This is a genomic window from uncultured Oxalicibacterium sp. (assembly GCF_913776015.1).
Classification (GTDB): domain Bacteria; phylum Pseudomonadota; class Gammaproteobacteria; order Burkholderiales; family Burkholderiaceae_D; genus Oxalicibacterium.
Genome location: NZ_CAJYMD010000049.1, coordinates 1 through 50,180, shown reverse-complemented (window position 1 = coordinate 50,180; position 50,180 = coordinate 1). Strand labels below are relative to the sequence as shown.

The 50,180-nt window shown below is 53.8% G+C and carries 41 protein-coding genes and 5 tRNA genes; 37 read left to right on the top strand and 9 right to left on the bottom strand.

Annotated features, from left to right (window positions below; translation table 11 throughout):
* Positions 1 to 36 precede the first annotated feature (36 nt).
* The 26 genes from fabD (at position 37) to QZ725_RS08115 (ending at position 21,338) form a co-directional block, all read left to right on the top strand.
* Complete coding sequence (fabD, locus tag QZ725_RS08240; protein ID WP_293778360.1) at positions 37 to 975, top strand: ACP S-malonyltransferase; 939 nt, start codon at positions 37 to 39, stop codon at positions 973 to 975.
* Positions 968 to 1,708, top strand: a complete 741-nt coding sequence (fabG, locus tag QZ725_RS08235; RefSeq protein WP_293778358.1) for a 3-oxoacyl-ACP reductase FabG — start codon at positions 968 to 970, stop codon at positions 1,706 to 1,708. Before fabD ends, fabG begins: the two co-directional genes overlap by 8 nt.
* A gap of 128 nt (positions 1,709 to 1,836) precedes the next feature.
* On the top strand, positions 1,837 to 2,076 hold the full coding sequence (gene acpP / locus QZ725_RS08230) for an acyl carrier protein (protein WP_009664389.1): 240 nt from the start codon (positions 1,837 to 1,839) through the stop codon (positions 2,074 to 2,076).
* Positions 2,077 to 2,106: 30 nt separating this feature from the next.
* The gene (fabF, locus tag QZ725_RS08225; protein WP_293778350.1) at positions 2,107 to 3,348 is read left to right on the top strand and encodes a beta-ketoacyl-ACP synthase II; all 1,242 of its coding nucleotides are present in this window, start codon (positions 2,107 to 2,109) and stop codon (positions 3,346 to 3,348) included.
* Between the two features lie 51 nt (positions 3,349 to 3,399).
* Complete coding sequence (locus QZ725_RS08220; protein ID WP_293778348.1) at positions 3,400 to 3,900, top strand: protein YgfX; 501 nt, start codon at positions 3,400 to 3,402, stop codon at positions 3,898 to 3,900.
* A gap of 83 nt (positions 3,901 to 3,983) precedes the next feature.
* A complete protein-coding gene (rpoE, locus tag QZ725_RS08215) occupies positions 3,984 to 4,586 on the top strand; it encodes an RNA polymerase sigma factor RpoE (RefSeq protein WP_293778346.1) in 603 nt (200 codons plus the stop codon).
* A 63-nt stretch (positions 4,587 to 4,649) separates the two neighbouring features.
* Entirely contained in the window at positions 4,650 to 5,228 is a 579-nt protein-coding gene (locus QZ725_RS08210; RefSeq protein ID WP_293778344.1) for a sigma-E factor negative regulatory protein, read from the top strand.
* Positions 5,229 to 5,233: 5 nt separating this feature from the next.
* The gene (locus QZ725_RS08205) at positions 5,234 to 6,235 is read left to right on the top strand and encodes a MucB/RseB C-terminal domain-containing protein (protein ID WP_293778342.1); all 1,002 of its coding nucleotides are present in this window, start codon (positions 5,234 to 5,236) and stop codon (positions 6,233 to 6,235) included.
* Between the two features lie 26 nt (positions 6,236 to 6,261).
* Positions 6,262 to 7,725: a DegQ family serine endoprotease gene (locus QZ725_RS08200; protein WP_293778369.1), complete on the top strand. Its 1,464-nt coding sequence runs from the start codon at positions 6,262 to 6,264 to the stop codon at positions 7,723 to 7,725.
* Between the two features lie 51 nt (positions 7,726 to 7,776).
* Complete coding sequence (locus tag QZ725_RS08195) at positions 7,777 to 8,034, top strand: glutaredoxin family protein (RefSeq protein ID WP_293778340.1); 258 nt, start codon at positions 7,777 to 7,779, stop codon at positions 8,032 to 8,034.
* A gap of 192 nt (positions 8,035 to 8,226) precedes the next feature.
* The gene (gene lepA, locus QZ725_RS08190) at positions 8,227 to 10,020 is read left to right on the top strand and encodes a translation elongation factor 4 (protein WP_293778338.1); all 1,794 of its coding nucleotides are present in this window, start codon (positions 8,227 to 8,229) and stop codon (positions 10,018 to 10,020) included.
* Positions 10,017 to 10,928: a signal peptidase I gene (lepB, locus tag QZ725_RS08185; RefSeq protein ID WP_293778336.1), complete on the top strand. Its 912-nt coding sequence runs from the start codon at positions 10,017 to 10,019 to the stop codon at positions 10,926 to 10,928. Before lepA ends, lepB begins: the two co-directional genes overlap by 4 nt.
* A gap of 26 nt (positions 10,929 to 10,954) precedes the next feature.
* Positions 10,955 to 11,320: a DUF4845 domain-containing protein gene (locus QZ725_RS08180; protein WP_293778334.1), complete on the top strand. Its 366-nt coding sequence runs from the start codon at positions 10,955 to 10,957 to the stop codon at positions 11,318 to 11,320.
* Positions 11,321 to 11,402: 82 nt separating this feature from the next.
* Positions 11,403 to 12,374, top strand: a complete 972-nt coding sequence (gene rnc, locus QZ725_RS08175) for a ribonuclease III (protein ID WP_293778332.1) — start codon at positions 11,403 to 11,405, stop codon at positions 12,372 to 12,374.
* Positions 12,371 to 13,273 carry a GTPase Era gene (gene era / locus QZ725_RS08170; RefSeq protein WP_293778330.1) on the top strand — a complete coding sequence of 301 codons (903 nt, stop codon included), beginning with the start codon at positions 12,371 to 12,373 and terminating at the stop codon, positions 13,271 to 13,273. The genes rnc and era overlap by 4 nt, the downstream gene beginning before the upstream one ends.
* A gap of 33 nt (positions 13,274 to 13,306) precedes the next feature.
* A complete protein-coding gene (gene recO / locus QZ725_RS08165) occupies positions 13,307 to 14,101 on the top strand; it encodes a DNA repair protein RecO (RefSeq protein WP_293778368.1) in 795 nt (264 codons plus the stop codon).
* Positions 14,102 to 14,112: 11 nt separating this feature from the next.
* Positions 14,113 to 14,886, top strand: coding sequence for a pyridoxine 5'-phosphate synthase (locus QZ725_RS08160; protein ID WP_293778328.1), 774 nt, complete (start codon positions 14,113 to 14,115; stop codon positions 14,884 to 14,886).
* Positions 14,883 to 15,275, top strand: coding sequence for a holo-ACP synthase (gene acpS, locus QZ725_RS08155; protein WP_293778326.1), 393 nt, complete (start codon positions 14,883 to 14,885; stop codon positions 15,273 to 15,275). Before QZ725_RS08160 ends, acpS begins: the two co-directional genes overlap by 4 nt.
* Before the next feature lie 68 nt (positions 15,276 to 15,343).
* Positions 15,344 to 16,366 (top strand): beta-N-acetylhexosaminidase, encoded by a 1,023-nt coding sequence (gene nagZ, locus QZ725_RS08150; RefSeq protein WP_293778366.1) that lies wholly within the window; start codon positions 15,344 to 15,346, stop codon positions 16,364 to 16,366.
* A gap of 16 nt (positions 16,367 to 16,382) precedes the next feature.
* Positions 16,383 to 18,245 (top strand): excinuclease ABC subunit UvrC, encoded by a 1,863-nt coding sequence (gene uvrC / locus QZ725_RS08145; RefSeq protein ID WP_293778324.1) that lies wholly within the window; start codon positions 16,383 to 16,385, stop codon positions 18,243 to 18,245.
* 57 nt (positions 18,246 to 18,302) lie between these two features.
* Positions 18,303 to 18,890: a CDP-diacylglycerol--glycerol-3-phosphate 3-phosphatidyltransferase gene (pgsA, locus tag QZ725_RS08140; protein ID WP_293778322.1), complete on the top strand. Its 588-nt coding sequence runs from the start codon at positions 18,303 to 18,305 to the stop codon at positions 18,888 to 18,890.
* 59 nt (positions 18,891 to 18,949) lie between these two features.
* Positions 18,950 to 19,025 (top strand) — tRNA-Gly (locus QZ725_RS08135).
* A gap of 77 nt (positions 19,026 to 19,102) precedes the next feature.
* Positions 19,103 to 19,178 (top strand) — tRNA-Gly (locus tag QZ725_RS08130).
* 335 nt (positions 19,179 to 19,513) lie between these two features.
* Positions 19,514 to 20,863 carry an NADP-specific glutamate dehydrogenase gene (gene gdhA / locus QZ725_RS08125; RefSeq protein ID WP_293778320.1) on the top strand — a complete coding sequence of 450 codons (1,350 nt, stop codon included), beginning with the start codon at positions 19,514 to 19,516 and terminating at the stop codon, positions 20,861 to 20,863.
* A gap of 259 nt (positions 20,864 to 21,122) precedes the next feature.
* Positions 21,123 to 21,196 (top strand) — tRNA-Cys (locus tag QZ725_RS08120).
* 55 nt (positions 21,197 to 21,251) lie between these two features.
* Positions 21,252 to 21,338, top strand: a tRNA-Leu gene (locus QZ725_RS08115).
* Positions 21,339 to 21,986: 648 nt separating this feature from the next.
* Here the strand turns inward: QZ725_RS08115 and QZ725_RS08110 are convergent.
* The gene (locus tag QZ725_RS08110) at positions 21,987 to 22,898 is read right to left on the bottom strand and encodes a response regulator transcription factor (protein ID WP_366773961.1); all 912 of its coding nucleotides are present in this window, start codon (positions 22,896 to 22,898) and stop codon (positions 21,987 to 21,989) included.
* Complete coding sequence (locus QZ725_RS08105; RefSeq protein WP_293778318.1) at positions 22,885 to 26,256, bottom strand: ATP-binding protein; 3,372 nt, start codon at positions 26,254 to 26,256, stop codon at positions 22,885 to 22,887. Before QZ725_RS08105 ends, QZ725_RS08110 begins: the two co-directional genes overlap by 14 nt.
* A gap of 245 nt (positions 26,257 to 26,501) precedes the next feature.
* Here QZ725_RS08105 and fmdA point away from each other — a divergent pair, with 245 nt between their 5' ends.
* The 3 genes from fmdA (at position 26,502) to QZ725_RS08090 (ending at position 28,695) form a co-directional block, all read left to right on the top strand.
* Positions 26,502 to 27,737, top strand: a complete 1,236-nt coding sequence (gene fmdA / locus QZ725_RS08100) for a formamidase (RefSeq protein ID WP_293778316.1) — start codon at positions 26,502 to 26,504, stop codon at positions 27,735 to 27,737.
* Between the two features lie 8 nt (positions 27,738 to 27,745).
* Positions 27,746 to 28,087, top strand: a complete 342-nt coding sequence (locus QZ725_RS08095) for a zinc ribbon domain-containing protein (protein ID WP_293778314.1) — start codon at positions 27,746 to 27,748, stop codon at positions 28,085 to 28,087.
* Between the two features lie 92 nt (positions 28,088 to 28,179).
* Positions 28,180 to 28,695, top strand: coding sequence for an AmiS/UreI family transporter (locus tag QZ725_RS08090; RefSeq protein ID WP_293778311.1), 516 nt, complete (start codon positions 28,180 to 28,182; stop codon positions 28,693 to 28,695).
* 257 nt (positions 28,696 to 28,952) lie between these two features.
* On the opposite strand, the gene QZ725_RS08085 is transcribed toward QZ725_RS08090, so the two are convergent.
* Together QZ725_RS08085 and QZ725_RS08080 are read right to left on the bottom strand one after the other, a co-directional pair.
* A tRNA-Arg gene (locus QZ725_RS08085) sits at positions 28,953 to 29,029 on the bottom strand.
* Between the two features lie 180 nt (positions 29,030 to 29,209).
* Positions 29,210 to 30,175 (bottom strand): arsenic resistance protein, encoded by a 966-nt coding sequence (locus tag QZ725_RS08080; RefSeq protein WP_293778308.1) that lies wholly within the window; start codon positions 30,173 to 30,175, stop codon positions 29,210 to 29,212.
* 303 nt (positions 30,176 to 30,478) lie between these two features.
* Here QZ725_RS08080 and QZ725_RS08075 point away from each other — a divergent pair, with 303 nt between their 5' ends.
* Positions 30,479 to 30,904 (top strand): DUF1178 family protein, encoded by a 426-nt coding sequence (locus QZ725_RS08075; protein WP_293778305.1) that lies wholly within the window; start codon positions 30,479 to 30,481, stop codon positions 30,902 to 30,904.
* Positions 30,905 to 31,058: 154 nt separating this feature from the next.
* Here QZ725_RS08075 and pdxY read toward each other — a convergent pair whose 3' ends face one another.
* The 5 genes from pdxY to QZ725_RS08050 form a co-directional block, all read right to left on the bottom strand.
* A complete protein-coding gene (gene pdxY / locus QZ725_RS08070; protein ID WP_293778302.1) occupies positions 31,059 to 31,961 on the bottom strand; it encodes a pyridoxal kinase PdxY in 903 nt (300 codons plus the stop codon).
* Positions 31,948 to 32,640 carry a glutathione binding-like protein gene (locus QZ725_RS08065; RefSeq protein ID WP_293778299.1) on the bottom strand — a complete coding sequence of 231 codons (693 nt, stop codon included), beginning with the start codon at positions 32,638 to 32,640 and terminating at the stop codon, positions 31,948 to 31,950. Before QZ725_RS08065 ends, pdxY begins: the two co-directional genes overlap by 14 nt.
* A gap of 90 nt (positions 32,641 to 32,730) precedes the next feature.
* A complete protein-coding gene (locus tag QZ725_RS08060) occupies positions 32,731 to 33,435 on the bottom strand; it encodes a histidine phosphatase family protein (protein ID WP_293778297.1) in 705 nt (234 codons plus the stop codon).
* Positions 33,432 to 34,211 carry an oxepin-CoA hydrolase, alternative type gene (locus QZ725_RS08055; RefSeq protein WP_293778295.1) on the bottom strand — a complete coding sequence of 260 codons (780 nt, stop codon included), beginning with the start codon at positions 34,209 to 34,211 and terminating at the stop codon, positions 33,432 to 33,434. Before QZ725_RS08055 ends, QZ725_RS08060 begins: the two co-directional genes overlap by 4 nt.
* Positions 34,212 to 34,444: 233 nt before the next feature.
* Positions 34,445 to 34,894, bottom strand: a complete 450-nt coding sequence (locus tag QZ725_RS08050) for a putative toxin-antitoxin system toxin component, PIN family (RefSeq protein WP_366773956.1) — start codon at positions 34,892 to 34,894, stop codon at positions 34,445 to 34,447.
* Positions 34,895 to 34,943: 49 nt separating this feature from the next.
* On the opposite strand from QZ725_RS08050, the gene yaaA reads away from it, so the two are divergent.
* From yaaA to QZ725_RS08015, 7 genes are all read left to right on the top strand, one after another.
* A complete protein-coding gene (gene yaaA, locus QZ725_RS08045) occupies positions 34,944 to 35,720 on the top strand; it encodes a peroxide stress protein YaaA (RefSeq protein ID WP_293778362.1) in 777 nt (258 codons plus the stop codon).
* A 562-nt stretch (positions 35,721 to 36,282) separates the two neighbouring features.
* A complete protein-coding gene (locus QZ725_RS08040; protein ID WP_293778290.1) occupies positions 36,283 to 37,734 on the top strand; it encodes a TolC family protein in 1,452 nt (483 codons plus the stop codon).
* Positions 37,735 to 37,751: 17 nt separating this feature from the next.
* The gene (locus QZ725_RS08035) at positions 37,752 to 38,528 is read left to right on the top strand and encodes a hypothetical protein (protein ID WP_293778287.1); all 777 of its coding nucleotides are present in this window, start codon (positions 37,752 to 37,754) and stop codon (positions 38,526 to 38,528) included.
* Positions 38,525 to 39,892 carry an HlyD family type I secretion periplasmic adaptor subunit gene (locus QZ725_RS08030; protein WP_293778284.1) on the top strand — a complete coding sequence of 456 codons (1,368 nt, stop codon included), beginning with the start codon at positions 38,525 to 38,527 and terminating at the stop codon, positions 39,890 to 39,892. The genes QZ725_RS08035 and QZ725_RS08030 overlap by 4 nt, the downstream gene beginning before the upstream one ends.
* Positions 39,893 to 39,976: 84 nt before the next feature.
* Positions 39,977 to 41,638, top strand: a complete 1,662-nt coding sequence (locus QZ725_RS08025) for a biopolymer transporter ExbB (protein WP_293778281.1) — start codon at positions 39,977 to 39,979, stop codon at positions 41,636 to 41,638.
* Between the two features lie 39 nt (positions 41,639 to 41,677).
* Positions 41,678 to 43,450 carry an ATP-binding cassette domain-containing protein gene (locus QZ725_RS08020; RefSeq protein ID WP_293778278.1) on the top strand — a complete coding sequence of 591 codons (1,773 nt, stop codon included), beginning with the start codon at positions 41,678 to 41,680 and terminating at the stop codon, positions 43,448 to 43,450.
* Between the two features lie 48 nt (positions 43,451 to 43,498).
* Positions 43,499 to 50,180, top strand: a 6,682-nt coding sequence (locus tag QZ725_RS08015) for a hypothetical protein (protein WP_293778275.1), incomplete at its 3' end; no start/stop codon positions are given.

Genomic DNA, 50,180 nt, shown 5'->3' with positions numbered 1-50,180 from the left:
AATCGACATTTCCATAAAAAAGTAGACAGAGAGAGCATGACTAAATTTGCATTCGTTTTCCCGGGGCAGGGTTCGCAAGCCATCGGCATGTTGAATGGTTTTGCCGACAATGCCGTAGTGCAGCAGACACTCGCCGAAGCATCCGATGCCTTGCAGTTCGATCTTGCCAAACTGATTGCCGAAGGTCCGAAGGAAGATCTCGATCTCACCACCAATACGCAACCCGTCATGTTGACGGCTGCGGTTGCCATGTATCGAGCATGGATTGCCGCTGGTGGCAAGGCGCCTGCAGTCGTGGCTGGACATAGCCTGGGGGAATATTCGGCATTAGTCGCTGCCGGTGTCATCGCATTCAAGGATGCGGTGCCGCTCGTGCGTTTTCGCGCCAAGGCAATGCAGGAAGCCACGCCGGTCGGTTATGGTGGCATGGCTGCCATCCTTGGTTTGTCGGATGCGGACGTTCTCGCGGCATGTACTGAAGCGGCGCAAGGCGAGGTTGTCGAAGCGGTCAATTTCAATGCGCCTGCACAAGTCGTGATCGCGGGCACCAAGGCGGCCATCGAGCGCGCTTGCGAAGCGGCCAAGGCAAAAGGCGCAAAACGCGCATTGCCACTGCCGGTCTCGGCACCATTCCATTCCTCGTTGCTGAAACCGGCTTCGGATCGTCTGCGTGACTATCTGGCGCCACTGTCCTTCAGCGCGCCGCAAATTCCTTTGATCAATAACGTTGACGTCGCGATCGTCAATGATGTCGATGGCATCAAGGATGCGCTCGTGCGTCAGGCTGCCAGCCCGGTTCGCTGGGTGGAAACCGTCCAGAAAATGGCGGCAGATGGCGTAACCGATGTGGTCGAGTGCGGTCCAGGCAAAGTGCTGGCTGGTTTGGTTAAGCGTATCAACGGTGAAATCGCCGGCCACGCTATCGTCGATCAGGCATCTCTGGAAGCTGTTTTGGAGGCAATCAATAATGGATAAGCAACTCGCAGGTCAGGTCGCTCTCGTAACAGGAGCCTCGCGCGGCATTGGTCGTGCGATCACGCAAGAACTGGTAAAGCAGGGCGCCAAGGTCGTCGGTACGGCGACTTCAGAATCGGGCGCTGCTGCAATTTCCGACTATCTTGGCGCTGATGGCAAAGGCATCGTGCTGGATGTGAATGATGCAGCGCGTTCGGCTGCTGTCATCGATGAAATCCAGAAAGAGATCGGCACGGTCACCATTCTCGTCAACAACGCCGGCATTACCCAGGACCAACTGGCGATGCGCATGAAGGACGAAGAGTGGGACAGCGTGATTTCCACCAACCTGACTGCGGTCGCGCGCCTGTCGCGTGCTGTCTTGCGCGGCATGATGAAAAACAAGAACGGTCGCATTATCAACATCACCTCGGTGGTCGGCTCGGCCGGCAATCCGGGGCAGATGAATTACGCTGCTGCCAAGGCAGGCGTTGCCGGCATGAGCCGTGCGCTGGCACGTGAAATCGGCAGCCGTAATATCACGGTCAACTGCATTGCGCCTGGCTTCATCGATACCGATATGACCAAGGTACTCACCGAAGATCAGATCGGCGCATTGAAGCAGCAAATTCCTCTTGGGCGCCTCGGTGAGCCGGAAGATATCGCTGCCGCCGTTGCCTTCCTGGCTTCACCGCAAGCCGGCTATATCACTGGTACCACGTTGCATGTCAACGGCGGTATGTACATGAGCTAAGTTGTATTGATTTAGGTGCTTTTGGCTGCTGTTTTAACTTTCTTCACAACAAAAGCCGAAAGTGAATTATCGGTGCGCAAACCTGCTAAAATGCGCGCACTTTCTGTAACCACTCATTGGAGTTAAACATGTCGGACATCGAACAACGCGTTAAGAAAATCGTCGCTGAACAACTGGGCGTCGCTGAAGCAGACATCAAGATCGAATCGTCTTTCGTTGACGATTTGGGTGCCGATTCTCTGGATACCGTTGAACTCGTCATGGCACTCGAAGACGAATTCGAAATGGAAATTCCTGACGAACAAGCCGAGAAAATCACCACTGTGCAGCAGGCGATCGATTACGCCAAGGCACACGTCAAAGCCTAATTCTGTTTTGCACGACTCCAGGAGAATTGCTTGAGCCGCTCTAGTAAACGTCGTGTTGTCGTTACGGGACTGGGTTGTGTGTCCCCGATCGGCAATACTGTCGATGAGGCATGGAAGACACTGATTGCCGGTCAATCCGGTATCGCCACCATTACCAAGTTCGATGCCTCGCCTTTCAGCACCCGTTTCGCTGGTGAAGTCAAAGACTTTGCTATCGATGACTATATTCCTGCCAAGGAAGCACGCCATATGGATACTTTCATTCATTACGGCATTGCGGCAGGCATGCAGGCTTTCAAGGATAGTGGGCTGGAAGTCACGGAAGAAAACGCTGAGCGTATTGGCGTCATGGTCGGTTCGGGTATCGGCGGGCTGCCGATGATTGAGGAAACGCACGCCGAGCTGAACAATCGCGGCCCGCGTCGTATCAGCCCGTTCTTCGTGCCGGCATCGATCATCAACATGATTTCCGGGCACCTTTCCATCGCGTATGGTTTGAAGGGACCAAATCTGGCCATCGTCACGGCGTGCACCACCGGTTTGCATTCGATCGGCGCTGCCGGTCGTCTGATCGAATACGGTGATGCTGACGTCATGATCGCAGGCGGTGCGGAGTCGACGATTTCTCCTCTTGGTGTTGGCGGCTTTGCGGCAGCGCGCGCGCTGTCGTCACGCAATGACGATCCGGCCACGGCATCGCGTCCGTGGGACAAGGATCGCGACGGTTTTGTACTCGGTGAAGGCGCTGGCGTCATGGTGCTGGAAGAGTATGAGCATGCCAAGGCACGCGGTGCGAAAATCTATGCGGAGCTGGTAGGTTTCGGCATGAGTGGCGATGCTTATCACATCACTGCTCCGAACATGGATGGTCCGCGTCGCAGCATGAGCAATGCGCTCAAGAATGCGGAAATCAACCCCGATCAGGTGCAGTACCTGAACGCGCACGGCACGTCGACGCCGCTGGGGGACAAGAACGAAACCGATGCCGTCAAGGCAGCGTTCGGTGATCATGCCTACAGATTGACTGTCAATTCGACCAAATCGATGACCGGTCATTTGCTGGGTGGTGCGGGTGGTCTGGAGTCGGTATTTTCGGTGTTGGCGGTACATCACCAGATCTCGCCGCCTACCATCAATATCCTAAATCAGGATCCGGAATGCGATCTTGATTACTGCGCCAATACGGCCCGGTCGATGCCGATCGAATATGCCATGAAGAACAACTTCGGATTCGGCGGCACCAACGGTACGCTGATTTTCGGCAAGCTCTGACGAAAATCCGATCCCTCGCAAGAAGGATCGGATTTTTTCTTGTCCAGGCACATGTCGATCGCTCTCAGTGCATTAATTAAACCATCAGGGCGTTTGTCTGTTCTGGTGGCTTGCATGCATGTGCTGGTAATTGCGGGACTGTGGTTGTTTGCTTATTCGTTTGCTGAGCCTTTTCCGGCATGGCAAGTAGCAATCGCGCTGCTTGGTACGATTGCATTGTCATGGTCTTATATGCATTGGCATCGTGCCAGAACGCACGTTGCATTGCATATTTCTGGTGTCGGGCAAATACGTTTCGTGAAGCTGGATATTACGAAATCGGGTGTAATGGATGGACAGGATAAGGGTGAGTTGGTAAGCCTGTTGCCAACGTCAACGATCTGGCCCCATCTGCTTGTGTTGCACTTGCAAAATGTACAAGGTAAAACGGAAGTAGTATTGATTCTACGCGACGCCGTTTCGCCGGAAGTCTTTCATGGCTTGCTGGTCGCTTGTCGCTGGATTTCAGCAAGAAAAGCCGAAACGGATACGCACGGGATACGACAAATTTAGTGTCGAAATCTTTGAACTAATCATGTTACGCCCAGTCAACAGCACGGACCGCGTGCATGTTGCAGCATTACAAGGGACCAAGATTGACGACAGAACGCGACATTGATCAACAGCTTGTCGAACGCGTGCAAAGCGGGGACAAGAAAGCCTTTGAGCTGTTGGTGATCAAGTATCAACGAAAACTCATGCGACTGGTTTCGCGGCTTGTGCGCGACCAGGCGGAAGCGGAAGACGTGGTGCAGGAGGCCTTTATCAAGGCGTATCGTGCATTGCCGCAATTTCGCGGCGATTCGGCGTTTTATACCTGGCTTTACCGCATCGGTATCAATACGGCGAAAAACTATCTCGTGACGCAAGGGCGACGCGCGCCGACATCAACAGAGGCAGATGTCGAAGAGGCAGAAACTTTTGACGATGGCGACCACCTAAGAGATATCAACACGCCGGAATCGCTATTGGCAACCAAGCAGATTGCCCATACGTTGAATATAGCGATGGGAGAGTTGCCGGAAGAGTTGCGCATGGCAATTACATTGCGCGAGATCGAAGGGTTGAGTTACGACGAGATTGCCGAATCGATGGGATGTCCGATCGGCACTGTGCGCAGCAGGATTTTCCGGGCGCGCGAAGCTATCTCGGAAAAATTAAGGCCGTTGCTGGATACGGCACTCGATAAACGTTGGTAAAAACAAAACTGTTTTACTTTTTGCGGGAAATATAGGGGTAGCCTTAATTTTTTCGAGGTTGTGATGAATACGATGAATATGACGCGGGAACAAATTTCTGCCTTTCTCGACGGCGAGCTGGATGATAGCCAGATCGATGCCGTGCTGGCTTCATTGCGCCAGCAGGAAGGCCGTGCCGCGTGGGACGGATATCACCAGATCGGTGATGCTTTGCGTTCCGATGAATTGAATGTGCCGCTGAGCGCCGATTTCAATCAGCGCATGTTTGCACGTCTGGATGACGAGCCCGTCATCATGATGCCGGCAGTGCATCAAGACGTTGTTGCTCGCAAGAGTGCCGCAAAGCGTTTTGCCATGCCTGGCATGGCTGCCGCTGCAGTAGCCGTCGTGGCATTTCTTACGGTGCCGAACATGTTGCCGCAGCAAACTGCAACGGTTGCGAGTGCGCCGCAGGCATCGCCAGTGGTAGCGCAGGTGGCCGCAGTGTCAGAACCAGTCGCCGCAGCGGCACAGGAAGGCGAAGTCCTGCGTGATCCGCGTATTGATGATTATCTGTTGGCGCATCAGCGTTTTTCGCCGTCTGTCTACAGCACTGCGCAATATGCACGTTCAGCGACGTTCGCTGTGGATTCGGAAAAATAATACTTATGCGGCAGACATTGGGCCTTTTCAAATTTGTAGTGCTGTTTTCGAGTTTGCTGGCTTTCACCGCTCATGCCGAGACGGTGGAGCCAGCCCACGATTCCCGTGAAGCGCAGGTCTGGCTGAAAAAAATTCAGTCTTCCGCCCAGAAACTGAATTATTCCGGCACCTTCGTTTATCAGCAGGGTAATCAGGTGCGTACTTCACGCATTTCGCATATCCGTAGCGGCAAGAACGAACTTGAAAAGCTGGAAATTCTCGATGGCAAGCCGCGTGAATATATCCGCAATAACGAAGAGATCGCGTGCTACATCCCTGAAAGCAAATCCATTCGCGTAGAAAAGCGCGTATCGCAGGACGTTTTTCCGGCCATTCTCGGGGCACATCCGAATGAATTGGTGGAACACTATGCGCTCAAGCAAGGTGAAAGTGGACGCGTTGCCGGCCACGACTGCCAGACCGTGATCCTGACACCGAAGGACAAACTGCGTTATGGCTATAAGCTCTGGATTGAGAAATCCACCGGGCTTTTGCTGAAGGCGCAAACTCTCAATGAAAAGAACGATGTGGTCGAGCAGATTGCCTTCACGCAGATCGTGATTGGCAATGTAGATCCGACATCGGTCAAGACAAGTTTCAAGAACACGCAAGGATGGCGCGTCGAGAATGCGGTCATGAGCGATGCCAATCTTTCCGGCTGGTCGGTTAAAGGTATTCCGCCCGGCTTCAAGAAAACACGTGAAGTCAAACGTCTGATCACGGATACGACCAATGAAAATGTTCCGCCTTCGCAACGCGAAGTGGCGCAGTTGGTGTATTCGGATGGTCTGGCTGCGATTTCCGTATTTATCGAACCCGGCACGCAAAGCCGTACCGAAGGATCGATGCAGCAGGGTGCCATGAATATCATTGGCAAGCGCCAAGGTGATTACTGGCTGACGATCGTCGGCGAAGTGCCTTTTGCTGCGATCAAGCAGGTCGCGAACTCGATCGAGTTCAATCCCTAATCTTTTTTCTGCGTGGTATGACAACGATGAAGCCTTTTCGCAAACACTTGACGGTTGCGCTGATGAGTGCTGCCGTTTTATCGTTCGCGCCTGCTATCGCAGGCTTTTCATCTCAGGCTGTCGCGGCAACGTCGGTCGCGGGCTTGCCGGACTTTACCGATTTGGCTGAAAAGGCCGGTCCTGCCGTCGTCAATATCCGGACGACTGAACGCGTCAAGATGAATCAGAGCGGCGCCTCGCAGCAGGATCAGGAAATGCAGGAGTTTTTCCGACGCTTCTTCGGCATGCCGTTGCCGCAACAACCGACACCACGGAATCGCCGACAAAATGCGCCGGAAACCGAGGAAGTCGTGCCGCGCGGTGTGGGGTCGGGTTTCATCATTTCGGCTGATGGCTACGTGATGACCAACGCCCATGTGATCGATGGTGCGGATGAAGTCTTTGTTACGTTGACCGACAAGCGTGAATACAAGGCCAAGATCATCGGTGCCGACAAGCGTACCGATGTGGCGATCGTCAAGATCGAGGGTAGCAATCTGCCGCGCCTGGCAATTGGCGATTCGGACAAGATTCGCGTCGGCGAATGGGTCATGGCAATCGGTTCGCCTTTTGGCCTCGACAATACGGTGACGGCTGGCATCGTATCGGCCAAGGCGCGTGATACCGGCGACTATCTGCCTTTGATCCAGACAGATGTGGCCGTCAATCCTGGCAACTCGGGTGGTCCGCTGATCAACATGCGCGGCGAGGTGATTGGCATCAATTCGCAAATCTATAGCCGTTCCGGTGGTTTCATGGGCATTTCGTTTGCGGTGCCGATCGACGAAGCCATGCGTGTAGCGGATCAATTGCGTGCTAGTGGCAAGGTGACGCGTGGTCGTATTGGTGTGCAGATTGGCGATGTTACGAAAGACGTGGCGGAATCATTGGGTCTGCCGCGTGCGCAGGGTTCGCTGGTGCAGCGCGTAGAGCCGGGTGGACCTGCAGAAAAGGCGGGTGTCGAAGCCGGTGACGTCATTTTGAAATTCAATGGCGTGACGATCGAACGATCGAGCGATCTTCCACGTCTGGTTGGCGGTACCAAGCCGGGTTCGCGTTCGACGCTGACGGTCTGGCGCAAAGGTGCCACACGCGATCTGTCGGTGAATATTGTCGAGCTGGAAGCCGATCAGGTGGTAGCTCAGACGCCGAAGCCAAAAGCACCGCGCACGGCCAATTCCCTGGGATTGGTTGTGAATGATTTGAACGCTGCGCAATTGCGCGAGTTGAAAATCGAAGGTGGCGTGTTGGTAGAGGCGTCAGAAGGTGCGTCGGCGCGGGCAGGCTTGCGGGCAGGCGATATCGTTTTGCGTGTCAACAATACGGATATCAAGGATGCGAAGCAGTTTAACGAGTTGGTGACGCGACTGGATGCCAAGCGAACGACCTTGCTGCTGGTGCGTCGGGGTGATTCGTCTCAATTCGTTCCTGTCAAACCGTTGTCGCAATAATTTCCTGTCAAGGCTGCGGACAACATCTGCAGCCTTTTTTCTTTTTGCCCGGTGCTGACTTTCACGCTTTATTCGCGCGCTTATTGTCATCTCTGTCATGAGATGCAGATGGCATTTGAGGGATTGAAACTGGCGGTGCCACATCGTTTGGATGTGATCGATGTGGATGCGCATCCTAAGCTGGTCGAGCGCTATGATGAACTAGTGCCGGTTCTGACTGGGGCACGGCCGAATCAACCGTCGGTTCAGTTATGCCACTATCTGCTGGACGCGGCTGCAGTGGAACGTTTCGTTGTTGAATCGAAATGACGTCGCTGCGTGATGCTGGTGTTGGCAGCCATGTTGCGAAGCGCTGCGCGCTTGGTGCCCAGATGCAATTAGCCGGCTGTTCCTCTCTGAAATCCGGTAGAATGCCGGGGTCCTCATCCATCTGTCACAAGGCGCTCGCCTGGGAAGAGTCTTCCCGCATGGAGCGCTTTTTTTGTAGTCTTTAATTGGTTAATGAACAACATCCGCAATTTTTCCATCATCGCGCATATCGATCACGGTAAATCCACGCTGGCTGACCGCATCATTCAACTGTGCGGTGGCCTGTCGGAACGCGAAATGGATGCGCAAGTGCTCGATTCCATGGATATCGAACGCGAGCGCGGCATCACCATCAAGGCGCAGACCGCTGCCTTGCAATACGAGGCGCGCGATGGTGAGGTCTACAACCTCAATCTGATCGATACGCCGGGTCACGTTGATTTCTCGTATGAAGTCAGCCGCTCGCTGTCCGCATGTGAAGGCGCATTGCTGGTGGTCGATGCCTCGCAAGGTGTGGAAGCGCAGACCGTTGCAAACTGCTATACCGCGCTCGATCTGGGCGTGGAGGTGGTGCCGATTCTCAACAAGATCGATTTGCCGCACGCCGATCCGGATAACGCCAAAAAAGAAATCGAAGACGTCATCGGGATCGATGCCAGCGACGCCACTGTCTGCTCGGCAAAAACCGGCCTCGGTGTCGAAGATGTTCTGGAAAGCCTGATTGCCAAAGTGCCGCCGCCAAAAGGCGATCCGGATGCACCGCTGCAAGCGTTGATCGTCGATTCCTGGTACGACTCCTACGTCGGTGTCGTGATGCTGGTGCGCGTGGTGAATGGCACCTTGCGTCCGAAAGACAAGATTCTGTTGATGGCGACCGGCTCACAAAATCTGGTCGAGAACATTGGTGTGTTCACGCCGCGCTCGGTGTCGCTGCCGCAACTGACCGCAGGTCAGGTAGGTTTCATCATCGCGGGTATCAAAGAACTGACGGCTGCCAAGGTTGGCGATACCGTCACGCTTGCCGGCAAGCCGGCACCTGCGCCATTGCCGGGTTTTAAAGAAGTGCAACCGCAAGTGTTTGCCGGTTTGTTCCCGGTGGAAGCAAACCAATATGACGCGCTGCGGGATTCGCTGGAAAAGCTCAAGTTGAACGATGCCGCGCTGATGTATGAGCCGGAAGTGTCGCAGGCGTTGGGTTTCGGCTTCCGTTGCGGCTTCCTTGGCTTGTTGCACATGGAGATTGTGCAGGAACGTCTCGAACGCGAATTCGATATGGATTTGATTACCACGGCGCCGACCGTGGTGTATGAAGTCGAGATGCGTGATGGTTCCATCATCCGTGTCGACAATCCTTCGAAGATGCCGGATCCATCGAAGATCAATGAAGTGCGCGAGCCGATTGTCGACGTCAATCTCTACATGCCGCAGGAGTATGTCGGCGCGGTGATGACGCTGTGTAACGGCAAGCGTGGCGTGCAGATCGACATGGCGTATCACGGTCGTCAGGTCAAGCTGCATTACGAAATCCCGATGGCCGAGATCGTGCTCGACTTCTTTGATCGATTGAAGTCGACATCGCGCGGTTATGCGTCGATGGATTACGAATTTAAAGAGAATCGCGCATCGGATGTGGTCAAGGTGGACATGCTGATCAATAGCGAGAAGGTCGATGCGTTGGCGATTATTGTGCACCGTGCCAATGCCCCTTATCGCGGTCGTCAGGTGGCTGCCAAGATGCGTGAGCTGATTCCGCGTCAAATGTTTGATGTGGCGATTCAGGCAGCGATCGGTGCCAACATCATCTCGCGCGAAAACGTCAAGGCGCTGCGCAAGAACGTGTTGGCCAAGTGTTATGGCGGTGATATTTCGCGTAAGCGCAAGCTGCTGGAAAAGCAGAAAGCCGGTAAAAAACGTATGAAGCAGGTTGGCTCGGTCGAGATTCCACAAGAAGCGTTTCTGGCCATTCTACAAGTGGAAGATAAATGACATTGCAAGACATTCTGGGCAATTTTTCGCTGATCCTCTTCATCCTGACGATCGCTACCGGCATCATCTGGGTGCTCGACAAGTTCTATCTGGCCAAGCAACGTCAGGCCAAGGCAGACGCCGTGCTTGCGGAATACGACGCACGCAATGCCAAACTCGCGGCAGAGGGTGTGCGGCCGGATGAAAGCGGTCGTGCTGCGCTCAAGGCCAATCTTCTGCGCCAGCCGACGTGGATCGAATATTCGGGCAGCTTCTTCCCCGTTATTGCATTGGTATTTTTCCTGCGCTCGTTTTTGTACGAGCCTTTCAAGATTCCTTCGACCTCGATGCTGCCGACATTGGAAGTCGGCGATCTGATTCTGGTCAACAAGTATCAGTACGGTATTCGTCTGCCTATCATCAACAAGAAAATTGTCGAGATCGGCAATCCGCAGCGTGGTGATGTGATGGTATTCAAGTATCCGGAAAACATGGCGCTCGATTACATCAAGCGCGTGGTCGGCGTGCCTGGCGATACAGTGGTCTACAAGAACAAGAAACTGATCGTCAACGGTGTGCCTGTCAAGTACGAGCCGCTGCCGGATTATCTGGATCAGGAAACGCTGAGTTATTCGAAACAGTTCCGCGAACAATTGGGCGAGGCAAGCCACGGCATTCTGAACAATCCGCGTGCGCCTTCCTATGTGCCGAATCCGCACGATTTCCCGAATCGTGAGTTGTGCAATTACGACGCCGAGGGTTTTGTCTGCAAAGTGCCGCAAGGGCAGTATTTCATGATGGGTGATAATCGCGATAACAGCCTCGACAGCCGTTACTGGGGTTTTGTGCCGGATCAGAATATTGTCGGAAAGGCATTTTTGATCTGGCTGAATCTGGGTGATCTGAGCCGTATCGGGCGTTTTCATTAATTCAGAGCAGTCAGGGAGGACTGATCATGACATCCACCTTGTGGGCACATCGCAAACAGCAGGGATTGTCGCTGACCGGCCTGATTCTGGCACTCGTTCTGATTGGTGGCGTTGCTGTTCTGGCAATGAAGGTCGTGCCCACGGTGACCGAGTATCTTTCGGCAAAAAAGGCGATTGCCAGTGTCAAGGCCGCCGGAGGCTCGCCGGCTGAAATGCGCGCGGCTTTCAATCGGCAGGCCGAAGTGGGCTATATCACTTCGCTCAAAGGCAGCGATCTGGATATCGTGCGCAACGGGGATAATGTGCAGATTGGTTTTTCCTATCAGAAACAAATTCCGCTAGTAGGGCCGGTAAGCTTGTTGATCGATTACGAAGCGTCGACAGACAGGTAGAACTTCTCAACCTGCGGTACCATGGGCAGGTTGAAAAATGCTTCAAATGCCGCTGCGGCGGGCATGAACACACGAATACATGATGGATTTGACGTTACTGCAAACCCGGCTGGGTCACACATTCAAGGATGCTGCATTGTTGCAGCAGGCTTTGACGCATCGCAGCCATAGTGGGGTGCATAACGAGCGCCTTGAGTTTCTTGGTGACTCCATCCTCAATTGCGTCGTTGCTTCGCTACTGTTTGATCGCTACGCGCGCATTGACGAAGGCGATTTGTCCCGCTTGCGCGCCAATCTGGTCAAGCAACAATCCCTGTACGAAATTGCCCAGCGGCTGGAGCTATCGCAGTTCTTGCGCCTCGGCGAAGGTGAACTGAAATCAGGCGGCTTCCGTCGCCCATCCATTCTGGCTGATACGTTGGAAGCGCTGTTTGGCGCGATCTACCTCGATGCCGGTTTCGATGTGGCGCGCACGGTAATCAGTTCGCTCTATATTCCCATTCTCGATAGCGTCGATCCGAAGACCTTGGGCAAGGATGCCAAGACCTTGTTGCAGGAATACCTGCAAGGCAAGAAGATCGCGCTGCCGCAGTACAACGTGGTGGCAACGCATGGCGCTGCCCATAATCAGGAATTCGAAATCGAATGCCTGGTGCCCAAGCTCGATATTCAGGTATTCGGCACGGGCGGCAGCCGTCGCGCCGGTGAACAGGCAGCAGCCAAGCTGGCACTGGAAGCCGTGCACGCTGCATTGGCCAAGGCACCGGCAGCAGCGCGCAAGAGTCGCCCACGTACTGCGCAATTGAAGCTGGCTGGCATCGCCACCGTGCAACAGGATCCGCAGCCGGACGATGTGCACCAGAAATCGGTACTCAAATCTGGCAAGGCCGACAAGGCAGGCAAGATCGACAAACCGGCCGAGATGGCGCACGACAATGTACCCGAGAGCGTGATTGACGACCGCCAACATACCTTGCTTGCCGAGCCAGAGCAGCACAACGATAGTGCGCCGGATACGGCACGCTCTTCTTCCTCACAAACGAAAACTGCATGACAGATTCCAACGCGCCATCCGACTTTCGCTGTGGCTATATCGCGATCGTCGGTCGCCCCAACGTCGGTAAATCGACGCTCATGAACCAGTTGATCGGTGCCAAGGTCAGTATTACCTCGCGCAAGGCACAGACGACACGCCATCGTATTACCGGCATTCAGACGACTGCTGATGCGCAATTCGTCTATGTCGATACGCCGGGATTCCAGACACGGCATTCCAACGCTCTCAACAAGACGCTCAATCGCACGGTCACGAATACCTTGACCGCATCCGATGTGATCTTGTACGTGATTGAAGCCGGTACCTTCGGTCAGGCCGATCAGCAGGTGCTGGATCTGATTCCCGCCGATGTGCCATGCCTGCTGGTGATCAACAAGTCGGACCGCATCAAGGATAAATCGGCATTGATGCCCTTCGTGCAGCAGGTCGCGGCCAAGCGTGACTTCACGGCCATCGTTCCGGTGTCGGCCAAATTGCGTTTTCAGCTCGATAATCTGCAAACTGAAATCGGCAAGCTGCTTCCTGAAAATCCGCCGATCTTTGGCGAAGACGATATTACCGATCGCAGCGAGCGTTTTCTGGCTGCCGAAATCGTGCGTGAAAAAGTGTTCCGCTTTGTTGGCGATGAGTTGCCTTACACCAGCACCGTCCTGATCGAACAGTTTCAACAGGAAGGCAATCTGCGCCGCGTATTCGCCGCGATTCTGGTGGAACGTGATACGCACAAGTCCATGGTGATCGGCAACAAGGGTGCCAAGCTCAAGGAAATTTCCACGCAGGCCCGCCTGGATATGGAAAAGCTGTTCGATGGCCCTGTCTATCTGGAAATCTGGGTCAAGGTCAAATCCGGCTGGGCTGATAACGAAGCCGGCTTGCGCGCATACGGTTACGAATAATCGGGCCAGATGGTTGCACTTTCTGCCGCCGACATGGTTTCTTCTTCCGACGATGGCGCGCCTGCGTCCGCTGAGCAGCCGAGCGCCAAGGTGCGCAAGGTACGCTCTGCCGAAAGGGAAGTGCGCATCCTCGATCAGCCTGGCTTTATCCTGCATAGTTATCCCTACAAGGAAACCAGCCTGATCGTCGATGTCTTTTCGCGCGATCATGGTCGTGTGGCGCTGGTCGCCAAAGGTGCCAAACGACCGCATTCCCGTCTGCGCGGCGCCTTGCAGACATTCCAGCCACTCTCGCTGAGCTGGTCGGGCAAATCCGAAATACGCACACTGACTGCTGCCGAATGGGTTGGTGGCTTGCTGCCACTCGAAAAATCGGCGCTGCTCTGCGGTTTCTATCTCAACGAACTGCTTGTCAAACTGCTGGTACGCGACGATCCCCATCCGGCGCTGTTCGATCATTACGTCAAGGCGCTGACGCATCTGGCGCATGATGAACCTGCCGCGATTGTGCTGCGCAAGTTCGAGCGTGCCTTGCTGAAGGAAAGCGGTGTCGCGGGCGACTGGGCGCGCTGCACGATGACGCGGGAACCGGTGCTTGGTGAAACCCTGTACGTCGTCGATCCTGAATCAGGTCCACGTCCTGCACGCGTCTCGGACAACTGGCCGCGTGTGCTCGGCAAGACCTTGCAGGATATGGATAATGAAGATTACGCCGACGCGGTCACGCAAACACAAAGCAAGTTCCTGATGCGCTTTCTGCTTGCGCATCACTTGCATGGCGCCACCCTGAATACACGGCAGATTCTGATCGATCTGCTGCAGCTTTAACGGGATATGAGATGAGTTTTCTGCAACCGAATCATCCGAGCATCGAACTCGGTATCAATATCGACCACGTGGCGACTTTGCGTAACGCACGCGGCACCGTTTATCCCGATCCTTTACAGGCAGCATTGCTGGCGGAAGAGGCGGGTGCCGATGCCATCACGCTGCATTTGCGCGAAGACCGCCGCCATATCAAGGATGCCGACGTCGAGTTGATTCGTCCGCAATTGCGTACGCGCATGAATCTGGAATCAGCCGTCACTAATGAGATGATCGATTTTGCGTGCCGCATCCGGCCGCAGGATGTGTGCTTGGTGCCGGAGCGCCGCGAAGAAGTCACGACCGAAGGTGGGCTGGATGTCGCGCGTTATTTTGCTGAAGTCAGTGCCGCAGTGCGGCAGTTGCAGGCGCAGGATATTCGCGTCAGTCTCTTCATTGATCCCGATGCGGAGCAGATCGTTGCGGCCGAAGAAACCGGAGCGCGTGTCATCGAACTGCATACCGGGCGCTATGCCGAAGCGCATGCGCAGACCGCGCAACAGGCTGAACTCGATCGCATACGCAACGCAGTGCTTGAAGGCATGCGACATGGTCTCAAGGTCAATGCCGGCCATGGTTTGCATTACACAAACGTGCAGGCCATTGCCGCCATTCCTGATATTGCGGAACTCAACATCGGTCATGCGATTGTGGCGCATGCCGTCTTTGTCGGCTGGCAGAATGCCGTACGTGAAATGAAGGCGATCATGGTTGCCTCCCGCCTGACTGCACGTGTGGAGTCAGCATGATCTACGGCATCGGTACCGACATCATCCAGATCAAGCGCGTGGAAGCTGCGTTAGCACGACATGGCGACCGCTTTGCCGAGCGCGTGCTGGGCGCGGAAGAACTGGCCAAATATCATCGCCGCAAGGACAAGGTGGAGGCGCGTGGTATCCGATTTCTGGCAACACGTTTCGCCGCCAAGGAAGCCTTTTCCAAAGCGATTGGTCTTGGCATACGCATGCCGATGACATGGCGGGCCATGCAGACCTTGAATGCGCCGAGTGGCAAGCCGTTGGTCGTGACGAGTGGCAGTCTCACGACCTTTATGGAAGACAACGGTCTGCATGCGCACGTGACGATTACCGATGAAGTGGATTACGCAGTTGCCTTCGTCGTAGTGGAGAAAAAATGAGTGTTGTGAAAGACGTGGCAAAAGCGCTGAATGCCGATGCTCAAACAGCAGGCAAGTTCGGCCCTGTCATGCTGGATGTGGTGGGAACCACGCTCAGCGAAGACGATATTCGCCGCATTCGTCATCCCTTGACGGGCGGTGTAATTCTGTTTGCACGCAATTACACGGATCGCCAGCAATTGACGGCATTGACCGCAGCAATTCATGCGGTACGTCCCGGCATCGTGATTGCCGTCGATCATGAAGGCGGTCGCGTGCAGCGGTTCAAGACGGATGGCTTCACGCATTTGCCGGCGATGCGCAAGTTGGGCGAGCTGTGGGATCGCGATGTACTGGAAGCCACGCGTGCCGCGACCGATGTTGGCTTTGTGCTGGCGAGCGAATTGCGCGCCTGCGGTGTCGATCTGTCCTTTACGCCAGTGCTCGATCTTGATTACGGTGAGTCCGGCGTGATTGGCAATCGTGCTTTTCACCACGATGCACGTGTCGTCACGATGCTGGCAAAGAGTCTCAATCATGGTCTTGCACTGGCGGGCATGCTCAATTGCGGCAAACATTTTCCTGGACATGGCTTCGTCAAGGCCGATTCGCATCTGGAGATTCCCGTCGATGAGCGTTCGCTGGATGCGATTCTCGCTGATGATGCCGCGCCTTATGGCTGGCTCGGTTTGAGTCTGGCCGGCGTGATGCCGGCACATGTGACCTATCCGAAAGTGGACAAGCATCCGGCAGGTTTCTCGCACAAGTGGTTGACCATGTTGCGCGAAAAATTCGGTTTTAAAGGCATCATTTTCAGCGACGATCTCAGCATGGAAGGCGCACGCGTCGCTGGTGATGTAGTCAAGGGCGCGCAGGCTGCATTGGCTGCCGGTTGTGACATGGTGCTGATCTGCAATTCGCCCGACAAGGCTGATCGTCTGTTGGCCGAGCTTGATTACCCGGCGAATGCAGCAAGTGCGGCATCGGCTGCACGCATTGCGGCACTGACCCCGCAGACGGCAGCGCTGGATTGGGATGCCTTGCAGCGCGATGCACGTTATCAGTCAGCGAAAGAGACTGCGTTGAAACTGGCGATGCCGGCAGGGCACTGATCGCATGGAGGAGCGCATGTCGGACCAGCCGGAACGTAGCGCCGAGGAAACACGTACGCTACTGCTGGAGACGGTCGCACGTTTGCCCAATCTGCCAGGGGTCTATCGTTATTTCGATGGCGATGGCAACCTGCTCTATGTCGGCAAGGCGCGTGAACTCAAGAAACGCGTTTCCAGCTATTTCCAAAAGAATCTCGCGAGTCCGCGTACGGCACTGATGGTCGAGCGTATCGCACGTCTCGAAACAACGATCACCCGCACGGAGGCCGAAGCGCTGCTGCTCGAAAACAATCTGATCAAGATGCAGCAACCGCGCTACAACATCCTCTTTCGCGACGACAAATCCTATCCCTATCTCAAGATCACGGGACAGGATTTCCCACGCATGGCGTATTACCGTGGCGCGGTGGACAAGAAGAATCAGTATTTTGGTCCTTTCCCAAGCGGCTGGGCAGTCAAGGAGTCGATGCAGATTCTGCAAAAGGTTTTCTTGTTGCGTACCTGCGAGGATTCGGTCTATGCCAATCGCACGCGACCTTGTCTGTTGCATCAGATTCATCGTTGCAGTGCGCCCTGTGTCGGCCTGATCGAGAAGGACGACTATGCGCTGGACGTGGAGAACGCCGCCAAATTCCTGCGCGGTCGGCAGACCGAAGTGCTGGAAGCCTTGCAGGCCAAAATGATGGCCTATGCAGAAGAACTCAATTTCGAACAGGCGGCGGTAGTGCGCAACCAGATCACGGCGCTGTCGCGTGTGCTGCAGCAGCAAAGTATGGATACGGGCAGCGAAACCGATATCGACATCATCGCCGTGGTGGTGCAGGGCGGTCGCGCCTGCGTCAATCTGGCGATGGTGCGCGGTGGTCGCCACCTCGGTGATCGCGCCTACTTCCCAACGCATGTCGATAGCGCGCCGGCTGAAGGTGAATCGCTGGCTGCGGAGGTGCTCAAGGCATTCATTGCGCAGCATTACATCGACAAGTTCGTGCCGGCTTCGCTGATCGTCAATACCGAATTCGACGATCCCGAACTGATGCTTGCCTTGATGGCGCAATGCGGGCATCGCATCAATCTGATCTTCCAGCCGCAAGGGCCGCGTCGGCAATGGCTGGAGATGGCGCATAAGGGCGCTGAAATTGCGCTCGCACGTCTATTGTCCGAGCAGGGCTCGCAGCAGACGCGCACCCGACAATTGATCGAAGTGCTGGGCGTCGAGGTCGAGGATATCGACAGTTTTCGTGTCGAGTGTTTTGACATCAGCCATACGCAAGGCGAAGCGACGCAGGCTTCGTGCGTGGTATTCCATCATCACGCCATGCAGAATGGCGAATACCGACGCTACAACATCAACGACATCACGCCTGGTGACGATTACGCGGCCATGCGTCAGGTTTTGCAACGTCGGTACGAGAAGGTCGCGAATGGCGATGGTGTGATGCCGGACGTCGTACTGATCGATGGTGGCAAGGGGCAGGTGGAAATGGCGCGGCAGGTATTTACCGAGTTGGGCCTCGATATCAGTCTGATTGTTGGCGTTGCCAAGGGAGAGGGACGCAAGGTCGGGCTGGAAACGCTGGTTTTTGTCGATGGGCGCTCTGCGCAGGAACTTGGCAAGGAGTCTGGCGCTCTGATGCTGGTTGCGCAAATCCGCGATGAGGCGCATCGTTTCGCTATTACCGGCATGCGAGCCAAGCGCGCCAAGGCCAGACAAACCTCGCGGCTGGAAGAAATCGAAGGCATTGGTGCCAAACGTCGGCAGAAATTGCTAACGCGTTTTGGCGGTTTGCGTGGTGTGATGGATGCGAGCATTGAGGAATTGGCTTCGGTGGAGGGCATTTCACGCCAATTGGCGGAAGACATTTACAAGCAATTGCATTAGATTACGGGGCAGCGGCCATGTGGCCGTTGCGGTGCACCGGAACAAGACGTTTTTCTCATGCCTTTCAATATTCCCATTCTGCTGACCTGGTTGCGCGTGGCGCTGATCCCGCTGATGGTTGGCGTTCTTTACATTCCCGATGCTTGGCTGGGTTCGTTCAACAAGACCCAGGGTTTGATCGCCACCATCATTTTCATCGTGGCGGCACTGACGGACTGGATCGATGGCTTTCTGGCACGCCGCTGGAACCAGACGTCGGCCTTTGGTGCCTTCCTTGATCCTGTAGCCGACAAGCTGATGGTGACTGGTGCCTTGCTGGTGCTGATCGAATTGCAGCGTGTCGATGCCATCATCGCCTTCATCATCATCGGTCGCGAGATCACGATTTCAGCGTTGCGAGAATGGATGGCGCGTATCGGTGCATCGAAGTCGGTTGCTGTCAGTTCGATTGGCAAGATCAAGACAGTCGCGCAGATGACAGCGATTCCTATGCTGCTGTATTACGAAGATGTGTTGGGTATCGACCTGCAATTCTGGGGCGACAAGCTGTTGTGGGTCGCTGCAGTATTGACGGTCTGGTCGATGTTCTACTATCTGCGCAAGGCATGGCCCTTGATCAAAGAGCGTGGCGGAAATTTGCTCTGAATATATCTTGAAGTTGCTTGACAAGTTTTCGCATTACTCTATAATGCACACCTGTCGATGCGGGAGTAGCTCAGTTGGTAGAGCGATACCTTGCCAAGGTATAGGTCGAGAGTTCGAGACTCTTCTCCCGCTCCAAGTTTCTAAAAGGAAGCTGAACAAGCTTCCTTTTTTAATCTGATGGATGCAACAACCCATCGATATCGCAAGTCATTGCGGGAGTAGCTCAGTTGGTAGAGCGATACCTTGCCAAGGTATAGGTCGAGAGTTCGAGACTCTTCTCCCGCTCCACATTCAGTGGAGTTTTAAAAACTTCATTTTGCAAAAAGGAGCCTTCGGGCTCCTTTTTGTTTTTGTCTTGCCTTCACATCCTGTTATTGCTTCCCGTATCACCCTCTATGTCGCCGCGAGATTGCGCGACTTTTCATTGTCCAACGCATCCATAGCAAATCTTTAATTACAAAAATTTGCACCAAAATAAATCTTATTAGCCGGTTGGCTGATCCGATATGCACTATTTTTGTGCTTGATTGGGTATATTACGTTCCTTTTATTGACGATTGCCCTTGGCGAGGTCTTCAGTCACGCGCGGGCAAATCGAATGTTATTTATCAGCAGAGGGAGTAATGACCGTGGGCTATAGCAGTGTTGACGATTTCATGAGTGCCGTTGCCAAGCGCGATCCGCATCAACCGGAATTTTTGCAGGCTGTTCGCGAGGTCATGCTTAGTCTCTGGCCTTTCGTCAGCCGTAACCCGCAGTACGCAAAAGCCGGTTTGTTGGAAAGGTTGGTTGAGCCGGAGCGTGTCATTCAGTTCCGTGTGTCGTGGGTGGATGATCAGGGGCAGGTGCAGGTCAATCGCGCCTTCCGTATTCAGCACAGCTCTGCGATCGGTCCTTTTAAAGGCGGCATGCGGTTTCATCCGTCGGTCAACCTCTCGATTCTGAAATTTCTGGCGTTTGAGCAAACGTTCAAGAATGCATTGACGACTTTGCCGATGGGCGGGGGCAAGGGCGGCTCCGATTTCGATCCAAAGGGCAAGAGCGAAGGTGAAGTCATGCGTTTTTGCCAGGCGCTGATGTTCGAGCTCTACCGCCACCTGGGTTCGGATACGGACATTCCCGCTGGCGACATTGGCGTTGGCGCACGAGAAGTCGGCTATATGGCGGGCATGATGAAGAAATTGTCCAACGACACGTCGGGCATTTTTACCGGCAAGGGATTGGCGTTCGGCGGCAGCTTGATGCGGCCGGAAGCAACAGGCTACGGCGCCGTGTACTTTGCCGAAGAGATGTTGCGTCGCGCCGGGAAATCCTTTGACGGCATGCGTGTTTCGGTTTCTGGTTCCGGCAACGTCGCCCAGTTTGCGGTTGAAAAGGCGATGGAGCTCAATGCCAAGGTGGTGACGGTGTCCGATTCTGGTGGCACCTTGTACGACAACGAAGGGTTTACGGAAGAAAAGCTGGCTGCGCTGAAAGAATGGAAAAACGTGGAGCGCGGTCGCCTTGATGTGTTTGCCAAGAAGCATGGCATGCAATTCGAGGCGGGTAAGCGCCCGTGGCATATTCCGGTCGATATCGCTTTGCCTTGTGCTACGCAGAATGAGCTCGATGGCAACGATGCCAAAACCTTGGTGGCCAATGGCGCAATCTGCGTGGCCGAAGGCGCGAATATGCCGGCAACATTGGAAGCGGTAGATGTTTTTCTCGAAGCACGAACACTTTATGCGCCGGGCAAGGCTAGCAATGCCGGTGGCGTATCGACTTCTGGCCTGGAAATGTCGCAGAATGCTTTGCGTCTATCCTGGCATCATGCTGAAGTAGACGAGCGACTGCACAGCATCATGAAAGAGATTCATGCGAATTGCGCCCATCATGGCAAGCGGGCGGATGGTTCAATCAATTACGTTGATGGTGCCAATATTGCCGGCTTCGTCAAACTGGCCGATGCGATCATGGCGCAAGGTGTGTATTGATGCGGGTAATTGCCCGGATGTGCAGTTGCATTTATGGAGGCCTGAAAGGGTTTCCATGCTTGCCGCCTGCTTTCGTCCGTGAGTGTTGCCAATGGCGTCTGATTACGTCATAATTGCATGGTTGTCGGGTAAGCGAATCGCTCCTGAAAACGCACCACATCACTTGTGTTCAGAATTTCCATAAGGAAGCTGATGCTTCCTTTTTTGTTCATGAGTGAGATCATTTACTGGCATTTACGTGCCGTAAGTGAAACCCCAAGGCGGGGTAGCAAAGTGGTTATGCAGCGGCCTGCAAAGCCGTCTACGCCGGTTCGATTCCGGCCTCCGCCTCCAGTTTTCTTAAAAGCGCCCACGGCGCTTTTTTTATGCTGTCTTACAATGGCGGCATGCCCTGATGGTGAAATTGGTAGACACAAGAGACTTAAAATCTCTCGCTCGAAAGGGCGTGCCGGTTCGATTCCGGCTCGGGGCACCAATCAACATGCGGTTCTTGTGATTTTCAAAGCGTTGATACGCTTTCCGCAAAATATCCGTTTCCTCCGCAAACCTCATTTTGTTGGCAAAACAAGCTTGCCTCGACGATGCTGCACACAGTCGGGATTCACCTTTGATGTGGTGTGCGCTGAGTTTTCCTCAGAATTGATCCTCTCAAGTTTCATCCCAGTTTCCGCTGACATGTGAGCGCTGGGATTCAGCCATGCAAGCCTTCAAATCCCAGCGCGCAAAAATCCAATACGTCTGCTTTAACTAAAGAAGTCGTCGAGAGGCGTAAACCGGTTCAATGGTTCCAGCACGTACATAACGCTTGACGGTGTTTCGAGAGATGCCTCTACGTGCGCAACTCACCGACAAACAGATCGCCAGGCAGTTAAAAACTAAAACAGGGAATGCAGTACTGGTGATGACGCGTGTCTATTGCTTTGCCAGTGGTGATTGTTGCGATTGCTCGGTTTTCTACTTTCAACCTGAGCGCCATGAATTTGTGGCGAGCTGCATATTCAAGACAACGTAGTTTTTTGTCCGCTTGGGTCATAGCAGATTCTTGAGCTAGACCTTGGGCATTTTCAGCGACTCAATGGGATGTTTCATGGACTGATCTATTTATCCCTTCTTTTGAGACTGGCTAAATACGATGGGTTGAGTCGTCCAAATGCAACGTGGTCGCCATGGCGGCGGCGGCAGAGCGTGTTTCAACACCTAGTTTTTGAAAAATATGCTCTAGATGCTTGCTCACTGTACGAGGGCTTAATTCAAGAATTTCGCCAATGTCTCGATTTGTCTTGCCCTTGGCTAGCCAAGATAAAACTTCGGTTTCTCTCGGAGTCAGGAGAAGTTTTGCTAGCCCATCAATATGCTCATGCCCTCCGCATTCGGCGATCATCAACATTACCTCTTGTCGAGAGGATACTGCAAGATGACGAAGACAGAGAAAGCCATTTTTCCCGGATATGTGGGAGTGCTGTCCTGGATCCGATGGAATCCAATCAAGCGGTAATGGCCGCTGGCTAATATCAATAGCAGCTTCAAGGAGGAGCCTTGCTGCGCGAGGTGATTGCCAGATCATGCGTCGTGTGTTGTCGAGCACGATCAGTCCTGCGCCATCAGCATCAATCGCTTGCTCAGCGACCCGTAAAGATTGCATCGTTGATATATGGGTTTGAAGTCGTGCGAGCAGCTCTACAGGCTGTACTGGTTTAACCACGTAATCCACGCCACCGGCTGAAAATCCTTGCAAAACATCAGACGTTTCGCTTAGCCCTGTCATGAAAATGATCGGGATATGTCGTAAATCCGGGTTGGCTTTGATGACTCTGCATGCCTCGAAACCAGACATGCCCGGCATCACTGCATCCATTAAAATCGCATCCGGAACAATGTTTTCCAGTCGCTTCAATGCAGTAGTCCCGTCGTTAGCGACGAGCACCGTATATCCGGCTGTCTCCAATGTTTCGTGAATCATGCCAAGGCTACCTGGCACGTCGTCAACCACGAGCACAATTGGTCCGTTATAAAGCAAGTTATTAAGATGGGGCACGTTGATTCTCCTCAAGAGCAAGTTCTAAGGCCGCCAACTCGAAGCGCTCTACTAAGGACTGCGCCAAAGCGCAAGATGCCTGACTTGATGGGTGCTCTTTCTCGATACGAGCAAGTGTTCGCCTGAGTCCACCTACATGGCCAATACGGCAGAGATGAAGCAATTCATCACTCACTTCAACAGGGAAATGCAATTCGTATAATCGGACTTCTACGGGCAATGTTTCCGGTCCTTCCTTGTCGTAAGACCACTCCAAGTGCAGGCATTGCTCTAGCGTTGATATAAGTTTCGATTCCAAAACTGGTTTGGCGATAAATGCCTGACATTCATATCGATTCAATTTTTCTGCATCGTTCTCGAATAAATCTGCCGACACCATGATGACTGGGATCTTTTCTGTGAATTGAGATCGTATTTTGGCGACCGTTTCCCATCCGCTCATTTCATCCATACCGATATCTAGAAAAACGGCATCTGGTACAAAAGCATTCGTGATGATATCGATACATTCCTGACCGCTCGCAGCTTCGTGAACATCAAAACCGATTGGCAGCAACATACCTGCCAACATATGGCGTTGCTCGGGTTGATCATCGACTACGAGAAGCTTGCGAGAGGGGCCAACATACCCAATCGGCTGTGGCCTAGCAGGTGACGTGATCTGATTTGTATATTGGAGAGGCAGTGTGACGGAGAATTCGCTGCCTTTGCCTAGTGCGCTGGACAATGTGAGTTTTCCTCCCATCAGTGCAACGAGCTTTTCTGTAATTGCCAATCCCAAGCCTGCACCTGGCTCTCCACGAAGACGTCCAGTTGCGCCTCTTTCAAACGGTTGAAAAATGCGGGCTTTGTCTTGCTCCGCAATACCAATGCCGGTATCTGACACACTAAAGGAGATCATTTTTTGGTCTGCTGTCACCTTGAGTATCACAGTACCTGTGTCAGTGAAGCGCACTGCATTTGTTAGAAGATTGAGAAGAACTTGCCTGATTCTTTTCCCATCAATCAGAAGAAATTTAGGCAGGTCCCCCGCATGTTCATATTGCAAATGTAGTCTCTTTGCTTCTGTTTGAGGCAGAACCATTCGTAGTAACTCATCAATCAAATCACCGAGGCAAACGGCTTCCGGTTCTAATTTCAGTCTGTCTGCCTCGATACGAGCCAGATCAAGCAACTCATCGACGAGACCAAGCAGATGTTCGCCGCTACGCTGAATCGTTTGGATTGCTGTGCGAGACCCAGCATCACCATCGTGGTGTTTAAGCAGTATTTGTGAATAGCCCAGAATGCTGTTGAGTGGAGAGCGTAATTCATGGGAGATACCGGCGACATATCTGCTTTTTGCTTGGTTGGCAGTCTCAGCAATTTCTTTCGCGCGGTGTAAAGCTGCGTCTGTCCTTTGATGGGCTTCAACCTCATGAAGGAGAAGTGCATTCTGTCTATTCAGGTCTTCCTGCGCGAGCTGCCTTCCCTCATTACTTAAGACAATCCACCAGCCTGCAATTGCTACAAGGATCAAAATAACTGCACCTATCCGTAAAAAAACGCCATCAATTAATAACAATGCTGCCTCTTCAGTCGTCGTGGTGACCTCGTGCATGTAAAGCATTCCAAGTGCTACGCAACCGACAGCACATAAAGCCAGGACGACAGCTAGATAGTTCCCAACACGCCGATTAACAAAATGTGAGATGCCCTTAGGAAGTAATTTGGTGATTCCTTGTTGAAGCTGTTCTGATATGCGCGAGTTCTTTTTACACATATCGTGGCAGCGTGACTCCAACGTACAGCACAGCGAACAGATCGTCGCGTCATAGGCAGGGCAATGCGCCATGTCTTCCAGTTCGAAGGTATTGCTACATACGGTGCACGACAAGGTTGTACTCGCTACGCTGATATTTTTTGGTGATCGAGCGAGATAAAAACGTCCTTGGGCTAACCAAGCCAGGCATGGGGAAACAACGCAAGCAGTCCCGATGGTAAGAAATGGTGAGAATGCAATCAGGGTATGGCCCAGAAAACCAGCAAATGCACTCATGCCGATTACAGATGCGATCAATAAGGTGCCAAGACCTACCGGATTGATGTCGTAGAGGTGCGCGCGCTTGAACTCAATGCCACGTGGGCTCATTCCCAATGGTTTATTGATCACCAGATCGGCAAATAAGGCACCAACCCAGGCAACGGCAACGTTGGAATAGAGCGCGAGCACATTTTCCAGGGCTTCCAGTACGCCTAGCTGCATTAGAAATAAAGCGAGCAGGGAGTTAAAGACGAGCCAGACAACGCGGCCGGGATGGCTGTGCGTCAGACGAGCAAAAAAATTAGACCAGGCAAGCGAACCAGCATACGCATTGGTCAAATTGATCTTTATCTGGGACACAAATATAAAAAGCATCGTCACCGCGACGATCCAACCTACGCTTTCAAAAACATATGAATAGGCCGTCAAGTACATTCTTGTCGGTTCACTTGCCTGTGCTGCTGGCACGCCATGTTCCATCACGAGGTATGCGAGAAAAGCGCCACCAAGCATTTTTAGCGCACCAGGAATAATCCATCCCGGTCCAGCGATGACAACAGCCGACCACCATCGCCATTTGTTGGCGGCGGTACGTTCTGGAAGAAATCGCAGAAAGTCGACCTGCTCACCAATTTGCGCAATCAATGAGAAACCAACCGTTGTGGCGAGCCCAAACATAATCGGATCGAATCCGTTGCTATTCGATGTGATTCCTATCATGTTGGTGAAGTCACGATAGGCTTGGGGCTGTTTCCACCAAATGACGATATAAGGCGTAATGAGAAGGAACAGCCATAACGGTTGTGTCCACATTTGTAGCCGAGAAATCAGGGTGATTCCCCTTGCCACAAGGGGCACGATAAATAATGAGCAGATTAAATACCAAACCCCGATTGGCCAAGGAATCCACATCTGCAAGGCAACGGCCAAGATGGCTGCTTCGAGTGCGAAAAATATGATGGTGAACGTCGCATAAATCAAAGAGCTTACGGTCGAGCCTAGGTAGCCGAAGCCAGCGCCTCGCGTCAGCAAATCCATGTCAACGCCATAGCGAGCTGCGTAATAGCTGATTGGCAGGCCCGTAATGAAGGTAACCAGTGCGACGATCGCAATCGCCCACATGGCATTTGCATAGCCGTAATTGATAGCAATGGCTGCGCCGATCGCCTCAAGTGCCAAGAATGAAGCCGCACCAAATGCTGTATTCCCTACACGCCATTCTGACCATTTGCGAAACCCTCGCGGCGCATATCGCAAGGCATAGTCTTCCAACGATTCATTGGCGACCCACCGGTTGTATTCACGACGAACGCGGAATATTTTTTGTTGCACCATGGGTTTTGAGAAATAAGCGGAGGTTACGGCATTTGATTTTCGATGTCGCCGAGCAAAGAAAAATTACCTGATGCGTCGTTGCTTAGCAAGAAGATGCGTTCGATATACGTCAATTGACGTATTTAGCATTTGCCATCGTCGGTCCATGATTGTCACGCAATTTGTCCACCGCCATCATTGCAGCCCTCTGCCAGCAACTGGTGAAGGACGTGACTATTAACCTTCATGGATCAAGGAGACACAGCATGGCCGATACCTTAATCAAGGTTGACCTTAACCAACCTGCTACCAGTAATGAGAATGTTCATAACCGCTGGCATCCTGATATTCCCATGGCGACATGGGTAAAGCCGGGTGATGATTTCATTCTGGAAACCTATGACTGGACCGGCGGCTTCATCAAGAATAATGACAGCGCAGATGACGTGCGTGACGTTGATCTTTCAACAGTTCACTATCTGAGTGGGCCTGTCGGTGTCGAAACTGCAGAGCCGGGCGACTTACTGGTTGTTGATTTGCTCGACGTTGGTGCCAAGGATGAGTCTCAGTGGGGCTTTAATGGATTTTTCTCAAAGAATAATGGTGGCGGTTTCTTAACTGACCATTTTCCTGATGCGCAGAAGTCCATTTGGGATTTCAAAGGCATGTTTACTTCATCGCGCCATGTGCCTGGTGTTGAGTATGCCGGCTTGATTCATCCAGGTTTGATTGGCTGTTTGCCAGATCATAAGCTGCTAGCCGAATGGAATGAGCGTGAACTTGGATTGATTGCGACTGAACCTGATCGTGTACCGCCTTTGGCCAATCCACCATTTGCCAAAACTGCCCATATGGGGAAAATGAAAGGGGAGGCGCGCGATAAAGCAGCTGCTGAAGGCGCGCGTACCGTTCCTCCACGCGAACATGGCGGTAATTGCGATATCAAGGATTTATCGCGTGGCTCGCGAATTTTCTTCCCTGTTTATGTCAAGGGTGCGGGTCTTTCTGTGGGGGATCTTCACTTTAGCCAAGGTGACGGTGAGATCACATTCTGCGGTGCTATTGAAATGGCTGGCTGGGTACATATGCGCGTGTCCGTTATCAAAGGCGGCATGGCGACATATGGGATCAAGAATCCAATCTTCAAACCAAGTCCAATCACACCGAACTACAAAGATTATTTGATCTTTGAAGGTATTTCAGTCGATGAAAAAGGCAAGCAGCACTACCTGGACGTGAACGTTGCTTATCGTCAGGCCTGCCTGAATGCGATCGAATACTTGAAGAAATTCGGATATAGCGGCTCCCAAGCTTATTCGATTCTCGGTACGGCTCCAGTGCAGGGGCATATTAGCGGTGTAGTGGATATTCCAAACTCTTGTGCAACGCTCTGGTTGCCAACAGAGATCTTTAACTTTGATATCAATCCAAGTTCTGCAGGACCGGTCGTTCAGAACTTCAAAGGTATTGATATGCCGATCTCTCCCGATCGTAAGAAATAGGAGTCTTTATGCCTACCTATGACTACGCCTGCACCGACTGTGGGACGTTTGAGGTGATGCGAAGCATTGCACAGCGTGACAAGGAAGCCGCATGTCCCGTCTGTGGAACGGTTTGTCAGCGCGTACTGATCAGTGCGCCACGGCTATCGGTGATGTCTTCTCAAACACGCCATGCCATGAGCACAAATGAACGAGCGTCTCACGAGCCGTACAGTTCAAAGTCGTATGCGCCCAAGACGCATCCTGCTGGTTGTAGCTGTTGCTCTGGAAAGAAATCAAAGGCAACCGTTACGGCACCTGATGGGAGTAAGGCATTCCCATCTAAAAGGCCTTGGATGATCAGTCATTAATCCGATGGCGGATACCCCTCATACCTGTAAAAGGTATGAGGGCTCAAGAATAAATAAAGCTGCCAGATCAAAGACAGCATCAAGGAGACATCATGCTTCTGGGACTCTCACTACTGTATGTCGGCGCAGTACTCTTTCTCAACGGACTATGGCTGCTAGAAAAAATTGGTGACCGTGAGATTTGGGTGATCAACATATTCTCTGGCTCCGTAACGCTCATCATCGCGCTTTATATGGCCTTGAATGGAAATGCAGATGCAGCGTCAATCAAAGGGGCTGCATTAACGCTCTTGTTCTCTTTTACGTATTTCTGGGTTGCGGTAAATCGCTTTAATAAGGCCGATGGACGCGGGTTGGGCTGGTTTAGCCTCTTCGTCGCCGTGACCGTTATTCCTGTTGCGTTTGACACGTTACATAACGCCAGTACCACGTGGGATGTCTGGTTCGGCCTAAGCTGGGCTGCCTGGGCGGTGTTGTGGTTCATGTTCTTTTTGCTGCTCGCAATGCAAAAGAATATCGCGCGTCTTACGGGTATGGTCGCCGTGGCATGCGGGATTGCAACGGGCTGGCTTCCAGGATATCTCTTGCTCGATGGCGTTTTGGTCTAGTTGTAGAACTGAATGCCAAATTTGAGCGAAAGGTTTATTCAACGATTCAGGTCCACTTGACTGGGTAATTTGCGTATCAATATAGGCTGCAATCCACTTGCTGAAGTAAGTGGGGAGGGAAGGACGGAATGATCGCCGCGGCACTACTTGGAATCATTTGGGGCCGGCAAGTGTCATGGCGTTGCTGCGTGTAATCAGGCGGATAAAGAAAAACGGGTTAGCGCTTGTGGCGCTAACCCGTTTTCTTACTGCTTGTTTGGTGCGGCTGGCAGGAATCGAACCCACGACCCCTTGGTTCGTAGCCAAGTACTCTATCCAGCTGAGCTACAGCCGCGAAAGACAAAATTATAGCACCATAAATTAGTTTGTGAATACCCTTTTGCAAGATTTTTTAATTTAAATCGGTTTCCAAGGGAATTCATCTTTTTATGAAGATATTGCTTTCTTGTCGAATGGTTGTCTGCATGAGAAGCATCGCATTGAGACATCATTTGCATGATCATTTTGATTCCGTTCAAACAGTGTCCGTCTTTCCCCAGCTTGCGATGAGTCGCACATAAAGCAGTTCGAACAAGAGTTCGATCAGTGTTTGCGTCACGATGATGGCCGGTAGGATCGGGATTGCGCCGGGAATCGCCAAGGCAAGCGGCAAGACGACCAGCGAGTTACGGGTACCGGCGCTGAATGCAATCGCCCGCGAGGCAGGCGCATCGAGTCGCATTTTTTTTGCTACCCACCAGCCACACAGCGGTGCAAAGACGGCATAGGCCAGATAGAACGGCAATACGGTCACTACGGCATGTTGTGCTTGCGCCAGTTGCGGTGCGACGGCCAGGATAACGATTAGCAATACCAGGGCGGTAGCAGGGACTGGTGCCAGTCCCAGAATGGTAGACGCCTTGTTCCAGCAAGCATGGCGTTTTGCCATGCCTTGCATTATTGCTGCCAAGGCGAGCGGTATGGCAATCAGCCAGATGAAGGCATGCAGGAACGGGCCGACTTCGATATGACGTGCCGCATCGCTGCCAAGAGAAATACTTAGATAGATGGGCAGCATCACCATTTGTACCAACAGCAGCAGGGGGGTGGCTGCCAGTAATAATCGTGGATCGGCACGACCAAGATGTGCAAAGGTCACGACATAGTCGATGCAGGGTGCGAGTAATACCAGAAGAACGCCGAGTCGCAGCAATGGATCGGTGAGAAAGAGGCTGGTTGCACTCAACACCAGAACGGGGAGGACGATGAAATTGGTAACGAGCAGGGCAAGCATGAAGCGGAATTGCGTGAACGCTTTCCCAAGTTCAGCAAGCGGGACTTGCAGAAAAGTGACGAACAACATGAAGGCCAGTGCCGGATTGATCGCTGACTCCATCGCCATGGTGCCGGGAACGGAGAAAGCGACAAGCATGCCGAGCACGACGGCGCCGAAGTAAATCAGGACTTGTTTCTGTTCCAGTGTTTCTCTGAGTTTTTCCATGTATGGCGGTGTGTGTTTTCAGTGCGAGGATGAAACTTCCCCTGCAAGAGTGGATTTTTTATTCCGCGCCTTCGTTTATATGAAGGCGATTGCCGAAGTACTTTGGATTGAGCAAGGCGTTACAATCCTGCGTCTTGCGTAAAGTGCGAGGGATATACATGCACGCTATTTTAATGGTGTGTTTCACTGGTAATGAGCGCATGCAGTCCGTTGCATGCGTACCTTGATCCTTCGCTAGAGTGACACGCTGCCCACACTTTTGCGATTTGTTGTGTTCGTTTTTTACATTAGCGATCGTTGTTCATGAAAGTCTATGATCTTTGCTGCGAGCATTCGCATCGTTTCGAAGGCTGGTTCGCATCCGAAAGCGATTTCCAGACGCAATCCGAGGGCGCGTTGATTGGTTGCCCGTTTTGCGGCAGCCATGGGATCACACGGCTACCTTCTACGCCACGACTCAATCTTTCCCAGTCAGCCCGGATGGAAGGCGGACAGGAATTGCAGAATCTGCAGCAGGCTTATTTGCACGCAATTCAGCAAATTCTGGCGAGCACGGAAGATGTCGGCACCGGATTTGCAGAAGAGGCACGACGCATTTATTACAACGAAGCCCCCGAGCGTGCCATCCGCGGCATTACTACCGTGCAGGAGCGTGAGGCATTGGCCGATGAAGGGATCGATGTCTTGTCCATTCCCATGCCAGATGTGGCCAAACAGACCTTGCAGTGAGCACGGCGAAGAATTCTTAGGTCCTATTGCTGCTTGATCGCGCGCAGACTTACTGTGCGTAAGGCAGGATCCGGCAAGAATTGCTGTGCTGATTTTCCCTGACGATCAAAACGATCAGGGAAACAAATTGGCCGGATTGCGTGAGATTCCGGTCTTACACGCTGATCGCATGAAATTGCTCTTGCGGCTCCGTTAATTGCACACGTTCCGTAATCAGGGGCAGATCGCGTTGTCCGGGCGCTGTCCTGGCGACCAGTGCATAAAGGCTGCTTACTGCCAGCGCGGTGGCTTCCTGCACGGGATGGCCCGTCAACAAGCGTCCCAGAAGAATGGCCGACAACACATCGCCCATGCCGTTCGGCAGTGGATCGCACTGTATCAGTGGTGTCGCGATGATCCACGCTTGGCTATTCGTTACAACCAGCGTGTGCAAGCGATCGTCAGGCAAATCTTCCGTGCGAAGACTGGTGATGACAACGGTCGTGGGGCCGCGTCGTTGTTTGCTGCCTAGCAAGGTGCGTGCAGTCTCAATGGTTTGCGGCACGCTTGTCACGGCGTGACCGCACAATAGTTCGAATTCGTAATGATTCGGTGTGATGAGGCTGGCTTCTGGCAATGCCTGATTTCGCAGGAATTCCGGAATGCCCGGGCGTACAAAAACGCCGCGCCCGACATCACCCATCACCGGATCGCACAGATAAATCAGATTCGGTTGCTGCGCGCGAATATCGCGCACGGCCGAAAGAATGACTTCGCCGATTGCGGCATCGCCGAGATACCCGGAGAGGACCGCGCAACAATTTTCCAGCACGCCTCGTGCACGCAAGCCGTCAAGCACGTCGCGGATATGGTCGGCAGAAAAGACCTGTCCCTTGAATTCGCCATAGCCTGTGTGATTCGAAAATTGCACGGTATGAATGGCAACCGGCTGTACGCCAAGCAGTTGCAGAGGCAGGACGGCTGCGGCATTGCCGACATGGCCGTAGGCTACGTGTGATTGGATCGACAGAACCAGCGGTGTCGATCCGGTTTTTGCGGCTTGTTCAGCGTTTGGCATATTGGGTCGCGCCATACAGCATCTCGCGGGCCTTGTCGTCGATGACGGTATTGCGCACATCAACAAACATCTTGGTGCCTTTCTGCACGGCGGGCCGCTCATTGATTTCGTCAAACCAACGCTTGAGATGCGGATAGTCGCTCAGCGTGATGCCTTGTTTTTCCCAAGACCGCAGCCATGGGAAAGTCGCAATATCGGCGATGGTGTAGTTGTCGCCGGCGAGGTAGGGCGTTTCAGCCAGACGGCGATCAATCACACCGTACAAACGCTTGGCTTCATTGGTATAACGATTGATCGCGTAGTCGATTTTTTCCGGCGCATACATGCGGAAGTGATGTGCCTGTCCGAGCATCGGGCCAACACCGCCCATCTGGAACATCAGCCATTGCAATGTTTCATATTTTTCGCGGTCGATCGTGCCCAGAAAGCGTCCCGCCTTGCTGGCCAGGTAGACGAGAATTGCACCGGATTCGAACAAGGACATTGGTTTGCCATCCGGCCCTGCATGATCGACGATGGCGGGGATCTTGTTGTTGGGAGAAATTTTCAGGAAGTCGGGCTTGAACTGGTCGCCCGTGCCGATATCGACATGATGCGGGCGATACGCGAAACCGCACTCTTCAAGCATGATGTGAATCTTGTGGCCGTTCGGCGTAGCGGTAGAGTAGAGATCGATCATAAATTCTCCAAGAAAAATCAGGTCTGGATGATGCAGGAAATCGTTGTTTGCTATTGCAGTGTCGCGCTGTGTCGAGAGATGTGGATTGGCCTAAAGCCCGCGTGATTTGCGGTAATGGTGCAACCCTTCTTCCATGCTGGTCAGGCGCGTATGCGTGTGCAAGGGACGTGGCGGCGTGTAGTTGATGGTGTGAATCAGCCAGTCATTGGGCTTGTGTCCGACATCGAGCACGTTGATGCAGCCTGGAGCCTGTTCCAGATTGCCAAGGAAAAGACGCTGGCCCGTGATCGCATACGATAACAGCGCGCGATTGACACCGCCGTGCAGGACCAGCAACACCGTATCCCATGCAGCATCGGCACGCAGCTTGTCGATGACGGGGTGAATTCGATCCATCAGTTCGCCTACGCTCTCGCCGCCGAGAAAGCGACAGTGTTCGCCAGCCATGCAGGAAAAGGCGCTGGTAAAGGCTTCTTCAAGTTCATCGTCAGCCAATGCATCCAGACGATGGCCGCGGACTTCGGTGAAATCGGGCCATGACTCGATGTCGATCGGTTGCCCGGTTTCCGCCAGTACCCTCTGTGCGGATTCGATGGTGCGCGGCAAATCGGAAGTGATCACACGATCAAAGCGAATCCCTTGTTCGGCAAAACTGCGTCCGGCTGCCGTGGTTTGTTCGCGCCCAACTGCGTTGAGCGGCACCACATCGTGTGCGTAGGGATGGCCGTTTTCATCGAAGTAGGTCACGCTGCCGTGGCGCATCAAATAGATGCGTCTTCTTTGCGCGTGCGTCATTTGTAATCCGGCGTGCGTTTGTCCAGGAAGGCGGAGATGCCTTCTTCCGCATGCGGATGATTGAGGCTTTCGATGAAGTGGCGACGTTCGGCCTCGAAATGGCGTGACAGAGAATTGTCGGTCGCTTCGCGCGCCAGCAGCTTGATGCGATCCATGGCGTTGGAAGACAAGCCGGCCAGATCGTCGGCCCATGTGAGGGCTTCGTGCAACGTCTGGCCATCCGGCACGAGTCGATTGATGACGCCGAGAGCATGCAGACGGCTTGCATCGACAGGTTTGCCTTCGATCATGAGTTCGGTTGCCAACTGGCGCGGTAATGCTTGCGACAGAAACCACGAGCCGCCGCCATCGGGCGTCAAGCCGACCTTGACGTAGGACATCGCAAAGCGTGTCGTTTGACCGGCGACAATCAGATCGCATGCCAGTGCCAGCGAAAACCCCGCACCGGCTGCGGCACCTTCGACGGCGGCGATGACGGGTTTGGGGCAATCGCGGATTGCTTCGATCCAGCCGCGCAGCAGGTCCACGCCTTCTGCCTGTTGCAGGGCATCCATCTTGCGATGATCGAGCAGGCGATTCAGGTTGCCACCGGCGCAGAAGAAATTGTCGGCACCGGTGAGAACGACAGCGCGAATCGAATCATCGCGTTCCGCCGTGCTCAACACTTCAATGGCAGCGGCGAACATGTCCGGGTGCAATGCATTACGTGCACCCGGATTGGAAAGGGTAAGGATCAGCGTAGCGTCTTGGCGTGAAGCCTGGATCTCAGCGGTCATGTTTCATGAGAGAGAAAGAGGGTGCATCAGACTATACAGCAAGCCTTTGCGGCTTGCGTGCAATGAGATGGCGCGAAGATAAGGCAAGGCAGCATTGCGCTGAGCGCATGTACGGTGGAATTGTCTGTTGAGCGATGCGCGGTTAGCTAGATAGCGATGCGCCATGGACCAAATACGTGCCCATGCACATATCTGCAGCGTTTCAACTGGAAACGCTGGGCTTCTCGCGGTGATCAGGCCGCAGTGCGTGATGTTTGATATTCGAGTTGACTTGCGGTCCAGGTTTCAGGCGTCAGGATGGCGAACAGGCCTTCCCGGCGTGTGCGTTTGGCTAACTTGAGCAGGGCCTTGTCCTTGGTAATCAACACCGCAGCTTGATGATCGCGGGCGACTTCGAGAAATTTCTGATCGTCCTTGTCCTTGCAGACGGGCAGTTTGAGTGCCTCTTCGGAAGAAGCGGGCAGGGAATGGCAACGGATCAGTGCATCGAATTCTTCACCGATCTTGGCGCGTTGCTCGGTATCGAGCTTCAAATGCGAATAGCCGAGCACAATCTGCCATTCCTTGCGACAGTCTTCGCGTGTAATCGCGTCAAGCTCACCGCTTTGCAAGCCTTGCAGCAGCAGGCTCCAACGTGGATCGCGGAAAACAAAGAGATCGAGACAGACGTTGGTGTCGATCACGATGCGGTTCGGTATCATTACCGTTTTTGTGTTCTGTACTGAATCAACAATGCTCATAGTTTTATCGCCTGCAAAGACCCTAGATTACGACACGTCCGCCACCACCAATGTCAGCACCAAGCCGGATTTCGTCAAGCGGTCCGCCGAACTCATCGAGATTTTGCGGCAGCAATCGCCGGCGCAGATCGGCAGTCTCATGAAGATATCCGACCAGTTGGCGACCTTGAATGTCAACCGTTATGCGGAGTGGTCCACGCGCTTTACCTCCGCGAATGCCAAGCAGGCGGTGCTGGCTTTCAATGGTGATGTGTATGAAGGGCTGGATGCTGGCAGTCTCGATGCTGGGCAACTCGATTATGCGCAGACGCACCTTCGCATTTTATCCGGTCTTTATGGCCTGTTGCGTCCCCTCGATCTGATGCAACCCTATCGATTGGAAATGGGGACGCGGCTGGCGAACCCGGCCGGTAAGGATTTGTATGCATTCTGGGGCGATGAGGTCACGCAGGCGGTGAAGGCGCAAATTGAGACGATCAAGGCGGAGGCGCTGGTCAATCTCGCATCGGAAGAATACTTCAAGGTCATCAGGCCGCGGCTTCTCGACGTGCCGGTCATCACGCCGACTTTCCTTGATTGGAAAAACGGGCAATACAAGATCGTTTCGTTTTATGCCAAACGCGCCCGTGGCTTGATGGCACGTTACGCGGCGGTTAAAAAGCTTAAGCGAGTGCAAGCCCTGAAGAAATTCGATATGGAAGGGTATACCTTCGACGAGATGCAATCCGATGCAACAAATTGGGTATTCAAGCGCAAACAGGAAAACTAACCGAAGAAAAAAGCGTATTTATTTTCCAAATGGAAATTTGTGACGCGCTGATGACACATTTGTTCACAATATTTTCAGAATAATTATTATTTGTAGGATAAGCGATCTCCAAAGTGACATATTTTCTGATTGAAGTTCGTAAGCCCGCGTAGATAAAGGGTTAGACAAGATTCCGCTTTAATACTTCAAGCCCAATTAATTTCCATGTGGAAATTAATTGGGCTTTTTTCTTGGCATTTATATTTTTATCGGTTGTGAGGCAGCAACTAAACACGAAGAGGATGGCGTATTAATTGCTTGATGGCATTTATAATTCTCTGAAGAAAATTTCTTCGAAAAGTAGTGTTTTTCCATGTCGATGTTTTGATAGGCATCGCAATGCAACAGCGTCTATGCACGCAGATGGTTCATGATCCGCATTTCTTTTCCAGATGTTTTACGTTGCGCCGTCTTGCTGACGATTTCGTCCGCGGTGATAGCGTCGTCCAATCCACGTTTTCCTGCACCACTTTCGTTAAGACTATCGCGCGATTCACTGAGCGTATCTTCAGCAAACGTTGATATGCCAGTCAAACTGGCGCAGTCTGATCCCGCTGTTGCAAACAACCGTGTTCCGCCAAATGGCAGCAACGCTGCCGTCGCTTCGCGACTGACCAATAAAAATGGCGAAGACGATGAAATCCTGCGCATGCTGCGCGAGGCAGATGCCGTCTTTGCGGGAACGGCGATCGCATTACCCGACACCTTGATGAGTGCGGACGGCCCGCTGCAGAGTTCCGTTTCCCTGGAAGAAGCGCTGGCGCGTACGCTCCAGAACAGCTATAGCTATACGGCTTCGTCAGCGCGCGCCGAAGGTGCCGTTTATGCAAAAAATGCTGCCTTGGGTCAACTCGGGCCCTCGCTCGATTTTCGTGGTCAGCGTGGTCGCGAGTATTCGGCACCGGCGTCGTTCGTCGACCAAACGACTGGACGCGCCGCTGCCAGCGATACGCATAACCGTTGGGACACCAGCGTTGTCTTGCGCCAGCCGCTATTCAGTCCGGCTTCCTATTTCGATTACAGAAAGAATGCTTCGCTGGCCGATGCAGCGGACATGCGCCGCGAAGACGCGCGTGAATCGCTGTACTACCAAGCCGTAAAGGCCTATTACGACCTGATCCGTGCCTACGCAGCAGTGACTTTTGCCAACCGCTATGCACAACGCATGGAAGGTTTGCAGGACTATATGGACAAACGGGTGCAGGGTGGTGGCGCGAGTCGCGTGGATTTCGAACGGGTGCGCGGTCGTGCGTTGTCGGCGAAATCGGCGGTGATCGAAGCGGAAGGTGCGTTGGAAAGCGCGCTGGTCACACTGACGCAATTGACGGGTGTACGGACACGCCAGGTGACGATTCCGCAAAAGATGATGCCTTTGGTGCCTGGGACTTCGCTGGCTGCGCTCGAAAAGATTTACGAAACCAATCCGGCCGTGCGTGCCGCACGTGAAGATGCCGCGGCGGCCAGTCAGGAATTGCGGGCAGCACGTTCGCGTTTTTCACCGACTTTTTCGGTCGAGATGTCACAGATTCGTACCAACAATGCGGGCGGCGATGGCGTGCTGACGACGGATAGACGCTACATGTTCGTCATGAACATGAACCTGCTGAACGGCGGTTCCGATTACTACTACCAGAAGGAAGTCGGTACGCGGTACGTGGATAAAGCCAATACCGCGTCGGATATCGAGCGCAAGCTCAAGGAGCAGATCGAAATCAACTATCGCACGCTCGATGCGGTGAAGAAGCGCATCCGTGTGGCACGCCAGGCATATGAAACCAATGCGGGCGTGGCCGATATTTTCCTCGATCAGTTGGCGACCGGCAGCAAGCAGTTGCTGGATGTCCTCGATGCGTACCAACAGGCATACCAGTCACAGGTAGATTTGGTGCAACTACTGTTTCTGCAGGCAGATATCAGCTATCAGATTTTGCGCAACACGGGCCGTGCTGCAGCGTCCTTCGAAGACCAGCATTAAGGCGATGGGATAAGAACATGGAAGGCGGAAAAGAACAGAATTTCTGGCCAGGCTTCGTGGATGCCTTGTCGAACGTTGTGCTGGTCATGATTTTTGTGGTCGTGGTTTTCGTGGTGACGTTGTTCTACTACTCGCAAAAGTTGACACAATTTCGTGCAGTAAAGTTTATTGAAAGACAGGAACAGCAAAAGCAGGACGTGACGCCGCCGACCAGCAATCCGGCGCTGACGGGGCAAAAGAAGGCAGAGCTTGGTAATCAACCGCCATCGGGTGAAAATTCGGCACAAGCAAAAGAAATTGCCGATCTCAAGGCACAGGTTGCCTCGCTAAAAATGCAACTGGCGGCCAACACGCAAACCATTTCCGGCAGCATGCGTAGCGCCGAAGGTGCTCCGAGCAAGGCAATTCAGGTCGAGAAAGACAAACCTGCGCAAGTGGTCGATGTGCTGCCAGGTATCGCGCTCGATGCGCAGGCCGACGCGATTACCTTGCAGTTCGATCGTGATGGTGTGGAACTCGGTAGCGAGGCGACCAAAAAGCTCGATGCCAACATCCGTCGTTGGGCGGATCGCATCAAGAGCGGGCAGGGCAAAGTGGTGGTGACGGGCGTCATCGGCACCGTGTCGTACACTGAAGGTCGTCGTCGCGCCTACTACCGTGCGATGGCCGTGCGCAATTATCTGATCGATGTCGGCGTGTCACCGTCCAGCGTGGTCAGTCGCGTCGTGCCGGGTGCCGAAAGTACGAATGGTGATGCGTCGGTCGTCATTCAATATGTGAGCAAGGCATCATGAGCACATCGGGCGATCCGCACAAGCCGCGTTTCATGGAGCGTGTGACAGCTGCTGTACGTCGCGCGGTGCCGAAGCTGGATCGCGGCCTGGCCGAGGCGCAACGCATGCCGCGCCCGCGCATGTTTGTGCTGGTCGTGCTGGGTTTAACCTTGCTTTTGATCGTCTGGTCGTGGTTTGCACCGATTGATATGGTTGTGCGCGGCCAGGGACGTATCGTGCCTTCCGAACACAATCAGATCGTGCAGCATCTTGAGGGCGGTATTGTTTCCGGCATTCTCGCGCGTGAAGGCACCAGCGTGCGCAAGGATCAGGTATTGATCACGATTCGCGACGTACAGGCTAGTGCAAATCAGGGTGAAGGCATGGTCAAGTTGCAGGGCTTGCGCGCACGTGTGGCTCGGCTGAATGCAGAGTCCAGCGGGGCCAGCAAGCTGGACATGCCGGCGGATTTGCCAGCCGATTCGCAAATCGTGCAAAACGAAGTGGCGACCTTTCAGGCGCGCCAGACCAAACTCAACGGTGAATTGAATATCTTGCGCGAACAGGCTGTGCAGCGTCAGGCCGAACTGGCAGAGAGCACGAGTCGACAAAAGAGTTTGAGCGAAGAGCTGGCGCTGGCTGAAAAACAATACCAGCTTGTACATGCGATGTACCTCAAGAGCGCAGCGTCACAATTAGAAGACATTCAGGCGCAATCGCGCGTGCAGGATGCGCGCAGCCGTCTGAGTGCGACCAACGCCATGATTCCGCGCCTGCGTGCTGCAATATCGGAAGCACAGGCCAAGGTAGGCGATGGCGTGTCGCGCTTTCGCGCCGAGGCGCACGCCGATCTGACGCTGGCCGAAACCGAACTGGCGCGTCTTTCTGAAGACATGAAAATTCGTAACGACCGCGTGTCGCGCTCGGAAGTACGCGCGCCCATGGATGGTGTGATCAACCGCATTTTCGTCACGACGGTCGGCGGTGTGGTCAAGCCGGGTGATCCGATTCTTGAAATGACGCCATTAGATGACAAGGTCGTAGTCGAAGCCGGTGTCAGCCCGACCGATCGTGCGCAACTAGCCATCGGCAGACCGGCACGCGTGAAAGTGACTGCCTACGACTATGGTGTCTACGGTTCGATGGCAGGCAAGGTGACCGAGATTAGTGCAGATACCGTGCCGGAAGAAAAGGGCGAGCGCAAATATCGCGTGAAGATCGAAGTGGCACGCAAGGTGGCCGAACTGAAAGATGTGGCAGACGGCATGCCGCTGTTGCCAGGCATGACGGCGACTGCCGATATCGTGGTCGGACGCCGTACGGTTTGGCAGTACCTGATGTCTCCCATCCATCGTTTTTCACAAACCGCTTTGCGGGAGCCATGACATGACATCGCTCCCCCACCTGGAACGGCAATTGCACATCAACCGAATCATTCATTCAATCATCACCTCGGACCCATCGGCATCATGAAAAACTTGCGCAAATACTATTTCCTTGCGGTGATTCCTACGCTGTTCCTGCTGACGGGCGGGATTCTGTTTCGCGATTTCGTACTGCATGCGATTCACATCAATCCGATGCTGAACCTGTTCATCATTTCGGTGGCGGTGTTCGGGATCGGCTTGATCATGTACGACATCTACAAGGTCAATTGGGAATACGACAAGCTGATGCTGTTCTACCAGCGTAGCAATGCTGGAGAAGAGCTGGACGTTCTGGTCAAGGATCCGGTATTTGAAGGATCCGAAATCGCCAAGGTGCTCGTTAGTGTGGCAAACACCAAGGGGCGTCTGACTTCCCGTATCGAGCAGGAAACGATCGAGCGCTCATTGGCCGATCTGCAATCGCATCTCGATGCACGTATGGAATTTCCGCAGTACCTCACCGGATTCATGATCGCGCTGGGTTTGCTCGGTACGTTCATTGGCCTGCTGGAAACCCTGGTCAGCACGGCTGACCTGATCAACGGTTTCGGTGCCGCGAGCCAAGGGGAAAACATGGATGCGTCGTTTGCGCATCTGGTGGCCGACCTGAACAAGCCGCTCGCCAGCATGGGGACAGCGTTCAGTGCCTCGATGTTCGGTCTGATTGGTTCGCTGGCTCTGGGTTTGACACTAGTCTGCTTGCGCGGCGCCGGCAAGCGTATGGTGGTCTCGGCACGTAATTGCATCAGCGAGATGGTCAAGCATGTCGTGCACGAGGCTTCCGGGCCTGGCGCCTCTCAGCGTCAGGGTATTTCCGAGTCCTTCCTCGCGGAGTTTCTCCACGATCTGATGGTGCTGCAACGTGAATCGGTGCTAACGTCGCGGAACAGTTCCGATGCGTCGCTGCAGGCCGGCATGAAGCTGGAGGCGATGAACGAGCGTCTGGCAGGAATTGGGCGCTTGTTTCAGGACAGCATCGATGAGTCCAAGGCAACACGGCAGCTCGTGGCGTTCGGTCCGCGCATGCACGAAGTCGGCCAGCAGACGCTGGAAGAAATCCGCAATCTGGGGCAATTGATCAACCAGAAACTGTCGTCGTCGCAAGACATCACGCAAAGCCTGTCAGTATTGAACGAACGCCTGAATCTCAATGGCGACATTGCGTTGCGCAGCCTTGATGTCCTGCCGCAGATCGTCAATACCATGCAAGTGGGGCAGAGCGCGGTGTCGTCGTCGCTCAACTCGCTGCAAGTGCAGCAATCCGAACTGGCCTCTTCGTACGAGCGTTCGGCACAGCATATGGCACAACTGCCGGGCTTGCTGACGCAGATCTCCAATCGCATGACGGATGAGCTGAATGCGATTCAGCATCAGGCCGATATTCACTCCAACGTGGCGACGCGTCTGGGACAGCTTGGTACTGTGATTGGCGAAAACTCCAGCAATATCACGCGCGATGCACTGGCAGCACGTCAATTGCAGATCGATCTGGCCAAACACATGGCGGCACAGAACGAACGCATCAAGGGACTCGAGGCGATTCCGCAGGCATTGGCTGGCATCAGCGAAGCACTGATGCGGCAGAATGTGCTGTCGCAAACCATCATTGAAGAGATGCGCAGCGGCCGCCAGACCATGATCAAGGATTTGCGTCTGGAACTGCGTGAAGCCATGCGTGAGCTTGCGACAAAAGCCGATCGCTAGATCGACAATGAAACAATCGATCGATAAACGACGACAGCCATGAGCCAGATTCCCGATTTGCCTGCCAGTGCCTTGCCGCCAGCCGAAGCGGCCGCTGCTGCGGCGACAGCCGGCATGCGGCCGAAAGGCGAGTTGCGTGAACTGGTTGGCGAACTCACGCGCGATCCACTCTACGTGACGATGTTGCGTGCCTACGGCAAGCGATTGGTTGAAATCGTCGTGGCGGGTTTGCTTATCAATCTGTTCGGGCTGCTGATGCCGCTCTATTCGCGTCTGGTATATGACAAGGTAATCGGCAATCACATCACCGAAACACTGTGGGCGCTGACGATCGGCATGCTGTTGTTCGTGGTGCTGGAATTCGTATTGCGCGTGATACGCACCTATTACGTCGAACAACTGGCCGGCAAGTTCGATCTCGAATTCGATCATGCCGTCGTGCAGAAACTGCTGGCAGCGCGTGTGACATGGCCGGTGGGCGTGGTCTTGGCGCGCTACCGTGACATGGCGAGTGCACGCGATCTGCTGTCTTCGAATTACATGCTGGTCATTATCGATCTGCCTTTCCTGTTGTTGTATCTGGTTGCACTCGGCTTGATCGGCGGCAGCATCGCATGGGTCGTGTTGGTGGGTGGCGGTTTTCTGTTGCTGGCGCAATGGCTGTGCAAGATACCGGCGATGGATTATGGCCGTATGGCGATGACAACCGGTGCCGCCAAAACCGACAAGCTGGCCGGACTGGTGTTCGGTGTGGAAACCCTGCGCACTTCCCCATTGCAAAAACGGATTCTCGGTCTCTTCTCAGCCGATGCGGAAGAGTCGGCCGTGGTACAGGCGAAGGGACGTTTCTGGTCGGTTGTGGGTTACACGATTTCGAATTTCAGCTATGCCCTGATCACGGTCGGTGTGCTCGTGGTCGGTGTGTATCTGGTAGAGGATGGCGGCTTGACGGTGGGTGCGCTGATCGCGTCGTCGATGCTGGCCTCGCGTGCTGGTTCGATGTTGTCATCCGTTGCCACGGTCGCAACGCGTATCGATGCATTCCGTCAGGCGAAAACGGCATTCGAATCCCTGTTCGTCGGAACCTCCGATATCGATAGTGCCTCCGGCGAAGTGGAGCGTGAACGTATTGACGGCCGCATTCAGGTCAACGGCTTGGCGTACAGCGTGCGTCCGGGTGAGCCCGCCATGCTCAAGCAATTGTCGTTTGCCATTCAGCCTGGCGAGAAAGTCGGCATCGTGGGGCGTTCCGGCTCCGGCAAATCGACGCTTTTGCGCTGTCTGGCTGGCGTATATCGCGCCGATGCCGGCCATGTGTTGTACGACGGCGTGGCGCTGGCGGCTTATCCGGATGCGGTACGCATGCGCGCCATCGGCTACAAGCCGCAGGAACCTTTTCTGTTCGATGGCACCCTGGCATCGAACATTTTTGCCGAAGACATGATCAGTACGCGTGTCTATCAGACGGCGCTTGCCGTCTCCGGCATGGATGAACTGATCGCGGGTGGCAGTTTGCGACTTGACCAGTTGGTGACAGCGCCTGGCAATCTGTCCGGTGGGCAGCGCCAGATGGTGGCGTTGGCACGCACGATTGCAGGCATGCCGAACGTGCTCCTGCTGGATGAGCCGACGACCGGCATCGATCAGGCCAGCGAAGCGCGCATCGTCGATCGCTTGCTGCAATTTTCGGAAAATCGCACCTTGATTGTGGCAACGCACAGCCCGTTATTGCTGCGGCGCATGGATCGCATCATCGTGCTCGATGACGGCAAGATCATTACCGATGGTCCACGGGCGCAAATATTGCAGTGATGAATCTTGATGCATCGTGAGATGCATCCTTGAGGCAAGGAAGCAGTTATGGCTAATACACCGATTTCCAAAACCGTCGCAACGCAAGTGGCGAGCGATGGCAAAGGCACACCGATCCGTGTCGTTACGCCCGATCAGGATGGAAATTTTCATCTGAAAGTCGGCAAAGGCGATGTGGCCAAGATCCAGATCGTCGATGTGGATATGGTGCTGGTGCTCAAGGATGGCACGCGGATGGTGCTGGCGGGCGGCGCGATTGGCGCGCTGGATGGCAATGTCCGTGTGGATTTCAGCAATGGCCCTGATACGGCGGCACGGTTGCTCGAGCAGGTCGGCAAGATCGAGTTGCAAAAATTCGATCATCCTCAGGTATTGAACTCCGAACCGATCAATCGCGGTGCTGCAGAAGACGATCAGCGCGGACCACGTGATAGTGAAACCAGTCATGATCTCGCCAGTCAGGCGCAGGCAGCTAACGCGACGCTTGCGGCGATCAGCCAGGCGTTATCGCAACTGGCGACCGTGGTGCAAAACAATGCACAGCCGCTCAACGATTTCACCACCAATAATCTGGGCGAGGTTGCCAAGCAGGCACCGACGCGTCAGATCTCGCAAGTGCCGCCGGAACGGCCGGGTAAGACACCACAGGAATATGTGGTTGGGCCGAATGAGCCGGCGATGGATATACGACTCGTCAATCTGACCGGCACCACGCAGGTCGGTAGCATTCTGTACGGGAGCGGCGGCAGTAGCGAGTTGAATTCCTCGGTCAATCCGTCCAACGTTGCGCAGATCGCGCCACAGATCATCCGTGCCGGCAACGATGTCACCACGATTTATGCGACTGGAACAGCGCCGGCAGTTGCGACACCCACTCAGCCAGACGGTACCTTTATCAAGATACTGGATGTAAAGATTACCGGTGATGGCAATGTGCAATCGCTGGTTGTCACTGGCGTGCCCAACGATATGACCATTGTCGGTGCTACGAATTTGGGAAATGGCGCTTACCAGATCAATGTTTCGCCGAATACCAAAGACTATCCAGTGCAGTTGCAGTACAACACGGTCGAACCCAATGCTGGAGCGCCGATCCATGCCGACTTCAAGCTGACTTTCAGCTTGAATGTGATTACGACAGACGGCGTGCAGACAGTGACATCGGTCAAGCAGGTTGTCGTCAAGGATGCCACCACAGCCAATGATCTGACTTATGCCAATCCGGTTACCGGGGAAAGCGTATTCGTGCTGCCGGCGCAAGGCCTCTCGCACATCGTATATGCGGGCGACAATGCTGGTACCACAATCTATGGCAGTAATGCCAACGATTATCTGTATGGCGGGACGGGTAACGATACGATTTATGGCGGCAAAGGCAATACCTATTTCGAAGGCGGTGCAGGTAACGACATCTTACATGGCGGTACAAACAGCGGTGGCACCAACGTCAATACCGTTGGTTACAAGGGCTCGACTTCCGGCGTGACTGTCGATTTGCATACAGGTACTGCGCTTGATGGTTTCGGCGGACAGGACATGCTGATCAATATCCACAGTGCAATCGGTAGTGCGCACGATGACGTGTTCATTGTCGGGGCCAATACGAAAACCATTGATGGTGGTACTGGTGGCAGCGACACGATCGATTACTCGGCATCGAACGCTGCCGTCACCGTAAATCTCAAGACAGGCACGGGTGCCGGTGGCTACGCACAGAATGTCACGTTCACAAACATCGACAATGTCGTCGGTTCGAGTTTCAGCGATACCTTTATCGCCGGTAGTGGCGCCAATTCGTTTGATGGTGGTGCTGGCGGTTCGAATACCGTGTCGTATGCTTCTTCTCCCTCAAGTGGCGGCACAAGCGGTGTGACGGTCAATCTGTTGACGGGCCAAGGTAGCGGTGGTGATGCTACCGGTGATCGTTACGTCAATATTCAGAATGTAATCGGTAGCGCCTATGACGACCTTTTTATCGGCAATGCCGATAAAAATCATTTTGAGGGTGGTGATGGCACCAATACCGTTAGCTACGCCGGCTCCTCGCAAGGGGTGACGGTCGATTTCTACCAAGGCAAGGGTTTTGGCGGCAATGCGGGGGACGATACCTATCGTGATATTCAGAATGCGATCGGCAGTGCGTTCGACGACACCTTCGTCGCCGATCCTTCAAGCAAGCACTTCGATGGTGGTAGCGGTGGGTTTGATACGGTGCAATACGATCGTTTTCTATCGGCGGTTACCATTGACGCTCAGCGGAATGTCGGTGGAGCCGTAACCTCTGTTGGTGATGCGAATAATCTACCGACATATTCGCAGTCCTATACCAACATCGACAAGTTCGTCGGTAGTGCCTACGGCGATTTATTCATAGCCAGTGATCGTGCAGATACCTTCGATGGTTTGGGTGGAGTGGATACGGTCACTTATGCAGCGGATACCGTCGGGGTTGTCGTTAACCTCGTGACGGGAGAAGGCTCGGGTTCCGGCAGTCTTGCCGACGGCGATCGTCTGCTCAATATCGAAAATGTGATCGGTGGCAGTGGTAACGATCTGTTTTACGCCAATGATGCTGCCAATGTCTTTAACGGTGGCAGCGGTGGCTCCAATACGGTGGATTACAGTTATTCCACCACAGGTGGCGTGATTGTCGATCTGTTTCATGCCAATGGCGTCGGTACCAGTGGTGGTTTCGCGCAGGGAGACCGGTTCGTCAACATACAGAATGTGATCGGTACGACTTTCGACGACGTTTTCGTCGCCAGCGCCGATGCCAATCACTTCGATGGTGGTATCGGTGGACGTAATCGCGTGAGCTACGCCAACGATACGGTTGGTGTGACTGTCGATCTGGCGAATGGCACGGGGTCAGGCGCAGGCAGCCTGGCAGCGGGAGACACCTTCGTCAATATCCAGGATGCGACAGGTGGTAGCGGTAATGACACTTTCATCGCGAGTAACGAAGCCAACCGTTTCGATGGCGGCAGCGGCAGCAATACGGTGAGTTACGCGGCATCGAATGCGGCTGTCACGGTCGATCTGATGACGGGCAATGGCAGTGGCGGGTACGCAAGTGGCGATGTCTATATCAATATTCAGAACGTCATCGGTAGCACATACGACGATCTGTTTTATGCAAATGCGGCGGCCAATGCATTCAATGGCAATGGTGGCAACGACACCATTAGTTATGCCAAGGCTAATGATGGCAACGGCGTGACGGTAGACCTGAACGCGGGCGTAGGTACCGGAGGCTTTGCCGAAGGTGACACTTATCAGGGTATTCAGAATGCGGTCGGTACGGCTTACGATGACACCTTCGTCGCCAGTTCCGTGGCAAATGTGTTCGATGGGGGGCTCGGCAGTAATACTGTTAGTTACGCACCATCGACCAGTGGTGTGACCGTTGATCTGCTTAACGGTAATGGCACGGGCGGTTACGCACAAAATGATCAATACACGTCGATCCAGAATGTGGTCGGTAGCGCGCATGACGATACGTTTATTGCGAGCAATGAGGTCAACCGTTTTGATGGCGGTGGCGGACAGAACCGCGTGAGCTATGCCGGCGATACGGCCAACCTGGTCGTCGATCTCGTCAACGGGACGGGGCAGGGTGGACGTGCGCAGGGCGATACCTATATACGCATTCAGGATGTGACGGGTGGCAGTGGTAATGACATTTTCATTGCCAGCAACGAAGTCAATCATCTCGATGGTGGCGGTGGACGTAATCGCGTCAGCTACGAAAACGATACGGCCGATCTGACAATCGATCTGCTCTCAGGTAATGGCACCGGAGGTATGGCGCAAGGCGATACCTATACGAACATTCAGGATGCAACGGGTGGTGCCGGTAACGATACTTTCATCGGTAGTGCCGATGCGAACCGTTTTGATGGTGGTGGTGGGCGCAACCGTGTCAGTTACGCGAGTGATAGTGCCGATCTGGTGATCAATCTGGCGGCGGGAACAGGCTCAAACGGCAATGCCGCAGGGGATACCTATATCAGTATTCAGGATGCCACCGGGGGGGCGGGCAACGATACCTTCGTCGCAAGTCTCGATGCCAACGATTTTGATGGCGGCGGTGGTAATAACACGGTCAGTTATGCCGCGTCGAGCGGTGGTGTCCGCATCAATCTGTCCGATATGACGATAGGCGGAATTGTTGCGCGTAGTGGCAAGGACAGCTATGCCGAGGGAGATACCTATACAGGCATTCAAAACGTGATCGGTAGTACGAGTGACGATCTCTTTATTGCCAGTTCGGTCGCTAACGTTTTTACGGGCAATGGCGGTAGCGATACGGTCAGCTACAAGGCATCCGGAGCGGGTGTTGTCGTCAATTTGTCCTCTTCGCAGCAGGAAGGCGTGCTCGCAGGGGGTGGTCAAGGCGGTTACGCACAAGACGATACGTATGGCGGCATCAGCAATGTAATCGGGAGTGACTACGATGACGTCTTCATGGCAAATGGCAGTGCCAACGCCTTCGATGGTGGCTTGGGTACCAACCGCGTCAGTTATGGTGCGTCATCCGGGGACGTGATCGTCAATCTGTCCGGCACGGCAATCATCGTCAATTCGGTGACCGTGGCCGCTGGCAGTGGCAAGAGTGGCGATGCGGAAGGTGATACGTATAGCAACATCCAAAATCTGACTGGCGGCGCGGGCAACGATATCTTCATTGCCAGTTCGCAAGTCAACGTATTCGACGGTGGTGCCGGCAGCAACACGGTGCATTACGGTGCATCGAACAACGGGGTGACCGTGAACTTGAGTTCTGGTATGCAAGGCACGTTGGCCAGCATGCAGGGCAGTGGTGGTTATGCCGAGGGCGATTCTTACAGCAACATACAGAATGTGGTCGGTAGCAATTTCGACGATACCTTTTACGGCGGTACCGCGAACAATACGTTTACTGGCAATGGTGGACGTGATCGCGTCAGCTATGCAGGCGATTCGTCTGACCTGATAATCAACCTGGCAACTGGTGCAGGCCTCGGCGGTACCGCGGCGGGCGATACCTATATCGGTATTCGCGATGCAACAGGTGGCAGCGGTAACGACACGTTTGTGGCGAGTAGCGAAGTTAATGATTTCGATGGCGGTGCAGGTAACAACACGGTCAGCTATGCCGCATCGACGGGAGGTGTGCGTGTGAACCTGTCGGATACGGTCCTTGGCGATATGGCTGCACGTAGCGGCAAGGACAGCTATGCCGAAGGCGATACCTATACCAACATTCAAAATGTGATTGGCAGTACGAGCAATGATTTGTTCATCGCCAGTTCGGTGGCGAATGTTTTTACCGGTAATGGCGGTAGCGATACGGTGAGCTATAAGGCATCGACGGCTGGCGTTATCGTCAATTTGGCTTCTTCACAACTGGAGAGTGTGCTCGCAGGCCGTGGCCAGAATGGCTATGCGCAGGGTGATACCTATGTCGGTATCAGCAACGTGATCGGTAGTGATTACGATGACGTATTCATGGCCAATGGCAGTATCAATACGTTCGATGGTGGCTTGGGAACGAATCGTGTCAGTTACGGTGCGTCTTCTGCTGGTGTGATCGTCAATCTCTCCGGTGCAGCGATCACAGTCAATTCGGTGAATGTTGCCGCAGGCAGTGGCAAGAATGGCGATGCGGAAGGTGATACCTATATCAACATCCAGAACCTGACTGGCGGCACGGGCAACGATATCTTCATTGCCAGTTCCCAAGTCAACGTATTCGATGGCGGTGCCGGCAGCAATACGGTGCACTACGGTGCATCCGATACGGGCGTGATCGTCAATCTGAGTGCAAATACACAAGGTACGGTCGCCACGATGCGCGGCAGTCTCGGCTATGCCGATGGCGATAGCTATACCAATATCCAGAATGTTGTCGGCAGTAACTTCGATGATATTTTTTATGGCGGTACGGCAAACAATACCTTTACGGGCAATGGTGGACGTGACCGCGTCAGTTATGCAGGTGATTCAGCAAATTTGACGATCAATCTGGCAACGGGTGCAGGACTTGGCGGTACGGCGGCGGGCGATACCTACATTGGTATTCGTGACGCAACGGGTGGCAGTGGTAACGACACATTTGTGGCAAGTAGCGAAGTCAATGATTTCGATGGCGGTGCGGGCAACAACACGGTCAGCTATGCCTCGTCAACGGGTAGCGTTCGCGTGAATCTGTCGGACACGTTGGTATCGGGCATTGCCGGACGTAGCGGCAAAGACAATTTCGCCGAAGGCGATACATATACAAGTATCCAAAACGTCATCGGCAGTGCCAGAAACGATCTGTTCATTGCCAGTTCCGTTGCCAATGTTTTCAACGGCGGCGGCGATGCGGGCGCGACGACAATTGGCGATACCGTCAGTTACGCCGCATCGAATGCTGCCGTGATCGTCAATCTGAATGCCAATACGCAGGGTTCTGTCGCCGGCCTTAGCGGCAAGAATGGATATGCCGAAGGCGATACTTATTCCGGCATTCGCAGCGTGATCGGTAGTGGTCAGGACGACACCTTCTATGCGCATGCCACGAACGTCAATACGTTCGATGGCGGAGGTGGTACGCATGATCGTGTGATCTATGCAGGATTTGCCAGCACATTGACGATCAATCTGTCGGATCAGACGGTTGCGGGCGTAGCAGCAGGTAAAGGTAACGTCGGCAAGACCACGACCGATACCTATATCAATATTCAGGATGTGACAGGCGGTAGCG

Bases quoted from the DNA above. Each gene is read 5' to 3' on its own strand.
- fabD (WP_293778360.1), top strand. From the start codon at position 37: ATGACTAAATTTGCATTCGTTTTCCCGGGGCAGGGTTCGCAAGCCATC.
- QZ725_RS08055 (WP_293778295.1), bottom strand. From the start codon at position 34,211: ATGACCGCTGAGATCCAGGCTTCACGCCAAGACGCTACGCTGATCCTT.
- QZ725_RS08040 (WP_293778290.1), top strand. From the start codon at position 36,283: ATGCCAGTCAAACTGGCGCAGTCTGATCCCGCTGTTGCAAACAACCGT.
- lepB (WP_293778336.1), top strand. From the start codon at position 10,017: ATGACATTGCAAGACATTCTGGGCAATTTTTCGCTGATCCTCTTCATC.
- fabG (WP_293778358.1), top strand. From the start codon at position 968: ATGGATAAGCAACTCGCAGGTCAGGTCGCTCTCGTAACAGGAGCCTCG.
- QZ725_RS08105 (WP_293778318.1), bottom strand. From the start codon at position 26,256: ATGGTGCAACAAAAAATATTCCGCGTTCGTCGTGAATACAACCGGTGG.
- QZ725_RS08095 (WP_293778314.1), top strand. From the start codon at position 27,746: ATGCCTACCTATGACTACGCCTGCACCGACTGTGGGACGTTTGAGGTG.
- recO (WP_293778368.1), top strand. From the start codon at position 13,307: ATGGTTTCTTCTTCCGACGATGGCGCGCCTGCGTCCGCTGAGCAGCCG.
- lepA (WP_293778338.1), top strand. From the start codon at position 8,227: ATGAACAACATCCGCAATTTTTCCATCATCGCGCATATCGATCACGGT.
- QZ725_RS08090 (WP_293778311.1), top strand. From the start codon at position 28,180: ATGCTTCTGGGACTCTCACTACTGTATGTCGGCGCAGTACTCTTTCTC.
- era (WP_293778330.1), top strand. From the start codon at position 12,371: ATGACAGATTCCAACGCGCCATCCGACTTTCGCTGTGGCTATATCGCG.
- gdhA (WP_293778320.1), top strand. From the start codon at position 19,514: ATGACCGTGGGCTATAGCAGTGTTGACGATTTCATGAGTGCCGTTGCC.
- uvrC (WP_293778324.1), top strand. From the start codon at position 16,383: ATGTCGGACCAGCCGGAACGTAGCGCCGAGGAAACACGTACGCTACTG.
- QZ725_RS08035 (WP_293778287.1), top strand. From the start codon at position 37,752: ATGGAAGGCGGAAAAGAACAGAATTTCTGGCCAGGCTTCGTGGATGCC.
- QZ725_RS08180 (WP_293778334.1), top strand. From the start codon at position 10,955: ATGACATCCACCTTGTGGGCACATCGCAAACAGCAGGGATTGTCGCTG.
- QZ725_RS08210 (WP_293778344.1), top strand. From the start codon at position 4,650: ATGAATACGATGAATATGACGCGGGAACAAATTTCTGCCTTTCTCGAC.
- QZ725_RS08220 (WP_293778348.1), top strand. From the start codon at position 3,400: ATGTCGATCGCTCTCAGTGCATTAATTAAACCATCAGGGCGTTTGTCT.
- pdxY (WP_293778302.1), bottom strand. From the start codon at position 31,961: ATGCCAAACGCTGAACAAGCCGCAAAAACCGGATCGACACCGCTGGTT.
- QZ725_RS08030 (WP_293778284.1), top strand. From the start codon at position 38,525: ATGAGCACATCGGGCGATCCGCACAAGCCGCGTTTCATGGAGCGTGTG.
- QZ725_RS08025 (WP_293778281.1), top strand. From the start codon at position 39,977: ATGAAAAACTTGCGCAAATACTATTTCCTTGCGGTGATTCCTACGCTG.
- QZ725_RS08060 (WP_293778297.1), bottom strand. From the start codon at position 33,435: ATGACGCACGCGCAAAGAAGACGCATCTATTTGATGCGCCACGGCAGC.
- pgsA (WP_293778322.1), top strand. From the start codon at position 18,303: ATGCCTTTCAATATTCCCATTCTGCTGACCTGGTTGCGCGTGGCGCTG.
- acpS (WP_293778326.1), top strand. From the start codon at position 14,883: ATGATCTACGGCATCGGTACCGACATCATCCAGATCAAGCGCGTGGAA.
- QZ725_RS08020 (WP_293778278.1), top strand. From the start codon at position 41,678: ATGAGCCAGATTCCCGATTTGCCTGCCAGTGCCTTGCCGCCAGCCGAA.
- acpP (WP_009664389.1), top strand. From the start codon at position 1,837: ATGTCGGACATCGAACAACGCGTTAAGAAAATCGTCGCTGAACAACTG.
- fmdA (WP_293778316.1), top strand. From the start codon at position 26,502: ATGGCCGATACCTTAATCAAGGTTGACCTTAACCAACCTGCTACCAGT.
- yaaA (WP_293778362.1), top strand. From the start codon at position 34,944: ATGCTCATAGTTTTATCGCCTGCAAAGACCCTAGATTACGACACGTCC.
- QZ725_RS08160 (WP_293778328.1), top strand. From the start codon at position 14,113: ATGAGTTTTCTGCAACCGAATCATCCGAGCATCGAACTCGGTATCAAT.
- QZ725_RS08205 (WP_293778342.1), top strand. From the start codon at position 5,234: ATGCGGCAGACATTGGGCCTTTTCAAATTTGTAGTGCTGTTTTCGAGT.
- QZ725_RS08200 (WP_293778369.1), top strand. From the start codon at position 6,262: ATGAAGCCTTTTCGCAAACACTTGACGGTTGCGCTGATGAGTGCTGCC.
- QZ725_RS08080 (WP_293778308.1), bottom strand. From the start codon at position 30,175: ATGGAAAAACTCAGAGAAACACTGGAACAGAAACAAGTCCTGATTTAC.
- QZ725_RS08075 (WP_293778305.1), top strand. From the start codon at position 30,479: ATGAAAGTCTATGATCTTTGCTGCGAGCATTCGCATCGTTTCGAAGGC.
- QZ725_RS08065 (WP_293778299.1), bottom strand. From the start codon at position 32,640: ATGATCGATCTCTACTCTACCGCTACGCCGAACGGCCACAAGATTCAC.
- nagZ (WP_293778366.1), top strand. From the start codon at position 15,344: ATGCTGGATGTGGTGGGAACCACGCTCAGCGAAGACGATATTCGCCGC.
- rnc (WP_293778332.1), top strand. From the start codon at position 11,403: ATGGATTTGACGTTACTGCAAACCCGGCTGGGTCACACATTCAAGGAT.